Source organism: Streptomyces lusitanus (assembly GCF_042647945.1).
GTDB classification, from domain to species: Bacteria; Actinomycetota; Actinomycetes; order Streptomycetales; family Streptomycetaceae; genus Streptomyces; species Streptomyces pseudogriseolus.
This window is the reverse complement of record NZ_JBHRWL010000005.1, coordinates 66117-123787: the sequence shown is the minus strand read 5'-3', so window position 1 is coordinate 123787 and position 57671 is coordinate 66117. Positions and strand designations below refer to the sequence as shown.

At 71.7% G+C, this 57671-nt stretch carries 44 protein-coding genes and 1 pseudogene (2 of these 45 cut by a window edge); 20 read left to right on the top strand and 25 right to left on the bottom strand.

Annotated elements, in window-relative coordinates; all coding sequences use genetic code 11:
- Both dapA and thyX read right to left on the bottom strand, forming a co-directional pair.
- Positions 1-875: the 5' portion of a 4-hydroxy-tetrahydrodipicolinate synthase gene (dapA, locus tag ACFOSY_RS09670; RefSeq protein WP_394306330.1), read on the bottom strand. The gene continues 28 nt to the left of window position 1, outside the view; 875 of the gene's 903 nt are visible here — the first part of the coding sequence; it begins with the start codon at positions 873-875; the stop codon falls past the left edge of the window.
- Positions 876-1098: 223 nt separating this feature from the next.
- Complete coding sequence (gene thyX, locus ACFOSY_RS09665; RefSeq protein WP_394306329.1) at positions 1099-1839, bottom strand: FAD-dependent thymidylate synthase; 741 nt, start codon at positions 1837-1839, stop codon at positions 1099-1101.
- A gap of 150 nt (positions 1840-1989) precedes the next feature.
- Between thyX and ACFOSY_RS09660 the strand changes: the two genes are divergently transcribed.
- Positions 1990-2547: a hypothetical protein gene (locus tag ACFOSY_RS09660; protein WP_394306334.1), complete on the top strand. Its 558-nt coding sequence runs from the start codon at positions 1990-1992 to the stop codon at positions 2545-2547.
- Positions 2548-2562: 15 nt separating this feature from the next.
- Here ACFOSY_RS09660 and ACFOSY_RS09655 read toward each other — a convergent pair whose 3' ends face one another.
- The 6 genes from ACFOSY_RS09655 to eccD all read right to left on the bottom strand — a co-directional run bounded on the left by ACFOSY_RS09655 (position 2563) and on the right by eccD (position 9841).
- Positions 2563-3006 (bottom strand): hypothetical protein, encoded by a 444-nt coding sequence (locus ACFOSY_RS09655; RefSeq protein ID WP_394306328.1) that lies wholly within the window; start codon positions 3004-3006, stop codon positions 2563-2565.
- A 15-nt stretch (positions 3007-3021) separates the two neighbouring features.
- On the bottom strand, positions 3022-3774 hold the full coding sequence (gene dapB / locus ACFOSY_RS09650; protein WP_394306327.1) for a 4-hydroxy-tetrahydrodipicolinate reductase: 753 nt from the start codon (positions 3772-3774) through the stop codon (positions 3022-3024).
- A gap of 38 nt (positions 3775-3812) precedes the next feature.
- Positions 3813-5192: a M16 family metallopeptidase gene (locus ACFOSY_RS09645; protein WP_394306326.1), complete on the bottom strand. Its 1380-nt coding sequence runs from the start codon at positions 5190-5192 to the stop codon at positions 3813-3815.
- Positions 5189-7411 (bottom strand): polyribonucleotide nucleotidyltransferase, encoded by a 2223-nt coding sequence (locus ACFOSY_RS09640; RefSeq protein ID WP_394306325.1) that lies wholly within the window; start codon positions 7409-7411, stop codon positions 5189-5191. The genes ACFOSY_RS09645 and ACFOSY_RS09640 overlap by 4 nt, the downstream gene beginning before the upstream one ends.
- A gap of 438 nt (positions 7412-7849) precedes the next feature.
- Positions 7850-8137 carry a 30S ribosomal protein S15 gene (gene rpsO, locus ACFOSY_RS09635; RefSeq protein WP_006130415.1) on the bottom strand — a complete coding sequence of 96 codons (288 nt, stop codon included), beginning with the start codon at positions 8135-8137 and terminating at the stop codon, positions 7850-7852.
- A 234-nt stretch (positions 8138-8371) separates the two neighbouring features.
- The gene (gene eccD, locus ACFOSY_RS09630; RefSeq protein WP_394306324.1) at positions 8372-9841 is read right to left on the bottom strand and encodes a type VII secretion integral membrane protein EccD; all 1470 of its coding nucleotides are present in this window, start codon (positions 9839-9841) and stop codon (positions 8372-8374) included.
- A gap of 162 nt (positions 9842-10003) precedes the next feature.
- Here eccD and eccCa point away from each other — a divergent pair, with 162 nt between their 5' ends.
- The 7 genes from eccCa to ACFOSY_RS09595 are packed head-to-tail and all read left to right on the top strand — an operon-like array spanning position 10004 to position 20927.
- Positions 10004-13966, top strand: coding sequence for a type VII secretion protein EccCa (eccCa, locus tag ACFOSY_RS09625; RefSeq protein ID WP_394306323.1), 3963 nt, complete (start codon positions 10004-10006; stop codon positions 13964-13966).
- A gap of 55 nt (positions 13967-14021) precedes the next feature.
- A complete protein-coding gene (locus tag ACFOSY_RS09620) occupies positions 14022-14531 on the top strand; it encodes a hypothetical protein (RefSeq protein ID WP_394306322.1) in 510 nt (169 codons plus the stop codon).
- Positions 14531-16102: a hypothetical protein gene (locus ACFOSY_RS09615; RefSeq protein WP_394306321.1), complete on the top strand. Its 1572-nt coding sequence runs from the start codon at positions 14531-14533 to the stop codon at positions 16100-16102. The genes ACFOSY_RS09620 and ACFOSY_RS09615 overlap by 1 nt, the downstream gene beginning before the upstream one ends.
- A 31-nt stretch (positions 16103-16133) precedes the next feature.
- Positions 16134-17537: a type VII secretion-associated serine protease mycosin gene (gene mycP / locus ACFOSY_RS09610; protein ID WP_394306320.1), complete on the top strand. Its 1404-nt coding sequence runs from the start codon at positions 16134-16136 to the stop codon at positions 17535-17537.
- A 52-nt stretch (positions 17538-17589) separates the two neighbouring features.
- Complete coding sequence (locus tag ACFOSY_RS09605) at positions 17590-18021, top strand: hypothetical protein (protein WP_394306319.1); 432 nt, start codon at positions 17590-17592, stop codon at positions 18019-18021.
- A 9-nt stretch (positions 18022-18030) separates the two neighbouring features.
- Positions 18031-20286, top strand: a complete 2256-nt coding sequence (locus ACFOSY_RS09600; protein ID WP_394306318.1) for a hypothetical protein — start codon at positions 18031-18033, stop codon at positions 20284-20286.
- Positions 20286-20927 carry a hypothetical protein gene (locus ACFOSY_RS09595; protein WP_394306317.1) on the top strand — a complete coding sequence of 214 codons (642 nt, stop codon included), beginning with the start codon at positions 20286-20288 and terminating at the stop codon, positions 20925-20927. Before ACFOSY_RS09600 ends, ACFOSY_RS09595 begins: the two co-directional genes overlap by 1 nt.
- Positions 20928-21159: 232 nt before the next feature.
- On the opposite strand, the gene ACFOSY_RS09590 is transcribed toward ACFOSY_RS09595, so the two are convergent.
- From ACFOSY_RS09590 to ACFOSY_RS09565, 6 genes and pseudogenes are all read right to left on the bottom strand, one after another.
- Positions 21160-21495: a hypothetical protein gene (locus ACFOSY_RS09590; RefSeq protein ID WP_394306316.1), complete on the bottom strand. Its 336-nt coding sequence runs from the start codon at positions 21493-21495 to the stop codon at positions 21160-21162.
- Positions 21496-21845: 350 nt separating this feature from the next.
- Positions 21846-25927, bottom strand: a pseudogene (locus tag ACFOSY_RS09585) (putative T7SS-secreted protein); the annotation flags it as partial.
- Between the two features lie 23 nt (positions 25928-25950).
- Positions 25951-26451, bottom strand: coding sequence for a hypothetical protein (locus tag ACFOSY_RS09580; RefSeq protein WP_394306315.1), 501 nt, complete (start codon positions 26449-26451; stop codon positions 25951-25953).
- Entirely contained in the window at positions 26448-26960 is a 513-nt protein-coding gene (locus ACFOSY_RS09575) for an SseB family protein (protein WP_394306314.1), read from the bottom strand. The genes ACFOSY_RS09580 and ACFOSY_RS09575 overlap by 4 nt, the downstream gene beginning before the upstream one ends.
- 169 nt (positions 26961-27129) lie before the next feature.
- Complete coding sequence (locus ACFOSY_RS09570) at positions 27130-27441, bottom strand: WXG100 family type VII secretion target (protein WP_006130426.1); 312 nt, start codon at positions 27439-27441, stop codon at positions 27130-27132.
- A gap of 38 nt (positions 27442-27479) precedes the next feature.
- Positions 27480-27812: a WXG100 family type VII secretion target gene (locus tag ACFOSY_RS09565; RefSeq protein WP_367473189.1), complete on the bottom strand. Its 333-nt coding sequence runs from the start codon at positions 27810-27812 to the stop codon at positions 27480-27482.
- A gap of 339 nt (positions 27813-28151) precedes the next feature.
- Here ACFOSY_RS09565 and ACFOSY_RS09560 point away from each other — a divergent pair, with 339 nt between their 5' ends.
- Positions 28152-28463: a DUF397 domain-containing protein gene (locus ACFOSY_RS09560; protein ID WP_006130428.1), complete on the top strand. Its 312-nt coding sequence runs from the start codon at positions 28152-28154 to the stop codon at positions 28461-28463.
- A gap of 28 nt (positions 28464-28491) precedes the next feature.
- On the opposite strand, the gene mycP (ACFOSY_RS09555) is transcribed toward ACFOSY_RS09560, so the two are convergent.
- Both mycP (ACFOSY_RS09555) and eccB read right to left on the bottom strand, forming a co-directional pair.
- Positions 28492-29763, bottom strand: a complete 1272-nt coding sequence (gene mycP, locus ACFOSY_RS09555) for a type VII secretion-associated serine protease mycosin (protein ID WP_394306313.1) — start codon at positions 29761-29763, stop codon at positions 28492-28494.
- Positions 29764-29840: 77 nt separating this feature from the next.
- Positions 29841-31364 carry a type VII secretion protein EccB gene (gene eccB, locus ACFOSY_RS09550; protein WP_394306312.1) on the bottom strand — a complete coding sequence of 508 codons (1524 nt, stop codon included), beginning with the start codon at positions 31362-31364 and terminating at the stop codon, positions 29841-29843.
- Positions 31365-31546: 182 nt separating this feature from the next.
- Between eccB and eccE the strand changes: the two genes are divergently transcribed.
- The 8 genes from eccE (at position 31547) to ACFOSY_RS09510 (ending at position 43923) form a co-directional block, all read left to right on the top strand.
- Complete coding sequence (eccE, locus tag ACFOSY_RS09545) at positions 31547-32875, top strand: type VII secretion protein EccE (RefSeq protein ID WP_394306311.1); 1329 nt, start codon at positions 31547-31549, stop codon at positions 32873-32875.
- Positions 32872-33696, top strand: coding sequence for a hypothetical protein (locus ACFOSY_RS09540; RefSeq protein WP_394306310.1), 825 nt, complete (start codon positions 32872-32874; stop codon positions 33694-33696). Before eccE ends, ACFOSY_RS09540 begins: the two co-directional genes overlap by 4 nt.
- 253 nt (positions 33697-33949) lie before the next feature.
- A complete protein-coding gene (locus ACFOSY_RS09535; RefSeq protein ID WP_394306309.1) occupies positions 33950-37402 on the top strand; it encodes an SCO5717 family growth-regulating ATPase in 3453 nt (1150 codons plus the stop codon).
- Positions 37403-37679: 277 nt separating this feature from the next.
- Positions 37680-39566, top strand: coding sequence for an ABC transporter substrate-binding protein (locus tag ACFOSY_RS09530; RefSeq protein ID WP_394306308.1), 1887 nt, complete (start codon positions 37680-37682; stop codon positions 39564-39566).
- A gap of 79 nt (positions 39567-39645) precedes the next feature.
- Positions 39646-40707 carry an ABC transporter permease gene (locus ACFOSY_RS09525; RefSeq protein ID WP_394306307.1) on the top strand — a complete coding sequence of 354 codons (1062 nt, stop codon included), beginning with the start codon at positions 39646-39648 and terminating at the stop codon, positions 40705-40707.
- Positions 40704-41642 (top strand): ABC transporter permease, encoded by a 939-nt coding sequence (locus ACFOSY_RS09520; protein WP_394306306.1) that lies wholly within the window; start codon positions 40704-40706, stop codon positions 41640-41642. The genes ACFOSY_RS09525 and ACFOSY_RS09520 overlap by 4 nt, the downstream gene beginning before the upstream one ends.
- A complete protein-coding gene (locus ACFOSY_RS09515) occupies positions 41639-42925 on the top strand; it encodes an oligopeptide/dipeptide ABC transporter ATP-binding protein (protein WP_394306305.1) in 1287 nt (428 codons plus the stop codon). The genes ACFOSY_RS09520 and ACFOSY_RS09515 overlap by 4 nt, the downstream gene beginning before the upstream one ends.
- Entirely contained in the window at positions 42922-43923 is a 1002-nt protein-coding gene (locus ACFOSY_RS09510; protein ID WP_394306304.1) for an ABC transporter ATP-binding protein, read from the top strand. The genes ACFOSY_RS09515 and ACFOSY_RS09510 overlap by 4 nt, the downstream gene beginning before the upstream one ends.
- A 25-nt stretch (positions 43924-43948) precedes the next feature.
- Here ACFOSY_RS09510 and ACFOSY_RS09505 read toward each other — a convergent pair whose 3' ends face one another.
- From ACFOSY_RS09505 to rimP, 9 genes are all read right to left on the bottom strand, one after another.
- Positions 43949-44995: a bifunctional riboflavin kinase/FAD synthetase gene (locus tag ACFOSY_RS09505; protein ID WP_394306303.1), complete on the bottom strand. Its 1047-nt coding sequence runs from the start codon at positions 44993-44995 to the stop codon at positions 43949-43951.
- 143 nt (positions 44996-45138) lie between these two features.
- Positions 45139-48804, bottom strand: a complete 3666-nt coding sequence (locus tag ACFOSY_RS09500; RefSeq protein WP_394306302.1) for a trypsin-like peptidase domain-containing protein — start codon at positions 48802-48804, stop codon at positions 45139-45141.
- A gap of 386 nt (positions 48805-49190) precedes the next feature.
- Positions 49191-50099 carry a tRNA pseudouridine(55) synthase TruB gene (truB, locus tag ACFOSY_RS09495; protein ID WP_394306301.1) on the bottom strand — a complete coding sequence of 303 codons (909 nt, stop codon included), beginning with the start codon at positions 50097-50099 and terminating at the stop codon, positions 49191-49193.
- Positions 50096-50545, bottom strand: coding sequence for a 30S ribosome-binding factor RbfA (gene rbfA / locus ACFOSY_RS09490; RefSeq protein WP_006130372.1), 450 nt, complete (start codon positions 50543-50545; stop codon positions 50096-50098). Before rbfA ends, truB begins: the two co-directional genes overlap by 4 nt.
- Positions 50546-50578: 33 nt before the next feature.
- Complete coding sequence (locus ACFOSY_RS09485; RefSeq protein WP_394306300.1) at positions 50579-50872, bottom strand: DUF503 domain-containing protein; 294 nt, start codon at positions 50870-50872, stop codon at positions 50579-50581.
- Between the two features lie 177 nt (positions 50873-51049).
- The gene (gene infB / locus ACFOSY_RS09480; protein WP_394306299.1) at positions 51050-54079 is read right to left on the bottom strand and encodes a translation initiation factor IF-2; all 3030 of its coding nucleotides are present in this window, start codon (positions 54077-54079) and stop codon (positions 51050-51052) included.
- A gap of 148 nt (positions 54080-54227) precedes the next feature.
- Entirely contained in the window at positions 54228-54548 is a 321-nt protein-coding gene (locus ACFOSY_RS09475; RefSeq protein ID WP_394306298.1) for a YlxR family protein, read from the bottom strand.
- 101 nt (positions 54549-54649) lie between these two features.
- The gene (nusA, locus tag ACFOSY_RS09470) at positions 54650-55636 is read right to left on the bottom strand and encodes a transcription termination factor NusA (RefSeq protein ID WP_006133676.1); all 987 of its coding nucleotides are present in this window, start codon (positions 55634-55636) and stop codon (positions 54650-54652) included.
- 2 nt (positions 55637-55638) lie between these two features.
- Positions 55639-56157, bottom strand: coding sequence for a ribosome maturation factor RimP (gene rimP, locus ACFOSY_RS09465; protein ID WP_394306297.1), 519 nt, complete (start codon positions 56155-56157; stop codon positions 55639-55641).
- A gap of 233 nt (positions 56158-56390) precedes the next feature.
- Here rimP and ACFOSY_RS09460 point away from each other — a divergent pair, with 233 nt between their 5' ends.
- The 3 genes in view from ACFOSY_RS09460 to ACFOSY_RS09450 are tightly spaced (at most 48 nt apart) and all read left to right on the top strand, a layout consistent with a single transcriptional unit that may run on beyond the window.
- A complete protein-coding gene (locus ACFOSY_RS09460; RefSeq protein ID WP_394306296.1) occupies positions 56391-56978 on the top strand; it encodes a hypothetical protein in 588 nt (195 codons plus the stop codon).
- On the top strand, positions 56975-57439 hold the full coding sequence (locus ACFOSY_RS09455; RefSeq protein WP_394306295.1) for a ferritin-like domain-containing protein: 465 nt from the start codon (positions 56975-56977) through the stop codon (positions 57437-57439). Before ACFOSY_RS09460 ends, ACFOSY_RS09455 begins: the two co-directional genes overlap by 4 nt.
- A 48-nt stretch (positions 57440-57487) precedes the next feature.
- On the top strand, positions 57488-57671 hold the 5' portion of the coding sequence (locus ACFOSY_RS09450; protein ID WP_394306294.1) for an aminoglycoside phosphotransferase family protein. The gene runs 722 nt beyond the window's last position; only the first 184 of its 906 coding nucleotides appear in the window; the start codon lies at positions 57488-57490; its stop codon lies beyond the right edge, outside the window.

The following is a 57671-nucleotide window of genomic DNA, read 5'->3' as shown; positions in this document are numbered from 1 at the left end:
AGATCGATCTTGAGCTGCTCGATCTCTTCGGGCGTGCACTCGACCATGGGGGCGCGCAGGGGGCCTGCGGGGAGGCCCTTGAGGGCGAGCGCCGCCTTGGTGGTCATGACGCCCTGGGTGCGGAACATGCCCGTGTAGACGGGCAGCAGCTTCTGGTGGATCTCGGTGGCCTTCTGGACGTCGCCGGAGGTGTAGGCGTCGACCAGGGCGCGCAGCTCGGGGGTGACGACGTGGCCGACGACGGAGACGAAGCCGACCGCGCCGATGGAGAGCAGCGGCAGGTTGAGCATGTCGTCGCCGGAGTACCAGGCGAGTCCGGAGCGGGCGATGGCCCAGCCCGCGCGGCCGAGGTCGCCCTTGGCGTCCTTGTTGGCGACGATGCGGGGGTGCTCGGCGAGGCGGACGAGCGTCTCGGTGCTGATCGGGACGCCGCTGCGGCCGGGGATGTCGTAGAGCATCACGGGCAGCTCGGCGGCGTCGGCGACGGCCGTGAAGTGCCGGTAGAGGCCCTCCTGCGGGGGCTTGTTGTAGTACGGCGTGACGACCAGCAGGCCGTGGGCGCCGGCGCGCTCCGCGGCGCGGGCCAGCTCCATGCTGTGGTGGGTGTCGTTGGTGCCGACACCGGCCACGACGTGGGCGCGGTCGCCGACCGCGTCCACGATCGCCCGTACGAGATCCGCTTTCTCCGCGTCGCTGGTGGTGGGGGACTCGCCGGTGGTGCCGTTGACGATCAGGCCGTCGTTGCCTGCGTCCACCAGGTGGGTGGCGAGCCGCCGAGCGCCGTCGAGGTCGAGTGCGCCGTCCGCCGTGAAGGGCGTGACCATGGCGGTGAGGACCCGCCCGAAGGGGGTCTGCGGAGTCGAGGTCGGAGCCATGGGTTACACGCTACTCGTTGCTCAGGTCGGGGTCTTCCCTCGGGGGAGGCGACTCAGCGGTGCGAAGGGGGGACCCGGCACTGCCTGCTCGGGGGTTCAGGCAGTGCCGGGCCCGTTTGATCAGGCTAGATGAACTTCTCGAAATGCCGCAATACGGACACTTCGCACGGCTGATGCGTACATCTGTGCTCGGCTGCCGCGCCGGGGCACAGCAGGGCGCCCGCTACGGGGCGACGCGCCCGTTGGCGTTGAAGGCGGCGTACGTCAGCGGCATGAGGCGGGCCCACTCGGCCTCCATCTTCTCGCCGACCATCTCGATCTCCCGCTGCGGGAAGGACGGCACCTTCGCCAGCTCGTGCTGGGTACGCAGGCCGAGGAAGTGCATCAGCGAGCGGGCGTTGCACGTGGCGTACATCGACGAGTACAGGCCGACGGGGAGCACCGAGCGGGCGACCTCGCGGGCCACGCCGGCCGCCAGCATCTCCTGGTACGCCTCGTAGGACTGCCGGTACGACTCCTCCATGGCGCGCCCGACGAGCTGCTGCTGGTCGGGGGTGCCCTCGACGAAGCGGTACTTGCCGGGGCGGCCCTCCTGGACCAGCTTGCGGTCGGCGTCCGGGACGTAGAAGACCGGCTGGAGCTCCCGGTAGCGGCCCGACTCCTCGTTGTAGGACCAGCCGACCCGGTGCCGCATGAACTCGCGGAAGACGAAGATCGGGGCGCTGACGAAGAAGGTCATCGAGTTGTGCTCGAAGGGGCTGCCGTGCCGGTCCCGCATCAGGTAGTTGATCAGGCCCTTGGACCGCTCGGGGTCCTTGCCGAGCTCGTCCAGGGACTGCTCGCCGATCGTGGAGACGCGGGCGGCGAACAGCACGTCCGCGTCGGACGCGGTGTGCTTCACCAGCTCGACGGTCACATCGCTGCGGAAGCCGGGCTTGAGGTCGTCGGCAGGGGTGTCGGTCACGGCGTGGAGGGTCCTTCCATCACGTCTGGGGCGCCGCCCACTCTACGGCCGTCGCGGCGGGGCCGTCCGGACCCCCGAGGGTGGTGACCGGTGACACACATCGATAGCCTCACCGGGCACAGCCCCTGCATGGATCGAGTGAGGACCACCGTGCCCCTGCCCTTCCTGACGGCCGACCGCGCTTTCGACCCGGCCGACGACGTCGCGCTGCCGTACGACGACCGGGACCGCTGGCGGCGTCCCTACCGGCCCGGCCCCTGGCGGGTGGGAGCGGCGGCCGTCCTGCTGCTGCTCGCCTCGTTCGTGCTGTTCTCCTCCGTGATCATCGCGGCGACGGCCACGCCGGCGTCGGCCGCCACCGTGTTCGCGATCGCGCTGGTCATCGTGGTGGCCGCGCTGCGGCTGCTGCGCATGGGCGTGTGGGTGAGCGCCCGCGGGCTGCGTCACGTGGCCTTCGTCAGCACGCGTACGACCGCCTGGGACCAGGTCGCGTCGGTGCGCACGGTGCAGCAGCCGGTGCGCTGGCTGGGGCTGCCCCGGACCGTGCAGGGGCAGGCGCTGACGCTGCACCGGCGGGGCCGCTCGGCGGAGGCGCCGTCGCCGCTGCTGACCTCGCACAACGCGGACTTTCTGGGGCGCGATCCGCTGGCCTTCGACCGCGCGGCCGACACGGTCGAGGCGTGGGCGGCCGAGTACGGGCGGGCCTGACGCCGGCCCGCGCGCTCAGGAGGCGGTTCTGCGCAGGGCGATGGCCCGCTGCATCGCCTTGCGGGCGCGCGGGGTGTCCCGGGCGTCGTGGTAGGCCACGGCGAGCCGGAACCAGCTGCGCCAGTCGTCGGGCGCGTCCTCCGTCTCGGCCTTGCGGAGCGCGAAGACCTCGTCCGCCGATTCGCGGTCGATGCGGCCGCTGGGCAGCCGCCTGAGGGTGTCGACGGGCAGGCCGCCCTCGGCGTCCAGCTCGGCGGCGAGCCGGTTGGCGTCCCGGACGAACTGCGTGTTCTTCCAGAGGAACCACACGCCGATGACCGGCAGGATCAGCACGGCCACCCCGAAGGTGACCGTGAGGAGCGTGCCGGCCTTGATGAGCAGCACGCCGCGGCTGCCGACCAGGACGAAGTAGACGACCAGGACGGCGGCCGTGAGGGCGTAGGAGATCTTCGCGCGCATAGGGGTGGGACCGGCTCAGTTCAGGTCGAGGAAGTGTTCCAGGCCGAAGGTGAGGCCGGGAGCGCTCACCACGCGGCGGACGCCGAGCAGGATGCCCGGCATGAAGCTGCTGTGGTGCAGGGAGTCGTGGCGGACGGTGAGGGTCTCGCCCTCGGCGCCGAGCAGGACCTCCTGGTGGGCGAGGAGGCCGCGCAGCCGGACCGCGTGCACCGGAACCCCCTCGACGTCGGCGCCGCGGACGCCGTCGAGGGCGGTCGTCGTGGCGTCCGGGGCGGGGGCGCTGCCGGCCTGGCGGCGGGCCTCGGCGATCAGCTGGGCGGTGCGCGTGGCGGTGCCGCTCGGGGCGTCCACCTTGTCGGGGTGGTGCAGCTCGACGACCTCGACTGACTCGAAGTAGGGGGCGGCGATCTGCGCGAACTTCATGGTCAGCACGGCGCCGATGGAGAAGTTCGGGGCGATGAGCACGCCCGTCTCCGGGGACTGGTCGAGCCAGCCCTTGAGCTGCGCGAGGCGGTCGTCGGTCCAGCCGGTGGTGCCGACCACCGCGTGGATGCCGTGGCGCACGCAGAAGTCGAGGTTGCCCATGACCGAGGCGGGGGTGGTCAGCTCGACGGCGACCTGGGCGCCGGTCTCTGCGAGGGTCTCCAGCTTGTCGCCCCGGCCGAGGGCGGCGACCAGTTCCATGTCCTCGGCGGCCTCGACCGCCCGTACCGCCTCGGAGCCGATCCGGCCCTTGGCGCCGAGGACCGCCACGCGCAGCTTGCTCATGTCTGTTGCTTCCTTACCGGGTGTGGTGCCGGGGTGGGTCAGGCGACGGCCTCGTGCAGCCGGGACGCCTGCTTGTCCTTCAACGGGCCGATGACCGACAGGGAGGGCCGCCGGCCCAGGACGTCGCGGGCGACCGCGCGCACGTCGTCCGGGGTGACCGAGGCTATCCGGGCCAGCATGTCGTCGACCGACATCTGCTCGCCCCAGCACAGCTCGCTCTTGCCGATACGGTTCATCAGCGCGCCGGTGTCCTCGAGCCCGAGCACGGTGGAGCCCCTGAGCTGGCCGACGGCGCGCTCGATCTCGTCGTCGGGCAGTCCGTGCTCGGCGACCTGGTCGAGCTCGTCGCGGCAGATCTTCAGCACGTCGTGCACCTGGGAGGGCCTGCACCCCGCGTACACCCCGAACAGACCGCAGTCGGCGAAGCCCGAGGTGTACGAGTACACGCTGTAGGCCAGGCCGCGCTTCTCGCGGACCTCCTGAAAGAGGCGGGAGGACATGCCGCCGCCGAGGGCGGTGTTCAGCACGCCGAGGGCCCAGCGCCGCTCGTCGGTGCGGGCGAGGCCCGGCATGCCGAGCACGATGTGCGCCTGCTCCGTCTTCCGGCCGACGAGCTCGACCCGGCCGGCGGTGCGCAGGGTGCGCAGGCCGCCGCGCGGGGCGATCGGCTGCGCCTCGGGGTCCTTGAACGCGCCGGCCTTCTCGAAGGCGGCGCGGACCTGGCGGACGACCTTGTTGTGGTCGACGTTGCCCGCGCAGGCGACCACCAGGTGCGTGGGGTCGTAGTGCTTCCTGTAGAAGCGGCGGATGCGGTCGGCGGTGAGGGCGTTGACCGTGTCGACGGTGCCGAGGACGGGGCGGCCGAGCGGGTTGTCGCCGAACATGGTGTGCGCGAAGAGGTCGTGCACGCAGTCGCCCGGGTCGTCCTCGGTCATCGCGATCTCTTCGAGGATGGCGCCGCGCTCGACGTCGACGTCCTCCTCACGGATCACCGAGCCGGTCAGCATGTCGCACACCACGTCGATGGCGAGCGGCAGGTCGGTGTCGAGCACGCGCGCGTAGTAGCACGTGTACTCCTTGGCCGTGAACGCGTTCATCTCGCCGCCGACGGCGTCGAGGGCGGAGGAGATGTCCAGCGCGGAGCGGGTGGCCGTGCCCTTGAAGAGCAGGTGCTCCAGGTAGTGGGTGGCGCCGTTGAGGGCCGGGGTCTCGTCGCGGGAGCCGACGTGGGCCCAGATGCCGAAGGTCGCCGAGCGGACCGAGGGCAGGGTCTCGGTGACGATGCGCAGTCCGCCCGGGAGGGTGGTCCTGCGGACCGTGCCGATGCCGTTCTCGCCCTTGATGAGGGTTTGGGTACAGGCGACGGCCCGCGCCTCCGAGGAGGTGCGGGCCGTCGCCTTGGCGCTACGGGACGTCACTTGGCGGCGTCGTCCTTCTTGTCGTCGGCGGCGCCGTCCTCGCCCTCGATCACGGGGATCAGGGAGAGCTTGCCGCGGGAGTCGATCTCGGCGATCTCGACCTGGACCTTGTGGCCCACGCCGAGGACGTCCTCGACGTTCTCCACGCGCTTGCCGCCGGCCAGCTTGCGGATCTGCGAGATGTGCAGCAGACCGTCCTTGCCGGGCAGCAGGGAGACGAACGCGCCGAAGGTGGTGGTCTTGACGACCGTACCCAGGTAGCGCTCGCCGACCTCGGGCATCGTCGGGTTGGCGATGCCGTTGATCGTGGCGCGGGCGGCCTCGGCGGCCGGGCCGTCGGCAGCACCGATGTAGATGGTGCCGTCGTCCTCGATCGTGATCTCGGCGCCGGTGTCCTCCTGGATCTGGTTGATCATCTTGCCCTTGGGGCCGATGACCTCGCCGATCTTGTCGACCGGGATCTTCACGGTGATGATCCGCGGCGCGTTCGGGGACATCTCGTCCGGCGTGTCGATCGCTTCCATCATCACGTCGAGGATGTGGAGGCGGGCGTCACGGGCCTGCTTGAGGGCGGCGGCCAGGACGGAGGCGGGGATGCCGTCCAGCTTGGTGTCGAGCTGGAGGGCGGTCACGAACTCCTTGGTGCCGGCGACCTTGAAGTCCATGTCGCCGAAGGCGTCCTCCGCACCGAGGATGTCGGTGAGGGTGACGTAGTGCGTCTCGCCCTCGATCTCCTGGGAGATCAGGCCCATGGCGATACCGGCGACGGGGGCCTTCAGCGGCACACCGGCGTTCAGCAGCGACATGGTGGAGGCGCAGACGGAGCCCATGGACGTCGAGCCGTTGGAGCCGAGGGCCTCGGACACCTGACGGATCGCGTAGGGGAACTCCTCGCGGGTCGGCAGGACCGGGATCAGGGCGCGCTCGGCGAGGGCGCCGTGACCGATCTCGCGGCGCTTCGGGGAGCCGACGCGGCCGGTCTCACCGGTGGAGTACGGCGGGAAGTTGTAGTTGTGCATGTAGCGCTTGCGGGTCACCGGGGAGAGGGTGTCCAGCTGCTGCTCCATGCGCAGCATGTTCAGCGTGGTGACGCCCAGGATCTGGGTCTCGCCACGCTCGAACAGCGCGGAGCCGTGCACGCGCGGGATGGCCTCGACCTCGGCGGCCAGGGTGCGGATGTCGGTGACACCGCGGCCGTCGATGCGCTTCTTCTCCTTGATGACGCGCTCGCGGACCAGGGACTTGGTCAGCGAGCGGTACGCGGCGGAGATCTCCTTCTCGCGGCCCTCGAACTCCGGCAGGAGCTTCTCGGCGGCGAGCTGCTTGACGCGGTCCAGCTCGGCCTCGCGCTCCTGCTTGCCGGCGATGGTGAGCGCCTGGGCGAGCTCGGGCTTGACGGCCGCGGTGAGCGCCTCCAGGACGTCGTCCTGGTAGTCGAGGAAGATCGGGAACTCGGCGGTCGGCTTGGCGGCCTTCGCGGCGAGGTCGGCCTGGGCCTTGCAGAGCACCTTGATGAAGGGCTTCGCGGCGTCCAGACCGGCGGCGACGACCTCCTCGGTCGGCGCCTCGGCGCCGCCCTCGACGAGCTTGATCGTCTTCTCGGTGGCCTCGGCCTCGACCATCATGATCGCGACGTCGCCGTCCTCCAGGGTGCGGCCCGCGACGACCATGTCGAAGACGGCGTCCTCGAGCTCGGTGTGCGTCGGGAAGGCGACCCACTGGCCGCGGATCAGCGCGACGCGGACGCCGCCGATCGGGCCGGAGAAGGGCAGGCCGGCCAGCTGCGTGGACGCGGAGGCGGCGTTGATCGCCACGACGTCGTACAGGTGGTCGGGGTTGAGCGCCATGATCGTGGCGACGACCTGGATCTCGTTGCGCAGGCCCTTCTTGAAGGACGGGCGCAGCGGGCGGTCGATGAGGCGGCAGGTGAGGATGGCGTCCTCGGAGGGACGGCCCTCACGGCGGAAGAACGAGCCGGGGATCTTCCCGGCCGCGTACATCCGCTCCTCGACGTCCACCGTGAGGGGGAAGAAGTCGAGCTGGTCCTTGGGGTTCTTGGAAGCGGTGGTGGCCGACAGCACCATGGTGTCGTCGTCCAGGTAGGCCACGGCGGAGCCGGCGGCCTGACGGGCCAGACGGCCCGTCTCGAAGCGGATGGTGCGGGTGCCGAAGGAGCCGTTGTCGATGACGGCCTCGGCGTAGTGGGTCTCGTTCTCCACCAGCGTTTTCTCCGTTTACTTGTCGTCTTTCGTCCCGCTCGCCCGTGTGGCGGGGGGACGGGGCGGAGAAGCGCTCCACTGGTGCGGGCCGGTCTTCGATCGAAGCACCCGGGGTTCACTCTCCCGGGGGCCACTACCGAGGACCGGCGGCGGCGAGGTGCGCTTCCCCTCGTACGGGGGACGTCGGGGACGTCCGGTGGACGTCGGACGACGTCCGGGGTGGACGTCGGGGACGTCCGGGGTGGGCGTCGGGTGACGTCCGGTGTGATGGTCCACGGGTCGCATACCCGATGCGGCGGGGGTCATCACGCTGAGTCGTAGTTCTTGCCGTGTTCGTTCTTGCGTTGTGCTACCACACTACAAAGGCGCGGTGACACTCCGCACGTACAGCAAAGGGAGCGGCCCCCTAGTCCCGGGAACCGCTCCCTCCACGGCGTCTTACTTGGCGCCCGCCGCACCGCGGCGGATGCCGAGGCGCTCGACCAGCGCACGGAAGCGCTGGATGTCCTTCTTGGCGAGGTACTGCAGCAGCCGGCGGCGCTGACCGACGAGGATCAGCAGGCCACGGCGGGAGTGGTGGTCGTGCTTGTGGGTCTTCAGGTGCTCCGTCAGGTCGGAGATCCGACGGGACAGCAGAGCGACCTGGACCTCGGGGGAGCCGGTGTCACCCTCCTTGGTGCCGAACTCGGAGATGATCTGCTTCTTCACTGCGGCGTCGAGAGACACGCGTACTCCTCATGATCTGTGAGTGGCCACCGAGTGCCCCCGGTCTGCGTCTCGGGGGGTCTTCCATGACTCGGAAGGCGGGGATCCGCTGGGCGCGGCCTCCAGAGCGGGACGGCTCCGGGGGTGCGTACACATACGGCCGTGGGCCAGCGTACCAGGGCTTCCGTCGCCCCCGGCCCGGGGCTCCCGTCACCCGCCTGCCCCGGCCTCCCGCCCCGCGTCTCGGCCGGCGCCTCAGCCTGTCAGCGAACGGACGGCGGTGAGGACGCCCAGCGCGGCCAGGCACAGCGGTACCAGGGTGAGCAGGACCGCCGATTCGGTGAGGTCGAGGAAACGGCCCCAGAAGGGGGACAGACCCTTGCGGGGGACGACCAGACCGATGGCGGTGATCAGCGCGACGCCGGCGGTGACGGCCGCCGACAGCCACAGGGTACGCAGGTCGAGCGCCCCCCTGTCGCCGTGCAGGACGAACTCCGTCAGGGCGTCGGCCGGAGGGTTCAGCACCATCCCGAGCAGCAGCAGCGCGACGGCGCCGATGCCGGCGACGAGGGCACAGGCCACCTGGGAGGTGTAGCGGAACAGGCGGGCGCGGATCAGCATGGACAGGCCGGTGGCGAGCGCCAGCAGTTGGGCCCACACGTCGTCAGAGAAGCCCAGAACCGCCGCGGACGCGACGACGACGGCGGACGTGCCGCCCACCAGCCCCAGCAGCATCTCGTGACCGCGCCGGGCCTGGGCGGCGATGCGTTCGGCGTCGAGGGCCTCGGCGTCCGGCGTCTGGGACGGGTCCGCGTCGAAGTCGTCGTGGAGGGCGGACCGCGGGGCCGCGTAGCCGATGGGCAGCCGCGCGAAGCGCACCGACAGGCCCGGCAGGAACGCGACCAGACCGATCGCGCAGGGCGCGCACACGGCGGCGGCGTCGGTCGCGGAGGCCTCGGTGAGGATCGTGACGAAGGTGGCCAGGGTGCCCACCCCGGCGAGGAAGGTCGCGGCCACGAACGGGGCGTCCGAGCCGGGCGCGAACGCCAGGAGGGTCACCGACGCCACCAGGACGACCGCGCAGGCCAGCATGAACTGCAGTTTCCCCGGGCCCTGCCCGGCCGGGGCCGCGATGATCCCCGACCCGGCGACGAGCAGCAGGGGCAGGGCGCCCAGGCCCAGGGCGACGGCCGAGGCCCGGTCGTCGTAGACCCGCGCGCGGACGCCGGCGAAGGCGGTGAGCAGGAGGCCGATGCCTCCGGCGACGATGCCGGGCAGGCCGTGCATGTCGTGCCGCACCGGATCGGCGAACCACAGGACGAACGCGAGCAGCAGCAGGAGCAGGGCGCCTCCGGTCAGGCCCGCGGCGCGCAGCAGGTCGTCGCTCCACAGGTGCCGGTCGCGGACGACCGCGGAGGCGACCGCGTCCGACACGTCGTCATGGACGGCGGGCGGCAGCGAGTGGGCGAACGGCCGCAGACTGAGGACCTCTCCGTCGAGAACCCTCTCGTCCAGGAGCGTGCGGGCGCCGTCCAGGACCCTGCCGTCGCGCCGTACCAGGTGATACCCCGTCGGAGTGCCGGCCTGCTGGGTCTGGCCCGTCAGGCGCAGGATCTCCGGGTGGACGTCGGCGACGGGTATGTCGACCGGGAGCGCCACGTCGATACGGCTGTCGGGGGCCACCACCGTGACTCTGCAGAACCCCGTCGCCGTGGTCGTACTCACCTTCACTGACCCCCTGCTTCGCGGATGCGTACGCTGCGCTGCGCAACCCTACCGACAAGTCCTGTCACTGGTGGCACGTAGGATCCCCGGTGTGGAGGACGACCGTCACCACGGGGGTGCCGGTGTGCAACCGATCGTCCACACAGGGGGATTGATGCCACGGTGAGCCAGATCGTCGTCAAGCGCCCACCGCGTACCCTGCCGCCCGAGGTGTCCTCGGACGAGCTGCAACTGGAAGCTCCTCCCGAGTTGCCGCGCGGGCAGCAGGAGGGCGTCCTCATGCAGGTGCTGCCCACGCTCGGCATGGGCTCGTCGGTGGTGTTCTACTTCGCCTCCCCCAACGCCCACCCGTTCATGCGGATCATGGGCGTGGTCATGCTGGTGTCGACGGCCGCGATGGTCGTCGCCCAGATCGTGCGCTACCGCAGGGGTACGCAGGGGCAAATGGCCGACGTGCGCCGGGACTACCTCCGGTATCTCGCGCAGACCCGCCGCAAGGTGCGCGGCACGGCCCGCCGTCAGCGCGACGCGCAGTGGTACCTGCATCCCGCGCCCGAGCAGCTGTGGGCGGTGGTCGCCGAGGGCAGCCGGGTGTGGGAACGGCGCGTCGGCGACGCCGACTTCGGGCAGGTACGGGTCGGGTTGGGTCCGCAGCAGCTGGCCACCCCGCTGGTCGCGCCGCAGACCGCTCCGGTGGACGAGCTGGAGCCGCTGTGCGCCGGCGCCATGCAGCGTGTCCTGTCCGTGCACGGCCAGTTGGACGGTCTGCCGGTCGCGGTCTCGCTGCGCGCCTTCTACCACGTGACGGTCTCCGGGGACCCGGAGAGCGCCCAGGCCGCGGCCCGCGCGCTGGTCGCGCAGGCCACCACCCTGCACTCCCCCGACGACCTGGTGCTCGCCGTCGTGACCGCTCCGGGCGCCGTGGCCCGGTGGGACTGGACCAAGTGGCTGCCGCACTGCCAGGTGGCGGGGTCGTTCGACGGGGCCGGCACGCGCCGTCTCTTCGGGGACGACCTCGGCGAGCTGGAGCAGCTGCTGGCGGGCCGGCTGGAGGGCCGCCCACGCTTCGGCCGGGACGGTCAGCCGCTCCTTGACCAGCCGCACATTTTGATCGTCCTCGACGGCGGCATGGTCCCCCCGACCTCCGCCTTCGCGGCCGCCGAGGGCATCCAGGGGGTGACGATCGTCGAGGTCGTCTCCGGTGAGCTGGACCAGCCCCGCGGGGACCTCTCGGTCGTCGTGCGCCCGGAGCGGCTGTTCCTCGACTCCGGGGCAGGGGTCGCCTACGAGGGCGAGCCCGACGGGCTGTCGCTGCCTGCCGCCGAGGCGCTCGCGCGGCAGCTCGCTCCGCTGCGCATGGGCAGCGGGAACGACGACGAACCGCTCCTGGCCAACCTGGACTTCACCGATCTGCTCGGTCTGGGGGACGCGGCGGCCGTGGACGTCGCGCGGACCTGGCGGCCTCGGTCGACGCCGGAGCGCCTCCGGGTGCCGATCGGGGTCGGCGAGGACGGCCGGCCGGTGATGCTGGACCTCAAGGAGGCGGCGCAGGACGGCATGGGACCGCACGGTCTGTGCGTGGGCGCGACCGGCTCCGGCAAGTCCGAGCTGCTGCGCACGCTGGTGCTGGGCCTGGCGGTCACGCACTCCTCGGAGACGCTGAACTTCGTCCTGGCGGACTTCAAGGGCGGCGCGACGTTCGCGGGCATGTCCCGGATGCCGCACGTCGCCGCCGTCATCACCAACCTCGCGGACGACCTGACGCTCGTCGACCGCATGGGCGACGCGATCCGCGGCGAACTCCAGCGCCGTCAGGAGCTGCTGCGCGCCGCGGGCAACTACGCCAACATCCACGACTACGAGAAGGCCCGCGCCGCCGGGGCTCCGCTCGAGCCGCTGGCCTCGCTCGTGCTCGTCATCGACGAGTTCAGCGAACTCCTCACCGCCAAGCCCGACTTCATCGACATGTTCATCCAGATCGGGCGCATCGGCCGCTCGCTGGGCGTGCACCTGCTGCTCGCCTCGCAGCGGCTGGAGGAGGGCCGGCTGCGCGGTCTGGACACCTATCTGTCGTACCGCATCGGTCTGCGGACGTTCTCGGCCGCCGAGTCGCGCGCGGCCCTCGGCGTGCCGGACGCGTACCACCTGCCGTCCGTGCCCGGTTCGGGGTATCTGAAGTTCGGCACGGACGAGATGGTGCGCTTCAAGGCGGCCTACGTGTCCGGCCCGTACCGCGGGGCAGGCCCGGAGGCCGGTCCCGACCGGGCGCCCGTCGAGCGGCGGCCCGCGCTGTTCACCGCGGCCCCCGTGCCGGTGGTGTACGCGGCGCCGGACCCGGACCGCGCGCGCACCCCCGAGCGGCGGCAGGAGGACGACGCCCTGGCTGACACCGTGCTGGACGTCGTCGTGCAGCGGCTGGAGGGGCAGGGCGTGCCCGCGCACCAGGTGTGGCTGCCGCCGCTGGACCGGGCGCCGGCGCTGGACGAGCTGCTACCCGCGCTGACGGTTTCCGCCGAGCGCGGTGTCCACCCCGCGGAGTACCCCGTTCCGGGCGGCCTGACGGTTCCGCTCGGACTGGTCGACAAGCCCTTCGAGCAGAAGCGGGAGGTCCTCTACCAGGACTTCTCCGTTGCGGCGGGCCACATGATGGTGGTCGGCGGCCCCCAGTCGGGCAAGTCGACGCTGCTGCGCACCCTGATCGCCTCCTTCGCGCTCACCCACACGCCGTACGAGGTGCAGTTCTACGGGCTGGACTTCGGCGGTGGCGGCCTGACCGCGGTGGCCGACCTGCCGCACGTGGGCGGGGTCGCGTCGAGGCTCGACCCGGAGCGGGTGCGGCGCACCGTCGCCGAGGTCGCCGGCATCCTCAACCGCCGCGAGCAGTTCTTCCGCGCCCAGGGCATCGACTCGATCGCCACGTACCGCCGGCGCCGCGCTGCGGGCGACCTGCCCGGGGAGGCATGGGGAGACGTCTTCCTCGTCATCGACGGCTGGGGCACCTTCCGCAACGACTACGAGGGCCTCGAAGGCGTCGTCAACGACATCGCCGCCCGGGGCCTGGGCTACGGCGTCCATGTGGTCCTGTCCGCCTCGCGCTACATGGAGGTGCGCGCGGTGCTCAAGGACCAGATCCTCGGACGCCTGGAACTGCGCCTCGGCGACGCCATGGACTCCGAGTTCGACCGTAAGGTCGCCATGAACGTGCCGACCGGGGTGCCGGGCCGTGGTCAAGTTCCCGCCAAATTGCACTTCATGACGGCCATGCCGCGAATGGACTCGTCCGCCGAGCCCGAGAACCTGGCCGACGCCACGGCGCAGCTCGTCCGGGCGGTCAAGGAGAACTGGCAGGGTCCGCCGGCCCCGACCGTGCGGCTGCTCCCCCGCAAGCTGCCCGCGGACCAGCTGCCCAAGGGCTTCGAGTTCCCGCAGCACGGCATCGCGATCGGCATCGACGAGGCCAATCTGGAGCCGGTGTTCGTCGACTTCGACACCGACCCCTTCTTCCTCGTCTTCGGGGAGAGCGAGTCCGGCAAGACCAACCTGCTGCGTCTGATCACCAAGCAGATCGCGGAGCGGTACACGCCCGCCGAGGCGCGCATCGTGGTCGGCGACTACCGGCGCACGATGCTGGAGGCGGTGCCGGAGAGCCACCTGCTCGAGTACGCCCCCATGGCGTCGGCGATGCAGGTGCACATGGACGCCGTACGTCAGTTCATGGAGAAGCGGGCGCCCAAGCCGGACATCACCCCGCAGCAGCTGCGCGACCGGAGCTGGTGGAGCGGCCCGCAGCTGTTCGTCGTCGTCGACGACCACGAACTCGTCGCGACCAGTTCCGGCAACCCGCTGGGGCAGCTGGTGGAGCACCTGCCCTTCGCGCGGGACGTGGGCGTGAAGTTCATCATCGCGCGCAGCTCGGCCGGGGCGTCCCGGGCGATGTACGAGTCGTTCATGCAGCGCCTGAAGGAGCTGGGCGCCCAGGGTGTGATTCTTTCGGGTGATCCGAGCGAGGGCGACATCCTCGGCAATGTGCGCGCCCGGCCCATGCCGCCGGGGCGTGGCGTGTTCGTCTCACGCAAGCGCGGTACGCCGCTGATTCAGGTGGGCTTGCTTCCGCAACGGCATTAGGGTGATCGACCGAGCACAGAACGGAACGTTCGAGGGGAACGGGGAGGCAGGCCAGGTGAGTTCGAACGGGGGCGGCGGCACCGGCGGTGCTCCGGACACGGGGAAGGCGTTCGACACACTGTCCAACGTCAATCCCGCGATGGCGCTGGACATTCAGCACAGCGCCATGGCGGGCTTCAAGAAGCGCGTCGACGACCTGCTGCGGGAGCTGGACGACTCGGAGGCCGCCCCGGCAAAGGTCGGCAAGGACCGCATCGAGCGCGCGCAGCTGGGCTCCGCGGAGTTCAAGGAGGCACAGTTCCTCTACGAGTCGTACGCCATCGTGCACGACGAGCTGGAGAAACTCTCGAAGGCCCTGGGCGCGCAGATCGAGGGCATGGGGCTCGCGGTGCAGGCGTCCCGGGTGGGTTACGAGAACCTGGACGCCGACATCAAGGCGCGGATGAAGGCGGTCAACGCGGAGGTGGAGAAGTACTACGCCGCGGAGCGGGATCCGTACGCCGAGCGGTCGGCGTCCACGCCGGACACGCCCGCGTCCGTGTCCGGGGAAAAGGTTGGCTTCTGATGGGTGAGCAGGCACGCCGTAGTACGCCGCAGCCGGCCCGCACCGACTTCGAGTCCATGACCCACGAGCAGTTGGTGGCTCTGCTGGACTCGGCCAGCCCGGAGGGCGCCGCGCAACTCGCGACGAAGCTCTCGAAGGCCTCGTCGACGATCACCAAGATCGGCGACGATCTCATGACGTACGTCAAGGGACTCGAGTGGCGGGGCGAGGGCGGTGACGCCTTCCGCGACTGGGGCGGCCAGAGCGCGGCCGCGACGCTGCGCCTGGGCCAGTACGCGGAGGTGGCGTCCCGCTGGCTGTCCACAGTGGCCCAGGCGGTCGCCGAGGCCAAGGCGGCGATCCCCGCCACGTCCGAGACGACGCAGGCCAAGGCCGACCTCGCCGAGGCCCGGAAGACGCTCGCGGCGGCCCAGGACCCGGGCGCCCGCAACGACCCCGACGCGCGCAAGCTGGCGCAGACGGCGCAGTCGGATGCCGCGGCGGCGCAGCAGCGGATGGAGGCGGCGCGGGCGGAGGCGATTCAGCAGCTGCGGAAGCTGGCGCAGACGTACGAGTACTCGGCGTACCAGGTGAACAGCGTGGAGCCGCCTACGTTTTCGCCGCCGGCGCAGCATTTGGAAGCTTCCGAGTGGCGTCGACCGGACCAGCAGCATGTGGTCGGGTCGGGAGCCTCGGCGGCACACGTGTCCACCGGCGGCTCCTTCACGAACGAGGGCCGCACCGAAGCTACTGCCGCAACGCCGCCGGCCTCGTACGCGACCGCCTCCGGAGACACTCCGGCATCCACGAGAGAACCGGTACGGCCACGTCCCGTCGCCATGGAGATCGACGGCGTGACCACGCTGCCCGAGACTCGTTCGCCCACGCCGGTTTCGACGACACCTGCCCCGCCCGTCGCGGGCCCGCGGCCCGACGCCGGGCCGGTTCCGCAGCCGCTCGGCGCACCGCCCGCACCGCCGGGCCGGGGAGGTGCCCCTGGCCCGTTCGGAGCACGGCAGATCGCTCCGACCGCACGTCCGCCCTTGCTGCCGGGACAGGCGGCCATGGGTGGGGGACGATTGCCCGGTCCGGGTGAGAGCGGGATCGTCGGTGGTCGCCCGGTGCAGCCGGGTGCGGGTAAGCCGACCACCGGCCTCCCACGAGGGACCGTGATCGGCGCTGATGCGGGCCACGGACGTACGTCGCAGGGGCACTCTCCCCTGGGGCGCGCTGTGTCCACCGGAGTTCCGTCCATCGGCGGCGTCGCAGGCGGGCCCGCCGGTGCGGGAGGGGGACGGCGCCTCGCCTCGGAGGCCGGTGGTGTCATCGGCAACCGCCCCGTCCAGCCGGGCCGCTCCGGTCCGCGCCCGTTCACGCCGGGTGGTGTCGGCCTGGTGCGGCAGGCGAACGCCGGTGAGTCGGCCCACGGTCCGACGGCCGGGCGTGCGGGTGGGGTCGCTCCCCCCGCCGCCCAGTCCGCCTCCCGGCGGGACCGCGGACAGGACGGCAGTCAGCGTCCGGACTATCTGGCAGAAGAGGAAGAGACCTGGGCTCGCAGTGACCGTCGTACGGTTCCGCCCGTCGTCGACTGAGCCCTCGGCACAACAGCACTCAGGAAGGCACATGCGCACCAGCAGCAAGCGATCACGGCGCCTCTTGCCAGCTGCGTCGGCTGCTCTCGGCCTGCTGCTGGTGGGCATCGCCGCGGCACCCGCCCACGCCGAGTCGGCACGCCAGATGCAATGGCACCTCGACGCCATGCACGCCGATGAGATGTGGAAAACCAGTACCGGTGAAGGCATCACCGTCGCTGTCATCGACTCGGGCGTCGACGACACCCACCCCGACCTGAAGGGCCAAGTCCTCCCGGGCAAGGACTTCTCCGAGCTACGAGGGGACGAAAACACCGACATCGCCGACCACGGCACATCCACCGCGGCCCTGATCGCTGCGACCGGGGCCCGGGGCGCGGTGAACGGCTCTTACGGCCTTGCGCCAGGCGCCAAAATCCTGCCCATCCGGATGCGTTATGCCAACGAACGCTTCGGACAGGTCGACGGCAAGGCGGAGTACTCCCGCGTGCTGACCAAGGCGATCCGTTACGCTGCGGACACCGATGCCCGAATCATCAACATCTCCATGGGCAGTTCCAATACGCCAGGCAGGGAAAACGTCGGAACCCCCGAACTCGCCGCGGCCGTCCGGTACGCCCTCGACAAGGGCAAACTGATCTTCGCCGCCGTCGGCAACTCCGGTGACACGACCAATTTCCTGGAGTATCCGGCCGCGACACCAGGCGTCGTGGGTGTGGGAGCCACGGACAAGGACGGCAGAGTCCTCAAGAACTCCCAGCGCGGCCCGCAGGTCGACCTCGCGGCTCCCGGCGGCGACATCGTCAACGCCTGCGCCACGGGCACGAAACTCTGCAAGGGAAGCGGTACGAGCTCGGCCACGGCCCTCGCCTCGGCCTCAGCCGCCCTCATCTGGTCCCAGCACCCCGACTGGACCAACCACCAGGTGCTGCGGGTGATGCTGAACACCGCGGGCAAACCCAAGAGCGGGGACGAACGCACGGACGCAGTCGGCTACGGCATGGTCCGGCCCCGCATCGCGCTGAAGGACCCGGGCGACCCGGGCCCCGCCGATGAATATCCCCTGCCCGACCTGGCAGCGGCCGCCTCCGCTCCTCCGTCGACAGAGAAGCCGTCGTCCCAGGGCGAGGGCGGTGACAAGGCAAGTACCGAGAAGGCGGAGCCCGCGGCGTCGGCGTCGGATGACGCGGACGGCAGCGGTGTCCCGTGGGTGGCGCTGGGCGTGGGCGCCGCGGCGCTCCTCGCGGCGGCGGTCGCCGTCCTCACGATCCGGGCCCGTCGCCGGCGCCCGGCCGCAGTGCCGGCGGCCCCGCCCTTCCCGCCGTCCCCGTACCCCTACACACCGCCACAACAGCCCCCGTCCTACGGACCTCCGCCGGGACACATCGCTTCACCGCCACCCGGGGCAGGGCCCGACCAGAGTTGGCATCGCTGAGTCCTGCGGCACCGCCGCGATCATTCATCAGGGACAGCACGAGGAATCCGACATGTCATTCGACGAGATGTGGGGCCAGGCCCGCAGCAACGCACTCGCGCGGCAGCAGAGCAGCATGCAACTGAACCAGCTGCCCGGCTCCGGTGGCAGCGGGGCCGGCGGCAGTGACTACACGGTGACGTCCCCCGACCTGAAAGCCGTGGGGAACGAGGCGCAGGAGCTCTTCCACGCGTTCGAGAAGGACGCGTTCCACGCCGGGGCGAACACCGGCACCGCTTCGACCAGCTTGACCGAGGACAACTTCGCAACGGGTTCGGCTCTGTGGAGCGCGTGGGACACCTGGCGTTCTCAGGCAGAAGCACTGCTCAGCGCCTGCGCCCACATTCACAACCATCTCGAGGACACGGTCTCGACGCATGCGAAGCACGAAGAGGTCCTGGTGACCAACCTGTCGGTCGAGAAGATCAACGAACACTTCAAGTAAGGCTGCATCGTGCAGGAATTCAGTGACCTCCTGAACGCCCGCCTGGGCAGTCTCAAGGATGCCGTCGACGACTGGACCGAGACGGTCAAGAAGCTCGAGAAGCTCGAGGAACAGGCCACCAAGGGCCTGTTGAAGAAGGCTGAGAAGGCGGACTGGAAGGGAGAGAACGCCGGCGTAACGCTGCCCTTCGTGAAGAAGACCGCCAAGGAGTTCGGGGACGCGGCGAAGGAAGCGCAGAGCATCCGGAACATCCTTCGCGATGCCCACACCGAGTTCAAAGCGGCCAAGGCCCAGCTCGTCAAGGCTGTCGAGGACGCGCCCAAGAAGGGCATCCGAATCGACTCAAGCGGTGTCGTCAGCTATCAGATCCACCCCGACCGCCGCCCCAAGGACTACGACGGACCGGAGCCGAAGGAAGCGGACTTCGATCAGGTTCGCGCCGATATCAAGCAAGCCCTGCAGAGAGCGAACGAGGCCGACGAGGTCGCGTCCCGCGCCTTGCGTACGCTGGTGGGCAAGGACAAGCACAACTTCTCCGGCACCGAATACGACTCCCTGAAGCAGGCGGGCAGGGCTCAGGACGCCCAGGACGCGAGGGCTGTCGCCAGAATCGTGGCGAAGGGCGACGACGCCTCCCCCGAGGAGATCGCCCGCCTGAACAAGTACTTCGAGAACAACAGAGGCGACCGGTACTTCGCCGAGCGCTTCGCTCTCGAGGTCGGCGTGAAGGGCAACCTCGAGTACTGGGTCGACATGGGCGACCCGAGTGACGGCTCCCGGCTGGGCGTGGACCACCCCAAGGAGATCAAGGAGCTCCAGAAGAACTGGAGTCTTACGCTGGCCGCAGCGACCCACTCCGACAGCGCGGAGATGAACCGCTGGAAAGCAGACATGATCAAGGCCGGCGACGACATCATCCAGTCCAGAGGGACGTCGGCGCACGGGTTCCAGGTCATGAGCAACCTCATGCGCGAGGGCGTGTACGACACAAAGTTCCTCCGCATGTTCGGTGACGCTGTCGTTGTCTCAGAACGACAGATGGCCGGAGACGGGCGGATTTCGGCAGGCCAAGCCTGGGGGTCAGGCCTCGCCATGCCTCCGAGGCTCAACTGGGATGGCAAAGACATCGGATCGGATCCGATGACCGGCTATTTGGAGGCACTCGGACACAATCCCGAGGCTTCGCTCGACTTCTTCAGCCGTTCAACCAAGCTTGAGGATGAAAAGCTCAGCAACTGGGACTACTTCGTCGGTCAAGGCAAGGACGCCCGAGGTTGGCCGGTTGACCACGACGGCAAGCCCAAGGGGTTCGAGAACCTCGGACACGCCTTGGAAGCGGCGACACTGGGGTACTCATACGACGACGCAAACCCGAGCGTTCCGTCGATGAGGACGGAAGAGCAGATCGAAGCCCGAGAAGCTCGCACGGCGCTCATGTCCAAGATCGTAGAAACCTACGGCTCACCCGAAGCGATCGAGAAGCACCCGGGCATCTCCGACAGCTTGGCGAAGATGGCAGCAGGTCACATCGACAGTTTGAACTACTCCACGGCGACCTTCGGCAGCAACGAAGGGGTCAATGGACGCGACACCCGCTTCGGTGCGGAGAAGAATCACCTGGCGGACTTCGACGCCGCCGCTTCAACCAATTTCCTCCGCGCATTGGCCGGCGATGAGGACGCGTACAACACCGTTTCCGCAGCTCAGCAAGCCTATGGAACCAGCCTCATGGCCGCTCAAGGGGAGGACCAAGGTGATGTGAAGCGCGTTGCGATGCATAGCATCATGATGCACGGCATGCTCGACCAGGCACGTTTCGAGGCCATCGGTCAGGAATTCGCCGACGAGAAGGAAGCCGCCAACAGGGAACTGGAGAAGCAGGGAGCTTGGCGAGACTTTGCCGCAGGCGCCGTTATCGGCACGACGGTCGGCGTAGCGTCGGAACTTATTATCCCGACTCGCGCCGCAGCAGCCATCGCCGTTCCGTTGGCCTTCGAGGTGGCGGGTGGTGCCGCCGAGACCTACATGTCGAATCAAACCCTTGACTGGCTGAAGGAAAATGAATTCGACAATAAGCAAGAGGCGCTCGAAGGTATTGAGGCAGCAAGGGCTACGGGTCAGCAGAACGCCATGGCACCTTTCCTGAACTACGCGGTGGCTCATGGGATGTCCGAGGACGAGATCTGGGACTTCTCCACTGCTGCGGAAGGTTCCTACAACGATGGGCGCGCCCGCAGCGACACCAAGGATGTCCGAGGTTACTGATGAAAAGAAGAGTCATAGCAGCGTCGTTCATCGCAACGGGACTTGCCTTTTCGGTAACGTCCTGCAGCGCAGACAAGGAGCAGGCGAAGCCGGCGAGCGGGTGTGAGGAGGTGCTGGGCGCGGCCGGACTCGAATGGGTGCAAGAAAAGGCCCAGGCAGACGATATTGAAAGGGGTGGAGTGAACCTGGATGAATTCCAGCGAGAGTACGATCGGCAGATGAAGCCGTGGAAGCCGACCGCTCAGCGCTGGGAATCTGAGGTCTGCACCATAACGTCCACGAAACTCGGTGATGGCAAGAAACTGACAATAGAGTTCGGCCCGTCATCCACCCCCTTCGACTTTGACGAGAGGGAAACTCCGGACGGCGTTGTGACGCCAGTGAACGCCGACGTAAAGCTGCAGCAGGTGAAGGACTTCAAAGACGTCACTCACTACGGCGTCTACGTGAAGTGCAAGGTGTCAGGCACCTCTTCACGGCAGGAGATCGTTACACCGCTGGCCGGCGTGCTGACGGACACTCTTACCGACGGCGTGTCGGATGCCGCGCGCATACGGCATCTCCTGCGTGCGACCCAGGCCGTCGTCAACTCCCTCGGCTGCGAGAACGACCCGTCAGTTCCAGCAACGCCACCGGCCTAACGGACCATTTGCATGTCAGGTCGCAGAGATCTGCCGCTGAGCCGTGGTGTCACATCAACAACCTCAGCCGGTCGAAATTCCGCCTCTGACGGTCGGCGAAGCGGCACCTGGGTGCTCACTCCGGTGCGTCTCGGAAATAACGATTTCCCCTCACGCCAAGGCACCCACGCCTTCGCCACAAGCACGACGCTGATAGTTGCTCGCTCGCTATGGGCCGTGGCGGTGCCGGCGGTCAGCGACGGTCCCCCGGCGAGGTGCCGTCCGGAGTGTCCCTGGCCGCAGCGTCCCTCCCGGTGAGCCGCCGTGCGATGTCCATGTCTTTTTGCAGAGCACTGAGCCGAGGCGGCTCACGATCAGGGTCGAGCACCACAACGTGAAGACGATCCCCGATCTGTGGTGGGGCGACGTTCACGTCCCACCATGACGGGTGCTTCACCTGGTCGATGAAACCGATGCCACCACCGTCGATAACAACTTTGGATCCCACGGACGCCACAGCGGTGACGGTGACATCAAACTCCTGATGCGCGCCGACTTTCATCACGGTCCTCCAAATATCGATATCCATTCGCGCCCCTGAGTCAACTCGTTGAGTCGATCCAGTTTGTCCACAGGGATCGCGAACTCTATTCGCGGCATTCCATTGGGTCCTGCATGGTCGTGCACTTTTGCGTACTCACTGAACTCCTCGAGGAAAGACGGATGCATGGCGTACTTGACCATTCCCATGGCGAAGTTGACACCGGTTGGTCCAGCGTACTCGGCGGCAACCGCACGTTCACCGAAGTAGATAATGCCATCCGACAGCAAGCCTGGCGCGATCTCAACTCCAGGTTGATGATTTGCAGGATTTGGGCCGTTCGCGAGTTCATACTCAGCATCGACCGCCTTAGGCGTCCTGTAGATCGGCACGTAATCCGGCGCGAGGCCAAAGCGATCCGTCTCACTGTGTACATTGTTCACATAGGTGAGCGGATTGGGGTCTGGCGCCAGGCCCAGCGGATCCTGCGTCAGGTACCGCCCTGTTTCCGGGTCGTAGTGGCGGAAGTAGTTGTAGTGGAGGCCTGTTTCCGGGTCGTGGTACTGGCCGGGGAAGCGGAGGGGGGTGTAGGCCGTGCTGGTGGTGGGCCAGGTGGTGGTGCCCCAGAGGGTGCTTCGGGTGCGCCAGGCGGTGTCGCCCTGTTCGTCGACGAGTTCCGTGGGCGTGCCGACCAGGTCGGTGACGATGGCGAAGAAGCGGGAGTCGATCTCCTGCTGGGGGGCGTCCGCCGCGGTGATGCGCTCCGACTGGGTGACGGGGTGCAGGCCCCGGTGGTTCCAGGTCAGCGTGACCGGGTTGGGGAGGGACGCGGACCTGCTCGTCTGTTCGCAGAGAGTGGTGCCGTCCCAGGTGAAGAGGATCTCCTCGGCGACGGTCTCGCCGTCCGCGGCGAGGCGGCGTTTGGCCGTTCTGCGGCCCAGGGGGTCGTACGTGTAGCTCCAGCGGGTGCCGTCGGGTGTGGTGACCGAGGTCAGGCGGTCTTCCGCGTCCCAGGTGTAGCGCCAGGTGTCCGGCTTGCGGGACAGGCGCGGCTTCTGGCGCAGAGTGGTGCGGCCCAGGGCGTCGTGTTCGTAGCGGACACGGCCGGCCCGGGTGATGCGGGTGCCCGCGTAGTCGCGGGACCCGGTCGCCTCGCCGCCCGGGTGCGAGGTCGGCCAGGACGCCGAAGTCTGGTTGCCGGCCTCGTCGTAGGCGTAGCGCTCCGTCCAGTTCGCGGCGTGCACGGCCGTCACGCGGCCCGTCGCATCCAGGTCGAAGCGGCGCGGGCCTGTCAGCTGGTCGTCGATGCCGATCAGATTGCCGTCGCACGGTAGGTGTACGTGCTGTGGTGCAGGGCGCTGCCGTCCGGGCCTGTCACCGATTGGGCGGTCAGGCGTCCCACGGGGTCGTAGGTGTGGTCGAAGGTGAGCGTCTCGCCTATGCGGCGGGTCACTTCCCGGCCGGCCGGGTCGTAGGTGAAGTCGACGGTGCGGCCCGAGGCCGTCATGGCGGTGCTGCGGCCCGTCGCGTCGTAGGTCCACGTGGTGGTCGCGCCGGTGGGGGTCGTGCGGGCCGTGCGGCGGCCGAACTCGTCGTGGGTGTAGGTGAGGGTGCGACCGTCGACCGTTTCGGAGAGGACTCGGCCGTGGATGTCCCGGTCGATCGTCAGGGTTGTGCCGTCGGGGCCGGTGGCCTCCGTCAGTTGGCCGGTGGTGTCGTACGTGTAGGTGGTGGCTCCGTCAGGTGTGTGCTTGGTGGTCACCTGGCCGAGCGCGTCGCGCTCGTAGGAGAAGGTGTGGCCCAGCGCGTTGCTGCGGGACGTCAGGCGGCCGGCCTCGTCGTAGGTGTAGGTGAGGGTGCGGCCGTCGAAGTCGGTCTCCGTCGCGAGGCGGCCGGCGGGGTCGTACGTGTAGGACCAGGTCAGGCCCTGAGGGTTGGTGACCTTGGTGAGGTTCAGTTCGGTGTCGTGGTCGAACTCGTAGCGCACTCCGTCCGGGCCGGTGCGGGCCGTCAGCAGGTCGAAGTGCGTGTATTCGAAGTCCGTGACTCCGCCGAGTCGGTCGGTGTGGGTGGTGCAGTTGCCCTCGCCGTCGTAGGTCCAGGACTCGGTCGTGCCGTCGGCGGCGGTGCGGCGGGCCAGGCGGCCCTCCACCGTCCACTCGAGGCGGGTCGTCGCGCCCGTGGGGTCCGTGATCGTGACGGGGCGGCCGAAGGCGTCGCGTTCGTAGGACGTCGTCGCGCCGAGGGGGTCCGTGACGCGTAGAGGGAGGCCCGCGTCGTCGCAGTGGACCGTGGTCGTCTGGCCCAGGGGGTCGACCACGGCCGTCAGGCGGCCCTGCTCGTCGTGAGTGAAACGGGTGGTGTGGCCCGTCGGCGCGGTGAGCGAAGTTCTGTTGCCGCGGCCGTCGTACGCCTGGAGGGTGGTGGTGCCGTTCGGGTGCCGGACAGTTGTGGGGAGGTGGAGGTCGTTGTAGTCGGCCTGGGTCTCGCTGCCGTCGGGGTTCACGACCGAGGTGAGGTTGCCTGCCTCGTCGTACGTGAAGCGGGTGGTGTGGCCCAGAGGGTCCGTGCGGGACAGCAGGCGGTTGTAGCGGTCGCGTTCGAAGCGGGTCACCGCGCCCACCGGGTCGACCTCGGCCACCACCTGGCACAGGTCGTTGACGAAGTACCGGTAGACGTGGCCGGTGCCCGTCGTGGCGGTCGTGGTGCGCAGGCCCGTCTCCGGGTCGCGGTCGGAGTACGCGAGGCGCAGGCTCATGTGGCCTTCGGTGCCGCCCTCGGCGATGCAGCGGTCGCGGTCGTCGTACGCGTACGTGTAGCCGCGGTCGTTGGTGTCGGTCCAGGAGGTGATGCGGCCCGCGTCGTCGTAGGTGAAGCGGAGGGGCAGGCCGGAGGAGTTCACCACCTCGGTGAGGTCGCCGGCCGTCGAGTAGCCGTAGTGGATCAGTTTCTGGTCGCTGCCGTCCGGGGCCCCACCGACCAGGTGAAGGGCGGTGATCCGGTGGTCTTCGGAAGTGATCCGGATGCGGTAGCCGCCGCTGTGGGAGACGGCGGTGGGGGTGCCGTCCGTGTCGTACTCGACCGTGATCCGGTTGGCGTTGCGGTCGTCGATCTGTTCCAGGAGCGCGTGGTCGTCGGAGTGCCGGGTGAAGTGCCAGGTGCGGCCCGCGGCGGGGTCCGTGATCGCGTAGCCCTCGGGTTCGGTCCGCAGCTCCCAGCGCGGCCCTTCCGTCGGCAGGCTCGTGCCGCCCTCGGCCGGGTGGGGGTAGGCCAGGATCAGGCCGTCCTCGTGGACGAAGACGATGCGGTCGGGCTCGATCTCCAGCCGTTGGTCGACGGTCGAGGACCAGGAAGGGCCGAACCAGCGGCCCGCGCGGTAGCCGGATTCGGCGCGCCGCTTGAACAGCAGCGGAAGCGTCCCGGGCAGGGCCACGTCGGTCTGCGGCATGTACATCTTGCCGGTGGCCAGGTCCACCGGGTCGGTGGGGTTGTGCTGGGTGGCGTGGCCGTCGCTGTGGGCGCCGGGTTCGCTCCCGTCCAGGTGGGAGCCGGCCGTGCCCAGTCCCGTCGGGCTGCCGAGCGCGTTACGGCCGTCCATGTGGCGGGCCAGGCCCCCCGCGCCCTTGTACGCCGCTCCCCCGGCGAGGCTGGGCGCCATGTACCCGAGCATGCGGGCCGGGTCCTTCTGGAACTCGTCCCAGGTGTGGGAGACGCCCTGGTAGACGTCCTTCGAGAAGCCGATCGGGTCCCTGACCGCGTTCACGCCGCCGTCGATGACCATCCCCGCGTCGTGGAGGTAGGCCTTCGGCTCGGTCAGCAGCCGGCCCGGGTTGACGGCGAGGCCGAACTCGACGAGGTCGTTCCAGCCTTCCTTCGCGCCGTCGGTGACGCGCTGCCAGCCGCTCGGCCGCTTCGGGGCCTTCTCGGCGGCCTTGTCGAGGGTCCGCTTGGCCGTGCTCGCGGCTTGTGCGACCTCTTCCTGCGCGCCGTTGATCATTCCGACGAGCTCCGCCATCGCCGTTCTGCCGGGGTCCGTCTCGGGAGGCCGGGTGGGCAGGCTCGCCTCGCCGGCCTTGACCGCCGTGTTGTAGTCGTCCACGGCCTTGGCGTACTGACGGGAGAGGTCGCGGGCGAGCGGCGCCTCGTGGTCGAGGATCCGCTGGGTGAGCCGCTGGGCCCCGTCGAGCACCTCGCGGTAGGCGAGCACGGCGGCGCCCGCTTCGACGAAGGCGTCCATCGCTCCGTCGAGGTCCTTGGGGAGCTTCTTGACCGTCTTGCGGAACTCCTCCGCGGCCTCGCCCTGCCAGGGGTCGGTGTTGAGCTTGCGCAGCCGTTCCGCGCCCTCCCCGAAGTGGGCCGCCGCGCCGCCGAGCTTCTTGATCAGCCGGTCGAGTTCGGCGGGCTTGCCCGGGACCCAGTCCTGGACGGTGTCGTCGGGGCCGATCCATATACGGCGGAAGAGGAACCGTTTCTCCGACATGCTGGCTGTTCCTGCTCCTGCCCTTATCGCGGGGTCCGGTCCGGGCCCGGGGTCTCGCCGTCACGGTCGACCGGCTCCAGGCGGCCGCGGAACTCGGTGCGTTCCTCCGCGATGCCGTGGTCCTCGAGGAATCCGGTGACGGGGTGGTCGTCCTCGAACTGCTGCTGCCGTTCGAGCATCATGGCCTGGTACTTGGCCTTGGTCTCGGTGACCAGGAAGTCGTTGATGGTGGCGCTCAGCGCGGTGACGATCACGTCGGCGTCGTCCGCGATGCAGCCGAGGCCGTGGCACCACGTGTCGAGGAAGTCGTTGACCGCGCCGGTGACTTCGTCCGCTCCGGTCGCGTTCTCCGCGGTGAGGGCGGCGAGGTCGAACCCCGCGTCGGCGCGTTCCTTGGCGATCTTCCTCGCGGCGGCCGTGGACTCCTCGAGCGGCTGGGCGATCGACTGGAGGAACTGGACCTCCCACTTGAACTCGCCGCCGTCCGCGCCCATCGGGATGAGCCATCCCTGGGTGCCGCTCATGCCGCGCTCCCCCGGGCACGGTACGAGACGTGCAGGACCGGCTCGCTCTTCGTGGCGGCCGAGGCGAGCCGTACCGCGTGCTCGGCGGCCGGGTCCAGCCAGACGTCGAGCCCCGCCGGCATCAGGTCGAGGACGTCGGCGCCCGTCGTCGAGAACCAGGCGCCTCCGCCCGTGAACAGCGCGAACTGTTCCAGCGACGTGAACACCGGTACCAGCCGGGCCGGTGGCGTCGCGTCGCCGGGGGCGGCGGTCGCGTCGGTCCCGTCGGTCCCGTCGGGGACGAGGGCCAGGTCGAGGATGCGGGAGCCCTGTGGGGCGTGGTCGTCCGTGCCCGGCAGCTCGGAGGCGGTGACGGTGAGGAAGCCCGGCTCGTCCGGTCGTTCGCAGTAGACACGGGCGTGCAGGAACGTCTCGAACACGTCCTGCGGTGTCGTCTCCCCGGCCTTCGCCCTGCGCACGACCTCGGCCAAGTCGGCCTTGCCGCCCGGCTGTTCCGGTTCCCCGGGCACAGCCGTGCTGTCCGTGCTTCCCCCGTTCGCACACATGCGCCCAAAGATCACACAGTCGCTTCTCGGAGCGCAACGCGCTTCCGCGCCACGCCTCGTGGCGTTTCCCACATGCCAGGAGGCGGCCCGGCGCGGGCCGCCTCCTGTCCGTCCGGACCCGTGGTGCGGGTGGTCAGCCCATCAGCATGCGGAAGCGGGCCGCGTTGCCGTGGTCGGTGTCCTGGTAGCCGATGACCGAGTCGTCCAGCAGCTTGGCGATGCGGTTCAGCTTCTGGCACATCTGGTCCATCTCCGAGCTGCTGCTGCGCTGGATCTCGCCGTAGGCGGTCTTCGCCTCGCCCTCCCAGGTCTCGGCGACGGCCTTGACCTTGCGCATGAGGATGTCGAGCTGCTCGGACAGTTCCTTGGCCGTCTTGCGCACGTCCTGGGCGGCCTGGGTGACGGTGTCGTAGTTGACGGCGGTGCGGTCGTAGTTGACGCTCACGATGCGTTTCTCCTGGGTGGCGGGCGGGGTTTCTGCGGTCAGGCGAGGTCGGTGATGCGGCTGGTGACCTGGTACGAGTTGTCCACCTGCCGGATCTCCGTGACGCGCTGCTGCTCGTGCTCGCTGAAACCCTTGACGCTCATCCGCATGACGTCCTCGAGGTCGACGAGGTCGTCCTGGATCTTCTTCAGGTGCTGGTTGACGCCGCGCTGGACGCTGTCGAACTCCTTGCCCGCCGCACCCTGCCACCCGGCCTGGATCATGTCGACGACGGCGTTGAGGGACGTCACCCTGCTGCTCACGTCCGTGTGGAAGTCGCGGATCTTGTTCGCGAGGTCGGTCAGATCCGAGTCGCTGTAGTTGACGCTCATGGTCGCTTGCCCTCCTTCGATGCACCGGTGGCCGTTGCCACCGTGACGGGCCGCCGTGGATGGGTATCCAGGCTGTCCTGGCGGGCAAGAACCGCTGCACCCCCGCGCGACGCGTGGCCGCAGCGTCACGCCGCCCCCGTGCGTACCACACCCGTGGCACCGGGGCCACTTTAGTCACTTGACGTGGGGGTTCCAACTGCAAAGCGAGGACAGGCCAGTTCATGGCGGGTACCGTCCGGCCAGAACCGTGTGATCCGGTCATCCGGGAGTGTCCCCGCGGAGGCTCCCATTACGGTGGCCCTGGATCGTTGGTACGTCACGAAAGGACACCGTTCCGCCATGGCAGAGCTGCCGGACCAGGGGCGCGAGACGCCCGAGGAGATCAAGGCGCGCAAGGAGCGCGAGCGGGACGAGCTGTACGCGCTGGACATCTCGGGCGTGGAGTGGCGCAGCGCGCCGGGCACGGAGACGCACGAGGAGCGGGTGGAGATCGCCGATCTGCCCGGTGGCGCCGTGGCCATGAGGTCGTCGCTCGACCCCGGCACGGTGCTGCGTTACACCGAGGCGGAATGGCGTGCTTTCGTCCTGGGCGCGCGGGACGGCGAGTTCGACCTGGAACCCTCGTCGGAGGAAGCGGCGACCGCCGAGTGACCTCCCGCGCGGTCCGGGGAGGGGCGCGTCATGCTCCTCGTGCCTCCCGGCGGCGGCGCAGGTCGCGCAGCACGACGGCCGTGCCGGTGACGACCGCGACCAGGACCGCGGTGATCCCCAGCGCGTAGGTGGCACGGCGTTCGTCGCGCTCCGCCGGCGTCTCCGCCAGGGAGAACGGGGCCACGTCGGGCGCCTGTGCCTGGGGCACACCGGGGTCGGGAGTGGGGGACGAGGGAGGGTCGGCGACGTCGGACTCTTGGACGGCCCGCACGGGGTCGATCACTCCCCAGCCGACGAAGTCGTCGTGGCCGTTGACGGAGCGCTCCGCCGTCTGCTCGATCTGCGTGACGATCTGGGCCGTGGTCCAGCGGGGGTGTTTCTCCTTGAGCAGGGCCGCCACCCCCGCGGCGAACGGCGCGGAGAAGCTGGTGCCGCTGTCCGTGCACTGGCCGCCGCCGGGCACCGTGGAGACGATGTCCACTCCGGGGGCGGCCACGCCCACGAAGCTGCCCGTCTGGGAGAAGGCGGCGCGCTCGTTGTTCCGGTCGGAGGAGGCCACGGCCAGCACGCCGTCGAAGGCCGCGGGGTAGGTGTTCTTCTGCTTGCCGTCCAGGCCGTCGTTGCCCGCGGAGGCGACCACGACGACGTTCCGCTCGATCGCCCTGCGGACCGCCTCCGCCAGGGCCGAGGTGTGGGACAGCGGCTTGGTGGTGTCCTGGGAGATGTTGATGACGTCGGCGCCCCGGGCGACGGCGTGGTCGATGGCCCGGGCCATGCTGTCGGAGTCGCCGCTGCTGTCGGCGTCGTTCTGGCGGATGGGGATGATGGTGGCGTTCGGCGCCAGGCCGACGAATCCGGTCCCTTCCCGGGGCCGGGCCGCGATGATGCCCGCGACCTTGGTGCCGTGCCCCACCTGGTCGTTGGTGGGGTCGCCGTCCTTCCCTCCGGCGAGCAGGTCCAGTCCGGCCGCCTTGTCGACGGCCCCGGCGAGCTGCGGGTTGCTGTCGTCGACGCCCGTGTCGATGACGGCCACCCGCACGCCCTTGCCCTTGTCGGTGCCCTCCCACAGCTCGTCGAGCAGGACGCGCTGTAGTGACCAGGGGCGTGCCTTGAACTGCCGCTCGCTGGGATAGGTGCACTCACCGCTGCCCGCGAGGCGCACAGGGGCCTGCGGGCGTACGGGTGCCTGCGGGCGTGCGGGGCCGTCCTGGCCGGCCGCGGGCCCGGTCCCGGGCGGGCAGACACCAAGAGCGGTCAGGGCTGCGGCGGCGGCCAGCGCAGCGGCCTTCGTCGGCGACACCGGTTCGGTCCTCTTCTCGTCCGTCGTCCATGGTCCGTACGCGCGAGGGGGACGTGCGTCCACCCGGGGCCGGCGGCTCACGAACCCTGGGGCTGGCGGGCGCTGTTGGTGTCGAGGCGCGGCCCCTTGGCCAGGAACTCCGACCAGGCCAGCGGGATCCTCGCCGGCCGTACGTTCTGGTAGCCGAGCTTGACCTGCGCCTCGCTGGGCTCGGGGCTGCCGTCCGGCCCGCCCTCCGGGTCGGCGCCGATGTCCGAGGTCTCGCTGTCGCTGTCCCCGTTCGCCTGGACGGCGTACCGCAGTCCGGTGTCCGTCACCAGGAAGAGGGATCCGGCGTCGGACGCCGTGCCCTGGATCTGGGTGTAGAGCTGTCCCGTTCCGGGGGTGACGTACGTGCTGGTGCCGTCGGCCGTGATCTCCACGGGGTAGTCCTTGCCGGCCCAGGTGCTGAGGACCGTCGAGTTGTCCTTGCCCACGTCCCGGAGCACGCTGCACACCGTGTCCCGGCCGCCGTCGGGGGAGTTGACCTGGCGGACGCGCAGGTCCGGCCAGTCGGCGGACGCGCCGTCGAAGGGTTCGGGGTCGGGGGTGAAGTCCTGAAGGCCCACGGTGCGGGCCTTGCCGTTCATGTTCAGTTCGGCCGTCTGCGGCGAGGAGATCAGCAGCCAGGCGGTGAACTCGGTGACCGGCTGCACCTTGCCGGGGAGGACGACGTAGTACTGGGTTCCCTCGCCGGTCTCCGTCCTCAGGACCATGCCGACCCTGTTCTCGTCCTCCGACAGCTGTCCCGGGACGCCCGCCGGGTCGCCGACACCGGAGGGGAGCTCCGGGAAGCGGAGGGGGTCGCCCTCGTGGAGGGTGGCGAGCCATTCCTCGGTGACGAGCTGCGGCTCACGGGAGCCGACGAGCGCGATGGTCAGCGGGTCGGACGTCTCGCCGGTGACGGCGTACGCGGTTCCGCGGGCGTCGACGAGGTGGCGCTCACCGGCGCGGGTTGTCACGTACAGGGCGTCCCCGCCGGAGAGCCGGCCGGCGCCGTCGGTCCTCTTCCGGTCCGCGTCGGCGAACACGAACGTGGCCTCCTGGACCGTTCCCTTGCCGTCCTTGCCGCCGGGCTGTGCGCAGACGGCCCAGCGCTTGGCCTTGCCGGCCTCCTCGGCGGAGGGCAGACGGTCGGGCGCGTAGGGGATGCCGAGGATCGGCCCGCGCGGCAGTTCGCCGGAGTCGAGGACCTTGTCGCTGACCTGGACGACCCGGTACCCCGCGTCCTTCATCAGCAGCCGGGCGGAGGCGAGGTTGAGGACCGGGTGCAGGCGCGTCACGCCGTCCGTCTCGAGGACCACGTAACGGGTCGTCGACTGCTTGCCCACGATGACCCGCGTACCGGGCTCGTCCCAGCCCGGGGGCGCCGTGGGCTTGAACATGCCCCACGCTCCGAAGGCGCCCAGCACCAGCACGCCGACGACGAGGCTGGGCACGACGGCCCGCAGCGGCCGGGGCGCCCCTTCCTCCGATCCCGAAGGAGAGGGCTGGAGAAAGGCGGCCAGCATCCGCCGCTTCGCAAAGGTGTAGGCGTTGAGTTCGTCCCGCCGTGATGCCATCAGTGCCTGCCGCTCCCCCATGTACCGCACCGGGTGCGAATCCCCGGCCGTCCGTTGTCGGACGGGCCCCCTACTATGCCTGGTGATCGTCGGAGTGCGGCGAACGGGTAGGGTACGCGGGCTTGTTCGGAGCCGCTGAGGGTGTAGTTGCTCAGGCTGTTGTGACCAGAGCGGGGGATGGAGTGAGGGCTTCGGGGACGCGGGCGCGCGGTCCGGCGGGAGCGACCGGATCGCCGGCGACCGGGCCGGAGGGGGCCGCCGGGCCGCCGTCGGCCGACCGGCCGGCGGCGGGTTCGCTCCGGATCGGGGTGCGTGCGGGGCACGGCAGTTCGTTCCGCTTGCAACGACTCGTGCTGCTGGAGATCGCCGCGGCCGTCCTGCTCGTCGGCTGGGTGACCGGCCCTGTGGCGCTGGTGCCGGGCGCGGTCGTCGCCGTCGTGCTGGTGGCGCTCGCCCTGGTCCGTCGTCGTAGCCGCTCGCTGCCCGAATGGCTCGCCACCGCGCGGACGTTGCGGGCGCGGCAGAAGCGGGCCGCGGCCCTCGAACTGCCGCCAGGGACCGAGCCCGGACTGACGCCGGTGCTCGAATGCGACCCGGCCCTGCGCACGTACTCCTACGGCGCACGGGACCGGCGCCCTGTGGGGATCGTCGGGGACGGCACCTTCGTCACCGCGGTCGTGCAGGTGGAGGCCGACGCCACCGCGCTGCGGGCCGAGCGGAGCCGGCAGCCGTTGCCGTTGGCCCTGGTGCGGGACGCGCTCGAGGTGGACGGGATCCGGCTGGAGTCGGCGCAGGTGGTGCTGCACACCCAGCCCGCGCCCGCGCTGCATCTGCCGCCCCAGTCGGTCGCCGTCACCAACTACGCGCCCCTGCAGGCGCAGACCGGCGCTCCCGCCGTGCGCATCACCTGGATCGCCCTGAAACTCGACCCCGAGCTGTGTCCGGAGGCCGTGGCCGCCCGGGGCGGCGGTCTGCACGGCGCGCAGAAGTGCGTCGTGCGCGCCGCCGACCACCTCGCCAGCCGGCTGACCGGCGCCGGGTTCCGGGCCACGGTGCTCGACGAGGAGGAGCTGATCTCCGCCGTCGCCACCTCCGCCTGCGCCAATCCCCTGGTGACGGCGGAGGCGGGGCGGGCCGACCGGCGGGAGCGCCGCACCGAGGAGACCAGCCGCAGCTGGCGCTGCGACAACCGTCGCCACACCACGTACTGGATCCGCACATGGCCGTCCCTGGGCGGCGCTCACGGTCCGTCACTGCACCAGTTCGTCGCCCGGATGACGGGGGTGCACGCGCTCGCCACCACCATCAGCCTCACCCTCGCCCCCGGTGACCGGCGGGAGATGTCGCTGACCGGCCACGTCCGGGTGACCGGACGCAGCGCCGACGAACTGACCGAGGCGCGGCGCGCGTTGGAGGCGGCCGCCCGCGACGCGGGCGCGGCGCTGACCCGACTCGACCGGGAGCAACTGCCCGGCGTGCTCGCCACTCTGCCGCTCGGAGGTGCCAGGTGACGACCGCGACGACACAGACCGTGCAAGGTGCGGGCGCCCCCGGTGGGCCGCCGCGTACGGACGCGGCGGCGGGGGGCGGGCAGGCCGCCCCGGACGCCGGCGGGCGGCGGGCGCGTGGCTCGCTGCGGTCCGGCTTCGGCCTGTTCGGCCCCCGCCACGGACGGCACACCCTGTCCGTGGACGACCTGGACGCCCTCGCGCTGCCCATCGGGGACGACGGCGTCGTCATCGGGGTGGACGCCCAGGGGCAGCCCGCCGTCCTGGGGCTGAACCGGCCCACGCCGTACGACGTCGTGCTCATCGGCGGTCTCTGGACGGCTCAGGTGCTCGCCCTGCGGGCCGCGGCGACCGGCGCCCGGGTGGCCGTGGAGACCGGACGGGCCCAGGCCTGGACGCAGATGATGCACGCCATGGGCGGTGGCCAGAACGGGCTCGCGGTGTACGACGTGGGGCGGGTGCCCCCGCAGGGCGCCTCGGCCGGCACCCCGGTGCTGGTGGTGCGGGACTGCGGCATGCGGCCCCCGCGCGGGCGCGTGGTGTCCGGGCCCTGGCAGTCGGTGCTGACCCTGCTGCCGTACCTCAGCCCTGTCGCGCCCCGGCTGGTACGGCAGGCGCGCCTGGTGGGCGTCCAGCGGATATCTCCGGACGAGGCCGCCGAGCTCGGGCGCACGATGGGGTTGCCGCGCGCCGACGTCGACACCCTGCCGACCCTCCCCGACGGGGTCACCCTGTGGTGCTCCGACCGCGACCGGCAGTACGTGACGACGCAGCCGACCGATGCGGAAGTGGGGCTGTTGGGGACGCCGCGGCGGATGGACTGACGGGCGGGCGGACGGGCGCGCGACCCGTCGTTTCGTCCCGGTTCCGGCGAGGTGGCCCGACCTCGCCGCGCCAGGCGTGACCGAGGCGCCGGGTGCCGAGCGGAGGGCGGGCCTCCCGGGGGGACCGTCGTGGTGATTAGGCTGGTACCGGTGTGACGTCGAAACCTGTCGTACGGGTAGGGGCGTCCTGACGGGGAGGGCAGATGGTCGCCCCCAGCACGGCACAAGGGTGCTCGACCAACCAGGAGGAACTGTGAGCAGCGATCGGGACGGTACGCACGGGAGCTGGGCGAACCCCGGCGATGACCAGCCCGACGCGGAATCCGCCATCGAGACGACGGGCGAGTTCACCATCGACTACGCGCCGCCGGCCTGGTACACGCAGAACGCCTCCGAGGCGTCTTCCCCGGCCGGTTCCTCCACTCCCTCTTCCCCTTCCGGGTCCGACTCGGGCAACTCGTCCGGTTCGGTTGCGGGTTCCGGTGATGCGGGAGCTTCGGGGGGTTCGGGCGGTTCTTCGGCCTCGTCCGGCGGGGTCGTTCCGCCGCTGCCGGGGCTGACTCCGCCGCCGCACGCCGTGGGGGCCTCCGGGCCGTCCGCCCTGCCGACGCCTCCGGCGCCGGCTCCCGGGGCGCCTTTCACCCCGCCCGCTCCTGCGCCTGCTCCGGGCGCCCCGTTCACGCCGCCCGCGCCCGCTCCCGCTCCCGGTGCCCCGTTCACGCCGCCCGCGCCCGCGCCTGGCGCGCCGTTCACGCCTCCCCCGCCGCCCTCCGGCGGGCCCGTCGCCGTGCCCCGGCTGCCGGTGGGGAGCGGGTTCGAGCCGCAGGGGCCGGAGACGGACGCGGCGGAGGAAGAGCAGCAGCAGGAGCCGGAGGCGAAGCTTGAGACGGTTTCGTCCGACGCGTCTCCGTCTCCGACTGCCGTGCCGCTCATGCCGGTCGGGCAGGAGCCGTCGCAGCACATCGAGCCCTCGGACGGGACCGACTCGGGTGACATCGAGAGCGGCGCCACGATCCGTTTCTCCGCCGCCGCGTTGAAGCGGGAGATCGCTGAGCGCGAGGCCGCCGAGGCGGAGAAGGAGGAGAAGGCGGCGGACGCCTCCGCGTCCGACACCGACTCCGCCGCTGACACCGACGCCGAGACCGACACCGACGGCTCCGAGGCTTCCGGTGAGCCGGTTGGTTCGGACGACGAGGTCTCCGACGACGCCTCGTCGGAGTCCCGTGAGGATGCCGACGAGCGCGACGGGCTCGACGTCGACTCCTTCGGTCCCGAGGACGTCGAGCGCGCTGCCGCGGACGCGGAGGACGACGATGACGCGGAGGACGACGGCTCCGCCGCGTCCGTCCCCGACTCGGCGGCTGACGTGGAGGACGAGGTTCCGGCAGCGTCCGAGGACGACGACGAGGACGAGCCCCAGGACGCCGTTCCCACGAGCGCGGACGACCAGGACAGCGAGCCGCAGGACGCCGTACCGGGGCCTGTCGACGCTCCTCAGGCGCCCTCCGCTCCGCCCGCGTACCCGAGCGCTCCGCCGGCGGGCGGTGACTGGTCCGTGCAGCCTCCGCAGCCGCAGGCGCCGCAGGCCGACGCGCCCGCTCCGCAGCCGCCGTTCCAGCCGCAGGCGCCCCAGCCGGCGACGGCTGCCTGGAACCCCCCGCCGGTTCCTCCGGCTCAGCCGGCCGCGGCGGCCCAGCAGCCGCCGCAGGCCCCGACTCCTCCCGCGCCCCCGGCCGGTTACGGCTTCCCGCCCGCCGGCCCCGCGCAGCCGCCCGCCCCGCAGCCCGGGTACGGGTTCCCGCAGCCCGCCGTCCCCGGACAGCAGCAGGCCGAGCCTTCCGCACCCGCTGCCCAGCAGCCGCCGCAGGCTCCGACCCCGCCCGCGCCCCCGGCCGGTTACGGCTTCCCGCCCGCCGGGCCCGCGCAGGCGCAGCCCCCTGCTCAGCCCCAGCCCGAGGCGCGGCCCGCGCCTCAGCCGGGCGCGCCCAACGCCCAGCCCGGCTACGGCTTCCCGCAGTCCCCTGCCCAGCCGCAGCCGCAGCCGGGTGCGCCCACCCCGCCCGCCGGGTACGGCTTCCCGCAGCCCGGCGCGGGTGCCGGTGCCCCGGGTGCGCCCACTCCCCCGGCCCAGCCGGGCGGCTACGGGTTCCCCCAGCAGCCCGCCCCGCCGGCCCAGCCGCAGCAGGCCCAGCAGCCGCAGCAGCCGCACCCCGGTGTCCCGCCCCAGGCACAGCCCCCGCAGGCACCGCAGGCTGCACAGCCCCCGCAGCAGCCCGTCGATCCGCGGACCGGCACCGCCTGGCCGCAGCCCGTGCAGCACGACCAGCGGCAGCCGGTCAACCCCGGTGCCGCGCCGCTCGGTTACACCGCGGCCGTCGAGCTGTCGTCGGACCGGCTGCTCAACAGCAAGAGGCAGAAGGCGAAGAGCAGCCGTCCCGCGGCCGGCGGGTCGCGGTTCAAGCTGGGCGGGAAGAAGGAGGAGGCCGAGCGGCAGCGGAAACTGGAGCTGATCCGCACGCCGGTGCTGTCCTGCTACCGCATCGCCGTCATCAGCCTCAAGGGCGGCGTCGGCAAGACGACCACCACCACCGCGCTCGGCTCCACCCTCGCCACCGAGCGGCAGGACAAGATCCTCGCGATCGACGCCAACCCGGACGCCGGAACGCTCGGCCGCCGCGTGCGGCGCGAGACCGGGGCCACCATCCGTGACCTCGTCCAGGCGATCCCGTACCTCAACTCCTACATGGACATCCGGCGGTTCACGTCGCAGGCGCCCTCCGGCCTGGAGATCATCGCCAACGACGTCGACCCTGCCGTGTCCACGACGTTCAACGACGAGGACTACCGGCGCGCGATCGACGTGCTCGGCAAGCAGTACCCGATCATCCTCACCGACTCCGGCACCGGTCTGCTCTACTCCGCCATGCGCGGGGTGCTGGACCTCGCCGACCAGCTCATCATCATCTCCACGCCGTCCGTGGACGGTGCGAGCAGCGCCAGCACGACGCTGGACTGGCTCTCCGCGCACGGGTACGCGGACCTCGTGTCCCGCTCCCTCACCGTCATCTCCGGGGTGCGCGAGACCGGCAAGATGATCAAGGTCGATGACATCGTGGCGCACTTCCAGACCCGGTGCCGGGGCGTGCTCGTCGTGCCGTTCGACGAGCACCTGGCCGCCGGCGCCGAGGTGGACCTCGACATGATGCGGCCCAAGGTGCGCGAGGCGTACTTCAACCTCGCGGCGATGGTCGCCGAGGACTTCGTCCGGCACCAGCAGTCGCACGGGCTGTGGACGTCCGACGGCAACCCGCCGCCGGTCGCCGCGCCGCCCATGCCGGGCCAGCCGGTCCCCGGTCAGCCGGTTCCGGGCCACTACCCCGGTCAGCCCCTGCCGGGTCAGCCCGCCCCGGGGCCGTACGTGCCCGGTCAGGGCGTCCCCGGCCAGCCGGGGGCGTACCCGCAGCAGCAGCCCCAGCCGCCGCAGCACCCCCAGCAGCCCCCGCAGGCCGCCCCGGGCCAGCCCTACGCCCACCCGGGACAGCCGGGGCAGCCTCCCGCCCAGCCCCAGCCCCAGGCACAGCCCGCCCAGCCGGGTCAGCAGCCCCAGCCCGGTCAGCCCTACCCGCCCGCCCCCGGCCAGCAGCCCTACCCGCCGTACCCCGGGCAGCCCGGGCAGCCCGGCCACCCCGGACCGGCACAGCAGTAGGGCGCGGCCCGGATCGCCCGGCCCCCCGCACCGCCCATGGACGAAAGCGGCCCCTCCTCGAGGGGCCGCTTTCGTCCATCCGCACCGTCAGCCGCCCACCAGCAGCGCGTCACCGGTCTCGACCAATGGGCGCAAACACTGCGTCAACTCAACGTTTCCGCAGGCCACATGGGGTGCGCGTGCCGTTGACGGTCGCTGGTACCGCTGATAGACACACTCATCACTCATCTGATCAACCCGTCCCAGCCGTGCGATCGACGACACGAGGTCTGCGCCCATGGACACGAACGATCAGTACGACGGTCACCACCGCACCCCTGGCCGGGTCCGGCCCGTCTCCCGCCGGTTCCGGCTCGTCGCGGCGGCCGGCGCCGCCGCGCTCGCGCTCAGTGCCGGGCTCGCCACCCCCCTCTCCCCCGCCCCCACGCAGGCCCACGCGGCCGACGGCGGCGACGACAAGGTGCTGACGGTCGCGGTGGCGCAGAGCGTCGACTCGCTCAGCCCCTTCCTCGCGGTGCGGCTGCTCAGCACGAGCATCCACCGGCTCACCTACGAGTACCTCACCAACTACGACCCCGAGGACAACCACGTCGTCCCGGGTCTGGCCACCAAGTGGGAGTCCTCACCGGACAAGCTGACCTGGACGTACACGATCCGCTCCGACTCGACGTGGTCGGACGGAGAGCAGGCGACCGCCGAGGACGCGGCGTGGACGTTCAACACGATGATGACCGACGCGGGCGCGGCCACCGCCAACGGCAGTTTCGTCGGCAACTTCGAGAAGGTGACCGCGCCGGACCCGACCACGCTGGTCATCAAGCTGAAGAAGCCGCAGGCCACGATGACGGCGCTGGACGTGCCGATCGTGCCCAGGCATGTGTGGGAGAAGGTCGACGACTTCTCGAAGTTCAACAACGACAAGGACTTCCCGGTCGTCGGCAACGGGCCGTTCGTCCTCACCGACTACAAGCCCGACAGCTATGTGCGGCTGAAGGCCAACAAGAACTTCTGGCGCGGCGCGCCGAAGTTCGACGAGCTGGTCTTCCGCTACTACAAGGACCAGGACGCGGCGGTGTCGGCGCTGCGCAAGGGAGAGGTGTCGTTCGTCGCCGGGTCGCCGTCGCTCACGCCCGCCCAGGCGGCCTCGCTGAAGGGCGAGAAGAACATCCACGTCAACGACGCCCCCGGCCGCCGCTTCTACGCCCTGGCCACCAACCCGGGCGCACGGGCGAAGAACGGCGAGACGATGGGTGACGGGCATCCCTCGCTGCTCGACCAGCGGGTGCGCAACGCGCTGTTCAAGGCGGTGGACCGCAAGGCGATCATCGACAAGGTGTTCCAGGGGCACGCCGTGGAGGGCGCGGGCTACATCCCGCCGCGCTTCTCGCAGTACTTCTGGGAGCCGTCGCCCGGCCAGGAGCTGACGTACGACCCGGAGGAGGCGGCCCGGATGCTCGACCAGGCCGGCCTGAGGAAGAACGCGGACGGCAGGCGCGTCGGCAAGGACGGCAAGCCGATCACCTACCGCGTGCTGTGCCACGCCACCGACCCCAACGACAAGGCGATCGGCCAGTACCTCCAGGAGTGGTGGGGCGAGCTGGGCATCGGGGTCACCCTCAACTGCCTGGACAACGTGACCGATCCCTGGCTGGCCGGTGAGTACGACCTCGCGTTCGACGGCTGGTCGGTCAACCCCGACCCGGACTTCGTGCTGTCGATCCACACCTGCGCCGCGCTGCCCGCCACGCCCGAGGAGACGGGCGCGACCGACAACTTCATCTGCGACAAGCGGTACGACGACCTGTACGCGCGGCAGTTGGCCGAGTACGACCCGGACAAGCGGGCCGCCCTCGTGAAGCGGATGGAGTCGCGGCTGTACGACCTCGGGTACATGAACGTCATGGCGTACCCGAACGCGGTGGAGGCCTACCGCACCGACCAGATCGCGTCGATCACCACCATGCCGGCGAGGGCGGGCAACATCTACGGCCAGGACGGCTACTGGAGTTGGTGGTCGGCGGTGCCGGCGGACTCCGCTGACTCCTCGGACGACTCCTCCTCGGCCGGGGTGGTCGTCGGCATCGTGGCGGGTGTCGTCGTCCTCGCGGGTGTGGGCGCCCTCCTCGCGATGCGGCGCCGGGCGACGGCCGACGAGCGTGAGTAGCGTGCGGGGCGACGGCCGATGAGCGTGAATAGCGTGCGGGGCGACGGCCGATGAGCGCGAGGACCGGACGGAGGTTCCGATGACCGCCGATGCGGCGTCCGCACCGGCCGGCACGGCGGGCGCCACCGGGCCGGAGGCCTCCCGCGGGCCGCGCGCCCGCACCGCCACCGCGTATCTGCGGTACATGGCCGGCAAGCTGGCGGGCGCGGCCGTGTCGCTGCTGGCCGTGCTCGTCACCAGCTTCTTCCTGTTCCGGCTGATCCCCGGCGACCCGGTGAAGTTCATGACCGGCGGGCGGCAGGTGTCGGCCGAGCAACTGACCAACTACCGCGAACAGTTCGGCCTCGATCTGCCGCTGTGGCAGCAGTTCACCGACTACTGCGGCAAGGCCCTCACCGGCGATCTGGGAACCTCGTACCAGTTCAACGCCCCGGTGAGCGACAAGATCACCGAGGCGCTGCCCAACACCCTGCTGCTCACCGGCACGGCCTTCGTGATCTACACGGCGCTGGGGATCTTCCTCGGCACGCGTGCGGCGTGGCGGCACGGGCGGCTCGGCGACCGGCTGAACACCGGGCTCGCGCTGACGCTGTACTCGGTGCCGTCGTTCTGGCTGGGGCTGCTGCTGATCGTCACGCTGTCGGTCGGGGCCGGGCCGCTGCCGGGTCTGTTCCCCACCGGGGGCATGGAGTCGGGCGGTGAGGAGGGCTTCGCGTACGTCCTGGACGTGGCCCACCATCTGGTGCTGCCGGTGGTGACGCTGGTGGCCGTCGAGTACGGGCAGACGCTGCTGGTGACCCGGTCGGCGCTGCTGGACGAGATGGGCAGCGACCATCTGACCACCGCCCGCGCCAAGGGCCTGCGCGACGACCTCGTACGGCGGCGCCACGCGGTGCCGAACGCGCTGCTGCCGACCGTGACGCTGATCTTCATCAATCTGGGCCGCACGGTGGCCGGGGTGATCCTGGTGGAGACGGTGTTCTCCTGGCCGGGCCTCGGCGGGCTGTTCTACCAGGCGTTGAGCGTGCCCGATCTGCCGCTGGTGCAGGGGCTGTTCTTCGTGTTCGCCGCCTCGGTGATCGTGATGAACACCGTGGCCGATCTGATCTATCCGCTGCTCGACCCCCGGGTGGGCCGATGACGACGACCGGGAACGGCACGACGAAGGAGCAGGGGTCCCGCGCGGTGCGGGTGCGGTCGCTCGCCTGGCGGCGGCGCCGCGCCTCGGCCGCGCGCTTCTGGCGGCAGTACCGCACGCACCGGGCCGGGCTGTTCGGCCTGGGCACCCTGCTGCTGTGCGCGCTGTCGGCGCTGACCGCTCCGCTGCTGGTCGGCTCCGACGTGGACGACGTGACCGACGCGCCCGGCGGCCCCCTGGAGGACCCGAGCGCCCGGTTCCCCTTCGGCACCGACCGGTTCGGGCGGAACCTGCTCGGTCTGGTGATCTGGGGCGCGCGGGTGTCGCTGCTGGTCGGGCTGCTCGCGGCCGTGCTGTCGGTGGCGATCGGAACGCTGATCGGGGTGACGGCGGGGCACTTCAAGGGCTGGTACGCCACGGTGACGATGCGGATCACCGACTGGTTCCTGGTGATGCCGACGCTGGTGCTGGCGATCGCGCTGGCCACGGTGATGCCGCGGTCGCTGCTCACCATCGTGGTGGCGATCGGGGTGACCACCTGGCCGACCACGGCACGGCTGGTGCGCGCGCAGACGCTGGCCGTGGAGACCCGGCCGTACATCGAGCGGGCGCGGGCGCTGGGCGGCGGCCACCGGCACATCATGTCCCGGCATGTGCTGCCCAACGTGATGCCGCTGGTGCTGGCGCAGACGACGCTGATCATCTCCTCGGCGATCCTCGCCGAGGCCACGCTCGCCTTCCTCGGGCTCGGCGACCCGACGGTCGTCTCCTGGGGCGCGCTGCTCCAGGACGCGCGGGAGGCGGGCGCGGTGAGCTCCGGGCACTGGTGGTACCTGGTGCCGCCGGGTGTCGCCGTCGCCGTGGTGGCGCTGGCGTTCACGCTGTGCGGGCGTGCCGTGGAGCAGGTCCTCAACCCGAGGCTGGGGGTGGCCCGGTGAGTCTGCTCGAGGTGAGGGACCTGACGGTGACGTACGCGGGCGGCGCGGCGGCCGTGCGCGGTGTGGATCTGCGGCTGGACGCCGGGCGGAAGCTCGGGATCGCCGGGGAGTCGGGCTGCGGCAAGTCCACGCTCGCGCTGGCGCTGCTGCGGCTGCTCCCGGCCGGGACCAGGGTCGGCGGGGAGATCCTGCTGGACGGCGAGGACGTGCTCGCCATGAAGTGGGGCCGGGTCCGGGCGGTGCGCTGGGCCGGCGCCTCCATCGTCTTCCAGGGTGCGATGCACTCCCTCAACCCGGTGCATCGCATCGGCGACCAGATCGCCGAGCCGGTCCTGCTGCACGGCCGGGCGACGGCGGCCGGGGCGCGGAAGCGGGCCGGGGAGCTGCTGGAGCAGGTCGGTCTTCCGGCGGCCCGCGCGTCGGCGTATCCGCACGAGCTGTCCGGCGGCCAGCGGCAGCGGGTGATGATCGCGATGGCGCTGGCCTGCGATCCGCGGCTGATCGTCGCGGACGAGCCGACCACCGCGCTCGACGTGATGATCCAGGCTCAGATCCTGCGGCTGATCGAGCAGCTGGTCGCGGACCAGGACGTGGGACTGATCATGATCAGCCACGACCTGGCGGTGCTCGCCGACACCTGCGACCGGCTGGCGGTGATGTACGCGGGGCGGGTGGTCGAGGAAGGGCCCGCCGCGCGGGTCCACGAGGACGCCCGGCACCCGTACGCGCGAGCCCTGTCGGCCGCCTTCCCGCGCATCGGCGACCCGTCCTCACGCTTCGCGCCGCGCGGCCTGCCCGGCGATCCGCCGGACCCGTCGGCGCTGCCGGGCGGGTGCACGTTCCATCCGCGCTGTCCGGTGGCGCTGGACTCCTGCGCGGTCGAGGACCAGCCGTTGCGGGAGGTGGGCGTGGTCTTGCGGGACCGGCCGCCGCGCGAAGCGGACGCGGCACGGCGGGACCAGCCGCCACGCGAGACGGACGCGGCCCGACAGGACCAGCCGCCACGCGAGACGGACGCAGCCCGACAGGACCAGCCGCCACGCGAGACGGACGCAGCCTGGCGTGCGGCCTGTGTACGGGTCGGGCAGGGCGGCGCGGACGACACGGGCGGCGCGGACGACACGGATGGGGTGGACGACACGGACGGCGTGGACGACACGGACAGGGCCGAGGAGGCGAACGGGGCCGACGAGGCGGGGCCGGTCCGGCGGCCCGACGGCGTCCCCCGGCCGCCCGGTGAATTCACCCGTCCCGGTGAGGAAGCGAGGCCCGGCACCCCATGACCCTCTCCCCCGGCACCGGTACGACACCCGCGCTGCTCGGCGCGCACGGTGTGCACGTCGCCTTCCCCGGACGGCACGGCGCGCCCGACGCCCGGGCCGTGGACGGGGTCGACCTCGACATCCGGCCCGGCGAGATCGTCGCCCTGGTCGGTGAGTCCGGGTGCGGCAAGACCACGCTGGCCCGCGCCCTGCTCGGCCTGGTCAGACCGACCGCCGGGAGCGTCACCTTCGACGGGCGGCCCCTGCAGTACTCCGGCCGGTCCCTGAGGGCGTACCGCAAGCGGGTGCAGCTGGTGCTCCAGGACCCGAGCGGCTCGCTCAACCCTCGGCACACCGTGTACGACGCGGTGGCCGAGGGACTGCGCATCCACCGGCACCGCGGTGACGAGCAGGCGGCGGTGGCCGAGGCGCTGTCCCGGGCCGGGCTGCGGCCGCCGGAGCGCTTCTTCCTGCGCCGTCCGCACGAGCTGTCCGGCGGTCAGCGCCAGCGGGTGGTGATCGCGGGCGCGCTGGTGCTGGAGCCCGAACTCCTCGTCGCAGACGAGCCGGTGGCCTCCCTGGACGCGTCCGTACGCGGCGAGATCCTGGCGCTGCTGCTGCGCCTGCGCGACGAACTGGGCCTGTCCGCGCTGGTCGTCACGCACGATCTGGGGCTGGCCTGGAACATCGCCGACCGGGTGGCGGTGATGTATCTGGGCCGGATCGTGGAGACCGGGCCGGTGGAGCAGGTGCTGACCGCTCCCCGGCACCCCTACACGCGGGCGCTGCTGTCGGTGCTCCCCGACGCTCCGGGCGACCCCGTGGTCCTCACCGGCGAACCGCCGGACCCCTCCCGCGTGCCGTCCGGCTGCCGCTTCCACGCGCGCTGCCAGGTCCTGGCGAGCGGTGAGGCGGAACGGGCCGGGGTGGCGCGGGCGTGCCGGACCCAGGACCCGGGGATCCTGGCCGGCGACGGTACGGCCGGGGTGGCGTGCCACTGGGCGACGGCGACACGCTGACCCCCCGAGACGGACTCCGGGTCTCTCAGGCGCCCTTGTCCTGCCCGGCGCCCTTGTCCTGCCCGGCGGCCGTGTCCTGCCCGGCGGCTTCCTCCTCGGCCGCCTTCCGCTGCTCGGCGGCCTCCCGCTCGGCGGCCGCGACCAGCTCCTTGCACCGCTCGACGTCCCGCCCCATCTGCACGAGCAGATCGTCCAGCGTGTCGAACTTCGCCTGGCCGCGCACGAACGCCAGGAAGTCCACGGCGACGTGCAGCCCGTACAGGTCGAGGCCGACGCGGTCGACGGCGTACGCCTCGACGGTCCGCTCGGTGCCGTCGAACTGCGGGTTGGTGCCGACGGAGATCGCCGCGGGCATCGCCTCGCCCTGCGCGTGCAGCCAGCCCGCGTACACCCCGTCGGCGGGGATCGCGGTGTGCGGGAGCGTCTCGACGTTGGCCGTGGGGAAGCCGAGGTCGCGGCCGCGCTGGGCGCCGCGGACGACGATGCCCTCCACGCGGTGCGGGCGGCCCAGGATCTCGGCGGCGCCCTCGACCTGGCCCTCGGCGACCAGCCGGCGGGTGAGCGTGGAGGAGAACGGCTCGCCGCCGCCCGCCTCACCGGACACGTACAGGTCGACGACCTCGACCTCGAAGTCGTGCACCTCGCCCTGCTCGGCGAGGAACGCCACGGTGCCCGCGGCCTTGTGGCCGAAGCGGAAGTTGGGGCCCTCGACGACGGCCCTGGCGTGCAGCTTGTCGACCAGCACCTTGACCACGAAGTCGGCCGGCGACAGCTTGGAGAACTCGGTGGTGAAGGGCAGGACCAGCACCGCGTCCACGCCCAGCTCGGCCATGAGTTCCGCGCGCCGGTGGTGCGGGGCGAGCAGCGGCGGGTGGCTGCCGGGGCGGACCACCTCGCTGGGGTGCGGGTCGAAGGTGACGACGACCGCGGGGAGGCCGAGCGCGCGGGCGCGGTCCACGGCGTGCCGGATGATCAGCTGGTGGCCGCGGTGCACTCCGTCGTAGGAGCCGATGGTGACGACGCTGCGCCCCCAGTCGTGGGGGATGTCCTCCAAGCCACGCCAGCGCTGCACTGTGACTGCTCCTTGTCGAAACCTTATTCGGACGAACCCGAGTCCGTGGACTTCTCTGCGCAGCTCTAAGAGTGCCATGCCGGGTGCGCCCGGCTCGCATCGGCATGGGGACTGTGTGACGACGCGCACGCGCCAGGTGGTCCTCAGACGGGGACGGCCGCGCCCGTCAGCTCGTCGATCACCGCCCGGGTGGCGGGTCCGACGAGCGGTCCCCACACGTGCGGGGCGTCCGCGAGCCAGCCGGCCACGGCCGCCGCCAGGCCCGGCACCCGGCGGACCAGCTCGGCGAGGGTGCGGTCGAGGCGGACGGCGCCCTCGGGGGTGCGGACCAGCAGCAGTGCCGTGCGGTGCACAAGCACCCGCAGCTCGGGTCCGGTGGCGCGGGCGGCGGCGCACAGCACCGCGTCCAGCACGCCGGGGTCGCTCTCCCGGGCGAGCAGCGTGTCGAGCAGGCCGCGGCGCAGAGGCCGGGAGGCGGAGGTGCCGGGCGCGGCGAGGACACCGGCGAGGGCCGACCGCAGGGGTTGCGGGCCGCCGTCGAGCAGTTCGGTGAGGAGCAGGCGCAGCACCGCGCGGGCGGCGGGGCCGTACTCGAGGCGGCGGTCGGCGTACCCGGCGACGCATCCGGTCAGCTCGGGCCGCAGGGCCGCCGCGTCCCGGACGAGGGCGGCGACCGGCCGGGCCAGGGCGGGCGTGGTGGCGTCGGCGAGGGCGCGGAAGGTGCCGTCCGGGTCCGTGCCCTGGGTGAGCCGGGTGCGGAAGGCGTCGAGGACGGGTTCCGTGTGGGTGGTCAGGGCGTCGGTGAGCGCGCCCGGCGGGAAGTGCGGGTCGCCGGCCGCGAAGCGCTCCAGGGCGCGGGCCAGGTGACGGTCCCTGCTGTCCGGGTCGCGGACCAGGAGGGCGAGGGCGCCGCCGTGCAGCTCGCGGTCGGCGCTGCGCACCAGGACGGCGAGGGCGGCGTACCGCAGCAGGGTGCGGTCGCCGAGGTCGCGGGCGTACGGCGCGACGCGCAGGCCGTGGGTGACGGCCGCGGCCCGGCGGGCGGGGCGCGGGTCCTCGGCCCAGCGGTCGACGGCCCGGCACAGCGCGCCGGGCTCCTCCTCGGCGAGGACGGCGAGCAGTTCGTCGGCCCGCCGGTGCGGGCTGTCGACGAGCGCCTCGGTCAGCGCGTCGGGCGCGGCGTGGCGGTGGGTGTGCAGCAGGGCCTGCGCGGCGGTCGCCACGGTGGCGTGCGGGGTGGCCGGCAGGGGCCGCTCGTCGTCGAACCAGCGGATCAGGTACGGCAGGACGGTCGCGGGGTCGGCGGTGAGCAGTCCGGCGACGGCGTCGAGGAAGCGGGGGCCGCTCTCGCACGGGGGCCCGTCGGCGAGCACCAGGCGGCGCAGCAGGGCGCAGCGGGCCTCCACGGGCAGCCGCAGCCGGGTCCAGAAGGCGGGGCCCAGCTCGGGCGGGACGGGCCGCCGCTGCTCCCGCCAGGCCACGACGCGGTCGGCGAGCAGCCGCAGCACGTCCGTGTACGGGCCCGCGTCGGGGACGCGGGTGAGGGCGCCGGTGAGCAGGCGGGAGGCCCACCAGGAGCCGGGGTCGGCGTCCAGGGCGTGGGTCAGGTCCGCCAGGCGGGTCGAGAGCCGGGCGGGGCCGTGCCGGCGGGCGAGGCACAGCAGGGCCTCGACGACGGGGCCGATGCGGTGGCGCGGCACGGGGTCGGGATCGGCGGCGGGGGCGTGCACCAGGGTGTGCAGGGCGCCGTCCAGGTCGAGGTGGGCGCCCTGGAGCCAGTCGGCGAGCTCCTGGTACCCGAACCGGTAGGCGTCCCCGGCCGGGACGAGCAGCCCTTCGGCGAGCACGGCGTCCGCCCACCCGGGGGCCGCTGTGTCACCGGGGGGCGTGCCGCCGGGCCCGTCCGGCACGGCGTCCGCCCATCCGGAGGCAGTGCCGCGCGGTGCCACACCGCCAGGTCTCTCGGGCACGGCGTGCGCCCGCCCGACGACCCAACCGCCCGAAGCCACACCACCGACCCCGTCCGACACGGCGTCCGCCCATCCGACGGCCGAACGACCCGAAGCCGTAGCGCCGGGCGCCTCCAGGGCGGTGCCCGGTCCGGACGCGGGGAACAGTTCCTCGAACGACGCGCGGTCCAGCGCCCCGTCCTCCGTGCCGAGGCAGCGGCGGGCCGCCTCGTGCGCCTTCCCGGCGGCCCGGGCGGCCAGTCGGCGTACGGCGGTGCCGCGGGCGCCGAGCCCTCCGGCGAGGCGCTGGGCGATCCGCAGGCAGGTCAGGTCCAGGTGGGCGGCGAAGACGTCGTCGCGGTCGACGGGACCGTCGGGCGGCGCCGCGGCGACGTCGGAGCGGACTTCGGCGAGCAGCCGCAGGGTCAGCGGGTGGGCCGCGTCGGCGTCGATGACGGCGCCCTCGGGGATGCCGTACCGCGCGCGGGCCTCGCGGGCCTCGTCGGCGGTGAGGTCGCCGAGGACCACGCACGGCGGGAGGCCGTCGGGGCCGGTGTCGGCGGGCTGGTGGAGGGCGTCGGGCAGGCCGGTCTCCTCCCAGTGCTCGGCGCCGCAGGACACCACGAGGCGGGTGCCCGTGGCGCGCAGCCGGCGCGCGGTCTCCTCGGTCCACGCGGCGCGGCGCCGGTGCAGGCCGGGCGGCGCCTGCTCGGGGTCGTCGAGGAGCAGCAGCAGGGGGCGGCCGGCGGTGCGGGCGAGCGCGGCGAGACGCTCGAACGTGAGGTCGCCGGGGTCCTGCGGCGGGAACGGCAGACGGGCGGTCACGTCGGCGGCGGCCCGCTCCAGGGCGCGGCGTGCGGCGTCGGCGACCGAGGTGTCGTCCTCGCGCAGGTCGGCCCCGCGCAGCCACAGGGTGGGCAGGCCCTCGCGGTGGCGGCGGGCGGCGAGGGCGGCGAGTTCGGTGCTGCGGCCGCTGCCGGGCGGCCCGACGAGGCCGAGCACGGGGGCGTCGCCCCGCTCGAAGGCGTACAACTCGGCGCGGGGGGCGGTTCTTTCGACCGGTGCCACGGCCTGCCGCGGGGCGTGGCGGGCCACCGAGGCGGCGGTGAGCCCGACCAGTCCCGCGAGGTTGAGGTCGGTGCCGTACGCGGGGACCGTGGCCGCGTTCTCCATCAGCAGCGCGGCGAGGGCGGGGACAGTGGGGCGCAGGGGGACGGCGAAGCCGACGTCGGAGGCGGCGGTGCGCAGCGCGGTGCCGAGGACGCCGACGACGGTGCCGGTGGCGGGGTCGAGCACGGGGCCGCCGGCCGCCCCGCCGCCGAGCCGCAGCGCGTCCCGGCCGGCGGTGCCGACGGCCAGCTCCAGGGCGCCGGGGACCTGGTGGGCGCGGTCGGTGGCGGTGTACGTGACCGTGGTCGTGCCCAGGACGCGTGCCTCGCGCCAGCCTCCGGCGGGGATCCGCACGTACGCGCCGGTCGCCACGGTGTCCCGCGACGTGACCGGGAGAGGGGCGACGCCGAGGTCGCCGCCGCGCACCAGGGCCAGGCCGAGGGCGGGCAGGGGGGTGACGGCGTCGGCGGTCACGATGCTGTGGCGGCCCTCCGCGCCGTGCAGCACGAGGCGGGGCAGGCCGTCGACGGCCTCGTGGCTGGTGATCACGGTGCCGTGGCGGTCGGCCACGAAGCCGGTGCCGCGGGGGCGGCCGGCCAGGTCGTGGAGTGCGATCAGTCCGGGGTCCGCGGTGGGTCCCGGGGCCGGGGCGGGGGGCGCGGCTGACCCCGCGGCCGGTCCGGGGAGTGCGGGGTCCGCCGTCGGACGGAAACGCTCGAGGGCGTGCCCCGGGGGGTCGAGCGACGGCATCTTGGGGCCTCCTGCCGTGCCGTACCTGGTGCTTTGACCGTGACCTTAGGGCGGTGATGATCAGCAGCGCAGGGCGGTGCGGGAACGCGCCCCCTTCCGCTCCCCCGGTTCACTCCGAGCGCCCGCACGTGAGGGTGAACAGGGAGGGGCTGAGGGATGGATGCTGGGGGTGGGGGAACCGAGGGGGCCGTGGGGGGGCGCGGAGCCGTCCCCGTGCCGCGCCGCTCCACGGAGGGCCTCCGGCGGTTGTGCGGCAGGGGGGCCGGTGCGCGCCCTGGGGAGTTCGCCCCCGCCGCCCCTTCCCGTCCTCCCGTCCCGTCCCTGGGGGCTGCGCCCCCAGACCCCCCATCGGCCCTTCGAGACTCGTCCTCAAACGCCGGACGGGCTCAGAGCGCGAACACCGCCACGCTCTTCGCCTTCCCCCGCTGCTCCTCCACCAGCGCCAGAAGCCGTCCCTCCGGGCCGAAGACCGCCACCGGGCCCCGGCCCGCGTACTCCTCCGGGATCTCCAGGCGCACGCCGTTGGTGAGCAGCTTGGCTCGGCGGTCGTCGACGTCCCAGCGGGGGAACGCGGCCGCCGCGGCCTCGGCGATCGGCATGACCGTCAGCTTCTCCTGGAGCTCGTCCAGGGTCTTCGCCGCGTCCAGCCGGTACGGCCCGACGCGGGTGCGGCGCAGCGCGGTCAGATGGCCGCCGACGCCCAGTCCCGCGCCCAGGTCGCGGGCGAGGGCGCGGATGTAGGTGCCGGAGGAGCAGACGACGGAGACGACCAGGTCGAGGACCGGTGTGCCGTCCTCGGCGACGGCCTCGCGGACGTCGTACACGGAGAACGACGAGACGGTGACCGGGCGGGCGGGGATGTCGAAGTCCTCGCCCTCCCGTGCGCGCTTGTAGGAGCGCACCCCGTTGATCTTGATGGCGCTGACCTTGGACGGGACCTGCATGATGTCGCCGGTCAGGGCGGCGATCCCCGCGTCGACGGCCTCGCGGGTGACCCGTGAGGCGTCGGTGGAGGCGGTGATCTCCCCCTCGGCGTCGTCGGTGACGGTGGTCTGGCCGAGCCGGATCGTGCCGAGGTACTCCTTCTCGGTCAGCGCCAGATGGCCGAGGAGCTTGGTCGCCCGCTCGACGCCGAGGACGAGGACGCCCGTCGCCATCGGGTCGAGGGTGCCGGCGTGGCCCACGCGCCGGGTGCGGGCGATGCCGCGCATCTTGGCGACCACGTCGTGCGAAGTGAAGCCCGACGGCTTGTCGACGATGACAAGGCCGTCGGGCGTGGTGTGCTTCTGGGTCATTCGGCGGTGTCGTCCGTCTCGTCGTCTTCCGGCTTGCGGTACGGGTCGGCTCCGCCGGCGTACGTGGCGCCCGCGGACGCCTCGCGCACCTTGGCGTCGGACTGGCGCGCCTTGTCGAGGAGGTCCTCGATGGTGCGCGCGGTGTCCGGCAGGGCGTCCATGACGAAGGTCAGGGTGGGGGTGAACTTCACGCCCGCCGCCCGGCCCACCTCGGAGCGCAGCACGCCCTTGGCGGACTCCAGGCCGGCCGCGGCCGCCTTCCGCTCCTCGTCGTCCCCGTACACCGTGTAGAAGACGGTCGCCTCCCTGAGGTCACCGGTGACCCGGGTGTCCGTGATGGTGACGTGCGAGCCGAGCCGCGGGTCCTTGATCCCGCGCTGCAGCTTCTGGGCCACCACCTCTCGGATGAGGTCCGCCAGCCTCTTGGCACGCGCGTTGTCGGCCACTGGTCCGTCTCCTTAAGTGCTTAACGTCTTGCTTCAGTCTTCGTCGCTGTGGAGCCTGCGTCGAACCGAGAGCAGGTCCACCTCGGGCCGCGCCGCGACCAGCCGCTCGCAGCGGTCGAGGATGTCGGTGAGGTGGTCCCATTCCCCGGAGACCACCGCGAGACCGATCTCGGCCCGGCGGTGCAGGTTCTGGTTCCCGGTCTCCGCCACGCTGACCGCGTACTTCCGCTGCAGTTCGGCGACGATCGGACGGACGACGGAGCGCTTCTCCTTGAGCGAGTGGACGTCGCCGAGGAGCAGGTCGAAGGACAGAGTCCCCACATACATGTGTGCATCCGGATGACCCGCCGGTTCGGGATCAGGGACCTCCCCGGCCCGGACGGAGCCGGTGTCCCGGGGAAGGGCGCCGCAGCGGCGCCGGTACGGGAACCGTACACGCAACGGCCGGGGCCGATCGACGGAAATACGCTTCCGCCGACCGGCCCCGATCGCGTGCTGCTGCGGTCAGACGCGCGGCTTCTCGCGCATCTCGTACGTCGCGATGACGTCGTCGACCTTGATGTCGTTGAAGTTTCCGAGGTTGATACCGCCCTCGAAGCCTTCGCGGATCTCGGTGACGTCGTCCTTGAAGCGACGCAGACCCTCGATGTTGAGGTTCTCCGCGACCACCTTGCCGTCGCGGATGAGGCGCGCCTTGGTGTTCCGCTTGACCTCGCCGGAGCGGATGATGACACCCGCGATGTTGCCCAGCTTGGACGACTTGAAGACCTCGCGGATCTCCGCCGTGCCGAGCTCGACCTCCTCGTACTCCGGCTTGAGCATGCCCTTGAGGGCCGCCTCGATCTCCTCGATCGCCTGGTAGATGACCGAGTAGTACCGGACGTCCACACCCTCGCGCTCGGCCATCTGCTGCGCACGCCCGGCGGCGCGCACGTTGAAGCCGATCACGATGGCGTCGGAGCCCATCGCCAGGTCGATGTCGGACTCCGTGACCGCACCGACGCCGCGGTGCAGGACGCGGATGTCGACCTCTTCGCCGACGTCCAGCTGGAGCAGCGAGGACTCGAGGGCCTCCACCGATCCGGACGCGTCACCCTTGATGATCAGGTTCAGCTGCTGGACCTCGCCGGCCTTGAGCACCTTGTCCAGGTCCTCCAGCGACACACGGCGCGTGCGCTTGGCGAACGCGGCGTTGCGCTCACGGGCGGCGCGCTTCTCCGCGATCTGACGGGCCGTACGGTCCTCGTCCACCACGATGAAGTTGTCGCCCGCACCCGGGACGTTGGTCAGGCCCAGGACCTGGACCGGCGTCGAGGGTCCGGCCTCGGCGACGTTGTTGCCGTTGTCGTCGAGCATGGCGCGCACGCGGCCGTAGGCGTCGCCCACCACCATCGTGTCGCCGACCCGCAGGGTGCCTCGCTGGACGAGGACGGTCGCCACGGCGCCGCGGCCGCGGTCGAGCCGGGACTCGATCGAGATGCCCTGCGCGTCCTGGGACGGGTTGGCCCGCAGGTCGAGCGAGGCGTCCGCGGTGAGGATGACGGCCTCGAGGAGGCTGTCGATGTGCAGACCCTGCTTGGCGGAGATGTCGACGAACATGGTGTCGCCGCCGTACTCCTCGGCCACCAGGCCGTACTCGGTCAGCTGACCGCGCACCTTGGTCGGGTCGGCACCCTCGACGTCGATCTTGTTGACCGCGACGACGATCGGGACCTCGGCGGCCTTGGCGTGGTTGAGCGCCTCGACCGTCTGCGGCATGACGCCGTCGTTGGCCGCGACGACCAGGATCGCGATGTCGGTCGACTTCGCACCACGGGCACGCATGGCGGTGAACGCCTCGTGACCCGGGGTGTCGATGAAGGTGATCTTGCGATCCTCTTCGTTGACCTCGGTCGTGACCTGGTAGGCACCGATGTGCTGGGTGATGCCGCCGGCCTCGCCCGCGATGACGTTCGTCTTGCGGATGGCGTCGAGGAGGCGGGTCTTGCCGTGGTCGACGTGACCCATGACGGTGACGACCGGCGGACGGACCACCAGGTCCTCCTCGTCGCCCTCGTCCTCGCCGAACTCCAGGTCGAAGGACTCGAGCAGCTCGCGGTCCTCCTCCTCCGGGCTGACGATCTGAACGGTGTAGTTCATCTCGTCCGCGAGGAGCTGGAGCGTCTCGTCGGAGACGGACTGGGTCGCGGTGACCATCTCGCCGAGGTTCATCATGACCGCGACGAGCGACGCCGGGTTGGCGTTGATCTTCTCCGCGAAGTCGGTGAGCGACGCACCGCGCGACAGGCGAATGGTCTCGCCGTTGCCGCGAGGCAGCATCACGCCGCCGACCGACGGGGCCTGCATGGCCTCGTACTCCTGGCGCCTCTGCCGCTTCGACTTACGGCCGCGACGCGCGGGACCGCCGGGACGGCCGAAGGCGCCCTGCGTGCCACCACGGCCACCGGGACCGCCGGGACGGCCGCCGAAGCCGGGACGGCCACCGCCGCCGCCGAAGCCGCCGCCACCCGGACGGCCGGCGAAACCGCCGCCGCCACCGGGACGACCGGCACCGCCACCGCCGCCGGGACGGCCGGCGAAGCCGCCGCCACCGGGACGACCGCCGCCGCCGGGACGACCCGCACCGCCCGGACCACGGCCGCCGGGGCCGGGACGCGGGCCGGCAGCGGGACGCTGCGGCATCATGCCGGGGTTCGGACGCGGACCGCCGGGACCGCCGGGGCCGCCGCCGGGACGGGGACCGCCCTGCGGACGCGGCATGCCGCCCGGAGTGGGACGCGCACCGCCCGGAGCCTGCGGACGGGGACCGCCGCCCTGGCCGGGGGCCTGGGGACGGGGACCCGCGCCGGGGGCGCCGGGACCGGGACGCTGGCCCTGCGGGCGCGGAGCCTGCGGACGGGCCATGCCGGTGGAGCCACCGGAGGTGAACGGGTTGTTGCCGGGGCGCGGACCGGCCGGGCGGGCGCCCGGACGCGGCGCACCGCCGCCGGGACGCTGGCCCTGGCCTGCCGGACGGCCCTGGCCGCCCTGGCCCTGACCGGGACCGGCGGGACGGCCGCCGGGCTTGGGAGCACCGGGACGCGCGCCGGGCCGGGGACCGGACGGAGCCGGAGCCGCCGCCGCGGGCGGGGCCTGGAACTCCGGAGCGGCCGGCGCCGGACGCGGCGCGGGGCGCGGGCCCGGGGTCGGACGCTGACCGGAGGGGGCCGGCGCGGGCGCCGACGGAGCCGCCGGCGGCTGGGCCGCGGCGGGCTTGGCCGCGGCCGGCGGCTTGGGCGCAGCCGGACGTGCCGCCTGCGCCGGGGAAGGCGCGGCGGGCCTGGGGGCCGCCTTCTTGGGCGCGCCGGGCTTCGCGGCGGACTTGCCGTTGCCCCCGCCCTGCTGGAAGGCGTCTGTCAGCTTGCGTACTACGGGCGCTTCGATGGTCGAAGACGCCGAACGGACGAATTCACCGAGTTCCTGGAGCTTGGCCATGACGACCTTGCTCTCCACACCGAACTCCTTGGCGAGTTCGTAGACCCGGACCTTAGCCACTTCGCTCCTTTGAGGTCCGGGTTGCGTCCGGACCGTCGCTAGTTCATGGGCGTACTCATCGCGTACTCATCGAGTGCTCATCGCAATCTCGACCTGCTTTCGACTCGCGAGGTACCAGGCCGCACGGGGGTTTCCGTACGGCAAGTTCTTACCGTGTCGCCTGTCCAGCGGACATGTCAGCCGCTGATCGGCAACCTTGTGCCTGCTCGACGTAGTGGCGCAACGCCTTTACGTCGAGCGGTCCCGGGACGCGGAACGCCCGCGGGAACGCCCTGCGGCGCACCGCCTGGTCGAGACAAGCCGGTACGGGATGCACATACGCACCCCGGCCGGGCAGCGTACCGCGTGGATCCGGGACGCACGCGTCCTCGATCACCACGATCCGCAGCAGCTCGCCCTTGACCGCTCGCTCGCGGCACCCCACGCAAGTGCGTTCGGGGCGCGCGCCAGCCTGTGTCCGGCCAGACACTCCTCAGTCTACCTCCCCGGACCGACCTCACCCCTCCGGGGCAAGAATCGAACACCGCCACGACCAAAGCTGTCGTGATCTCAGCGAATCGCGGCCTGGATCTATTCCCCGGCCTGTTCCGTGTCCGGCCGGATGTCGATCCTCCAGCCGGTCAGCCGGGCGGCCAGACGGGCGTTCTGCCCCTCCTTGCCGATGGCGAGCGACAGCTGGTAGTCCGGCACGGTGACCCGCGCGGACCGGGCCGCCAGGTCGACGATGTCCACCTTGGAGACGCGGGCCGGGGACAGGGCGTTCGCCACCATGTCCGCCGGGTCGTCGGACCAGTCGACGATGTCGATCTTCTCGCCGTTCAGCTCCGCCATGACGTTGCGCACACGGCCGCCCATGGGGCCGATGCAGGCGCCCTTGGCGTTCAGCCCGGAGCGGGTGGAGCGCACGGCGATCTTGGTGCGGTGACCCGCCTCACGGGCGATCGCGGCGATCTCCACGGAGCCGTCGGCGATCTCCGGCACCTCGAGGGCGAACAGCTTCTTCACCAGATTGGGGTGGGTGCGCGAAAGAGTGACGGACGGACCGCGCACACCCTTGGCCACCCGGACGACGTACGAGCGCAGGCGCGTGCCGTGCGGGTAGGTCTCACCGGGGACCTGCTCCTGCACCGGCAGGATGGCCTCCAGCTTGCCGATGTCCACCAGCACGTTCTTCGGGTCGCGGCCCTGCTGGACCACGCCGGTGACGATGTCGCCCTCACGTCCCGCGTACTCGCCGAGCGTCGCGTCGTCCTCGGCGTCGCGCAGGCGCTGCAGGATGACCTGCTTGGCCGTGGTGGCGGCGATACGGCCGAAACCGGACGGGGTGTCGTCGAACTCGCGGGGCTCCTGGCCCTCCTCGAGGTCCTCCGGGTCCTCCTTCGCCCACACGGTCACATGCCCGGTCTCCCGGTTGAGCTCCACGCGCGCGTGCCGGCGGCTTCCCTCGGTGCGGTGGTAGGCGATGAGGAGGGCCGACTCGATCGCCTCGACCAGCAGGTCGAAGGAGATCTCCTTCTCCCGTACCAAGCCCCGCAGGGCGCTCATGTCGATGTCCACGGCTACGCCTCCTCTTCCTTCTTGTTGTTGTTCTCGGACGCGTCGTCCTTGCGGTTGAACTCGACCTGGACACGCGCCCTGGCGATGTCGTCGAAGGCGAGTCGGCGCGCGGTGGCCTTGCGGCCCTTGACGCCGGGCACCTCGAGGTCGAGGCCCTCGTCGTCGGCCGCGAGGATGCGGGCGACCAGCTCGCCTCCCTCGGCGAGCTGGAACCGCACCAGGCGGCCGGTGGCGCGCACGTAATGACGGTGCTCGGTCAGCGGGCGCTCCGCGCCGGGGGTGCCGACCTCGAGGGTGTACTCCGCGCTGCCCATCGCGTCGGTCTCGTCGAGCTTCGCCGAGAGCGCGCGGCTCACATCGGCGATCCGGTCGAGGTCGGCCCCGGTGTCGGAGTCGACGACGACGCGCAGCACACGCCTGCGGCCGACCGTGTCCACGGCGATCTCCTCGAGATCCAGGCCCTGGGAGCTGACGAGCGGCTCCAGAAGTTCTCGAAGCCTCTCGCTCTGGGTGGTGCTCATCCGGGTGACTCCTCGGCCGCGTGTGCTGTTGTGGGTCGGTGCGCGTGTCTGCACAAAGGGTATCCGGTCGCAGGGGGTGTTGCCGTCCACCCCGGCCCGTCCACCCGGTCGGCGAGGTGCCGCTGAGGGGCGCCGGGCGGACCTGCGGGTACGGTGATCGCGGGCCCCGCCCGATCTTCTGTTCGCACCCTGTTCGCACCCTGTTCGTCACGAGCCTCCCGAGGACGCCTGCCGTGTCGTTCCCCCTGTCCCCGCGCGCCCGTTCGGGTCCGCCCAGAAGGACTCTGCTCGCCGCCGCCCCGGCGGCCCTGCTGGTGGCGGGCTGTTCCGCCGGATCCGACGAGCCGGACGGCGCCACGGCCGCGCGCCCCTCGGCCGCCGAGCGGACCCGGGCGCGCGCGGCGCGGGACAGCCGGGCGCTGGCCGGGCGGTACGACGCGGTCGTCGCCGCGCATCCGAAGCTGGCGGAGCGTCTGCGTCCGCTGCGGGCGGACGTGGTGCGGCACGCGGAGGCGTTCGAGGCGGGTGCGGGCGGCTCGGCGTCGCCGGCGCCGTCGGTCTCCGCCTCGACCGCCCCTTCGGCCGGGGCGACGGCGGCGGCCGCGCCGTCGTCGGCCCCGTCGGCGTCGTCCTCGTCGGCGGCCGGGGTGCCCGCGAACGAGAAGGACGCGCTCGCCCAACTGGCCGCCGCGGAACGGCAGCTGGCCGACCGGCGGGCCGAGGAGCTGCTGACCGCGCCGGCCGAGCTGGCCCGGCTGCTGGCGTCGGTGTCCGCGTCCGGCGCCGCACACGTGTACCTGCTGACGGAGGCCCGACGGTGAGTGACGCGCAGGACAAGGAGCTGCGGGCGCTTCAGGCGGCGCTGGCCGCGGAGCACGCGGCGGTGTACGGCTACGGCGTGGTCGGCGGACGGATCGGCGAGCAGCGGCGTACGGAGGCACGGACGGCGTACGACGCACACCGGGCGCGCAGGGACGCGCTGGTGCGCGACGTGAAGGACGCCGGGGGTACGCCGGTGGCCGCGGCGGCCGGGTACGCGCTGCCGTTCCCGGTGCCGGACGCGGCCGCGGCGGTGCGGCTGGCGGCGGAGCTGGAGACGCGGGTGGCGGGCGTCTACGCCGACCTGGTGCGGGCGGGCAGCGGCGAACGGCGCAGGTCGGCGGCCGAGGCGATGCGGGAGGCGGCGGTGCGGTCGGTGCGCTGGAGCGGGGAGAGCGTAGCCTTCCCTGGGCTCGCCGAGCGGAGCGGTACGGCTCAGGGCGGCCCGGCGCCGGCGCCGTGACATGACGGGCTCCGGCACCGTGTGACAGCAGGAAGGAACGACTCGCGCATGGCATTCGAACCGCCGCGGCGTCTGGTGAGGGCGCTCGGTGAGACGGCGCCCGAGGGTGACGACTGGCTGGAGAAGCTGCCCGGGCTGGCGCGTGAGGCCGTGGAGCGGCGCGAGTTGACGGTGGAGCGGGTGCAGCTGCCGGGCGGACGCAGCAGCCTGGTGGTGCTCGTCCGCACGGCCG

What these genes read in the sequence shown, in the direction of transcription:
- ACFOSY_RS09655 (WP_394306328.1), bottom strand. Translation starts at nt 3,006, where the DNA reads ATGCGCGCGAAGATCTCCTACGCCCTCACGGCCGCCGTCCTGGTCGTC.
- dapB (WP_394306327.1), bottom strand. Translation starts at nt 3,774, where the DNA reads ATGAGCAAGCTGCGCGTGGCGGTCCTCGGCGCCAAGGGCCGGATCGGC.
- ACFOSY_RS09615 (WP_394306321.1), top strand. Translation starts at nt 14,531, where the DNA reads ATGGGTGAGCAGGCACGCCGTAGTACGCCGCAGCCGGCCCGCACCGAC.
- mycP (WP_394306320.1), top strand. Translation starts at nt 16,134, where the DNA reads ATGCGCACCAGCAGCAAGCGATCACGGCGCCTCTTGCCAGCTGCGTCG.
- ACFOSY_RS09605 (WP_394306319.1), top strand. Translation starts at nt 17,590, where the DNA reads ATGTCATTCGACGAGATGTGGGGCCAGGCCCGCAGCAACGCACTCGCG.
- ACFOSY_RS09595 (WP_394306317.1), top strand. Translation starts at nt 20,286, where the DNA reads ATGAAAAGAAGAGTCATAGCAGCGTCGTTCATCGCAACGGGACTTGCC.
- ACFOSY_RS09590 (WP_394306316.1), bottom strand. Translation starts at nt 21,495, where the DNA reads ATGGATATCGATATTTGGAGGACCGTGATGAAAGTCGGCGCGCATCAG.
- ACFOSY_RS09580 (WP_394306315.1), bottom strand. Translation starts at nt 26,451, where the DNA reads ATGAGCGGCACCCAGGGATGGCTCATCCCGATGGGCGCGGACGGCGGC.
- ACFOSY_RS09565 (WP_367473189.1), bottom strand. Translation starts at nt 27,812, where the DNA reads ATGAGCGTCAACTACAGCGACTCGGATCTGACCGACCTCGCGAACAAG.
- ACFOSY_RS09560 (WP_006130428.1), top strand. Translation starts at nt 28,152, where the DNA reads ATGGCAGAGCTGCCGGACCAGGGGCGCGAGACGCCCGAGGAGATCAAG.
- eccB (WP_394306312.1), bottom strand. Translation starts at nt 31,364, where the DNA reads ATGGCATCACGGCGGGACGAACTCAACGCCTACACCTTTGCGAAGCGG.
- ACFOSY_RS09530 (WP_394306308.1), top strand. Translation starts at nt 37,680, where the DNA reads ATGGACACGAACGATCAGTACGACGGTCACCACCGCACCCCTGGCCGG.
- ACFOSY_RS09525 (WP_394306307.1), top strand. Translation starts at nt 39,646, where the DNA reads ATGACCGCCGATGCGGCGTCCGCACCGGCCGGCACGGCGGGCGCCACC.
- ACFOSY_RS09520 (WP_394306306.1), top strand. Translation starts at nt 40,704, where the DNA reads ATGACGACGACCGGGAACGGCACGACGAAGGAGCAGGGGTCCCGCGCG.
- ACFOSY_RS09510 (WP_394306304.1), top strand. Translation starts at nt 42,922, where the DNA reads ATGACCCTCTCCCCCGGCACCGGTACGACACCCGCGCTGCTCGGCGCG.
- ACFOSY_RS09500 (WP_394306302.1), bottom strand. Translation starts at nt 48,804, where the DNA reads ATGCCGTCGCTCGACCCCCCGGGGCACGCCCTCGAGCGTTTCCGTCCG.
- truB (WP_394306301.1), bottom strand. Translation starts at nt 50,099, where the DNA reads ATGACCCAGAAGCACACCACGCCCGACGGCCTTGTCATCGTCGACAAG.
- ACFOSY_RS09485 (WP_394306300.1), bottom strand. Translation starts at nt 50,872, where the DNA reads ATGTATGTGGGGACTCTGTCCTTCGACCTGCTCCTCGGCGACGTCCAC.
- rimP (WP_394306297.1), bottom strand. Translation starts at nt 56,157, where the DNA reads ATGAGCACCACCCAGAGCGAGAGGCTTCGAGAACTTCTGGAGCCGCTC.